Source organism: Pseudomonas sp. NPDC089758 (genome assembly GCF_044748705.1).
Classification (GTDB): Bacteria; Pseudomonadota; Gammaproteobacteria; order Pseudomonadales; family Pseudomonadaceae; genus Aquipseudomonas; species Aquipseudomonas putida_X.
Map to the genome: position 1 here is coordinate 57,672 of NZ_JBIVGN010000002.1, position 57,671 is coordinate 115,342.

The window sequence follows — 57,671 nt, forward strand, 5'->3', positions numbered from 1 at the left end:
CTGGTAAAACTCAGCACCTGCTGCTCACCCACACCCCGCACATCCAGCGTCACGGCAACGAACGGCGCATCGTCGACCCGAATACCCACTTTCTCCACCGGGGTAACCAGGAAGTAGTCGTCGCCATCGCGACGGATGATGGTGGAGAACAAGCGCACCATGGGCTTGCGCCCGATAGGCGTACCCAGGTAGTACCAGGTACCGTCACGCGCGATACGCATATCGATGTCGCCACAGAAGTCCGGATTCCACAGATGCACCGGCGGCAGCCCCTTGTGTTTGGGTAACTGCGCCAGAAGATCGTTGGCCTTGCCGGAATCTGTCATCACCCTGCCCTCACTCACTCATACCCAGAAGGCTACGAGCGTACTCGCGCATCGGCGCTGCGAGCAAATCCTGCGGCGTATTGTCGTGGAACGTCAACAAACCGCCACGGCTTTTGATACGCGCAGTGTCTATGAGGTAGCGGGTATTGGTTTCGATCAGCATCATCTGTACCACACCGGTGTCCCAGCCCAAGCGGTCGACAGCCTGCTCGTCGTACCACTCATCACCGTTGCCGATACGGTCGTCGGTGCGGGCAAAACGGGTGTACAGCACATAGTCGGCGCCGACCGAGCGGGCCTCAGCGATGGCCTCTTCGAGCCCCAGCGGGCCCTGGGCGCGCCGCACCAGCGGGAAATACTCGACGAAGCTCTTGAAGGCCTCCTCGGCGACCACGTTCTGCTGCGGTACTGGCCCCTTGCTTGGCGGCACGAAGGCGCCCTGGCCGATGAAGATGAACGAATCGGGCTGCAGGCGAATCGACAGCGTGCGGCGTGTATCGCTGTGATCCAGCAGGCCGGCATCGCTCATGTGGTAACGGACGCCCTCGCCCATATCGCTGACATTCATGCAGCCGCCCAGCGCCATAAGCGCCAGCAGCAAGACCAGGCTACGCATCTTTCCTCCAGTGACCGGCGACGAAAAACCGGCGAATAGCCGGCGGATGCAGCTTTTGCGCCAGATCAGCCGCCGATCACCTTCATCACCATCACGTCCCCCGAAAACGCCAGCGCCTGTTTGTCAGCCAACGCTTTGACCAGTAACCGCTGCAGGGCTGGCAGCGCCAGATGACGAGGCTGCTCCAGCAGATCGCCGACAAAGTGACGGTTGCTCGACGAAAGGCACCCATGCAGCCAGCCGGTCGATGACAGGCGCAGGCGCGAACAGCTTCGGCAAAACGGTACGCTCTCGTTGGCAATCACGCCGAAATGGCCTTTGCCCGGTATCTGGTAACGCAGCGCAGTGGCATCCAGCGGCGCATCGGCCCTCTCGAAAGCATGTGCGTGGCCAATCAGGTCCAGCAACTGGTCGAGGCCGACGAACTGCTGCAGGAATGCGTTGTGATCACGGGCCAGATGGCCCATGCGCATCAGTTCGATGAAACGCAGCTCGAAGCCTCGGGCCAGGCAGTAGTCGAGCATGGGCACCACCTGGTCCAGGTTCTGCCCACGCATGGGCACCATGTTCACCTTGATCTGCATGCCCCTGGCGCTGGCCTGCTGCATGCCTGCAAGCACGCTGGGCAGGTCGCCACCGCGGGCAATGCGTCGAAATGCCTGGGGGTCCAGCGTGTCGAGGGACACATTCAGGCGACGGATGCCGGCCGCCTGCAACTGCGGCAATTTACGCCCGAGCAACTGACCATTGGTCGTCAGGGTGATGTCCTGGAGTTCGAGCTTGGCCACTGCCGCCAAAAAAGCATCCAGCCTGGGGCTGACCAGTGGCTCACCCCCGGTGATACGCAGGCGCTCGATACCGGCGGCTTCGATCAGATAGGCCACCCCGCGGGCCAGCGCTTCGGCGGACAGCTCATCCTGCGCCGCAACCAGGCGTTTGCCGTTGGGCACGCAGTAGCTGCAGGCATAGTTGCAGGCAGCCGTCAGGCTGACGCGCAGGTTGCGAAAACGCCTGCCTTGACGATCGACAATCATGAATGACTCCGGCATGGATGAAACGGGGCCGGCAAAACCTGACTCAAAATTCAGGTTTTTGCAAGCCCCCGTTCCACTCCGGGGTCAGTCGAGCGGGATGCAGCTCTTCAGCTCGCCGGTTCCGGATCACGTTTGCGCTTGTTGCCCATGCGCACGCCGATATCCATGAGGAACTGGAAGAAACCTTCCTGATCCTCGAGCACGTTGCTCCAGAATGGCGAGTGGTACAGCGCCACGGCACCGTGCACCAAGGCCCAGGCGGCGCAGTAATGGAAGTATGGCGGCACGTCTTCGAGCTTGCCTTCGCTGATGCGGCCCTTGATCAGCTGGGTCAGCCGATCGAAGTTGGAGGCACGTATGCTGTGCAGCTCCTCGACCATCTCCGGCACCTGGTTGCCCTTGACCACCTTTTCTTCCAGGCGATCGAACAACCGGTAACGCTGCGGGTCGCGCATGCGGAACTCGAAATAGGCGCGCGACAGCGCCTCCTTGTCGCGGTCGACATCGGCCGAATGCAACAGCGCATTCAGGTCGCGCTCGTAGTCGAGCATCAGGCGCAGGTAGATCTCCGCCTTGGACTTGAAGTGCTTGTAGATCGTACCTTTGCCGATACCGACGGCGTCAGCGATCATCTCGACGGTGACACTGTCTTCACCCTGTTCGAGAAACAGCTTGAGCGCAGTATCGAGGATTTCCTGTTCGCGACGGCGAAACTCACGGACCTTACGAGGTTCTTTCTGCATGGGAAGGACTGGATGACATTGAAGCGGTTTATTATGCCTAACTTGCAGCAAATTGCACGGATCATCCAACCATGTCTATGTTTCACGATGAGTTCGACCAGGCGCCGGGGCTGCGCTACCTGAACCACGCGGCCATCGCCCCCTGGCCACGCAGGGCCAGCGAGGCCGTGGCGCGCTTTGCGCAGGAAAACGTGAAACGGGGCGCCAGTGACTACCCGGCATGGCTGGCCACCGAGCGCCGCCTGCGTGAACGGCTGGCGCGCCTGCTCAACGCGCCCTCACGCGGCGATATCGCGTTGGTCAAGAACACATCCGAAGCGCTGTCGCTGGTGGCGTTCGGCCTGGACTGGCAGCCTGGCGACCAAGTGGTGATCAGCGACGAGGAGTTCCCTTCCAACCGGGTGGTCTGGGAAGCGCTGACGGATCGCGGCGTCGAGGTGGTGCAGGCGAGCCTTGCCGGAGCCGATCCAGAGGCCTCGCTCCTCGCCGCCTGCACCAGGCGCACACGCCTGCTGGCGGTCAGCGCCGTGCAGTTCGGCAGCGGCCTGCGCCTGGACCTGGCGCGCCTGGGCCAGGGGTGCCGGGCACGCAATGTGCTGTTCTGCGTCGATGCCATTCAGCAGATTGGCGCCGTGCCTTTCGACGTGCAGCGCTATGACTGTGATTTCGCCATGGCTGACGGCCACAAGTGGATGCTGGGCCCTGAAGGCCTGGGGGTATTTTACTGCAGGGCCGCGCTGCGCCCGCAGCTAAGGCTCAACGCCTATGGCTGGCACATGCTGGATAACCTGGGGGACTTCGAACGCCGTCAATGGCAGCCGGCCCGCAGCGCCCGACGGTTCGAATGCGGTAGCCCGAACATGCTGGGCGCTTGCGCGCTGGAGGCCAGCCTGTCGCTGCTCGAGGACGTCGGCATGGACGAAGTTGCCCGGCAATTGCAGCGCCGCGTCGAGCAGCTGCACCAAGGGCTGGCGGGTATCGACGGGGTCCAACTGCACAGCCCGGACACCCCGCAGCGCCGGGGTGGGATTGTCACATTCAGTATTTGCGGCCAGAGCAACGCGGACATTCATCGCAGCCTGATGGCAGAGCGGACGATCTGTGCCCTGCGCGGCCCAGGTGTGCGCTTTTCCCCGCACTTCTATACCAGTGAGCAGCTTATCGACGAAGCTGTGCAGCAAGTTCGGCGCCTGGCCATGCGCTGAGGAAGGAAGCGAGCTCTGGCGTATTCCAAATCTGTTTAAAAAACGAACAATTGCCACTGGCACTGCGCCAAACCTGACCAATACTAGAAGTGTTGGCGCGGCGCATCCCCCCCAGTGGCGCGCCGATAAAGGTACTCACGGACCGCGTACCTTTGTTCTACTCCTAATGGTCTTAACCCGGATTCCTCCCCCAGAACCCGGGTTTTTTTTGCCTGGATGGCAACGGTGAGCCCGCTGCGCCGCTCATCGTGAGCGCCCTGTTCAGGCCACCCGGGCCAAGGGGAACAGGCGCTTGAAGTTGTCGGTGGTCTGCCCGGCCAACTGCTCGTAGCTGACGCCACGCAAGGACGCCACGTACTCGGCCACCTCTCGCACGTACTGCGGCAGGTTCGGCTTGCCACGGTAAGGAATCGGAGCCAGGTACGGCGAATCGGTCTCCACCAGCAATCGATCGACCGGCACCTGTCGCGCCACCTCGCGCAAGGCATCGGCATTGCGGAAGGTGACAATGCCCGACAGCGAAATGTAGTAACCCAGGTCCAGGGCCGCCCTGGCCATCTCCCAGTCCTCGGTGAAGCAATGCAACACGCCGGCTTGTGGCAGGCTGGCCTCACGCAGCAGCGCCAAGGTGTCGGCCTTGGCTGCTCGCGTGTGCACGATCACCGGCTTGCCGGTCTGGCGCGATGCCGCCAGGTGCAAGCGGAACGACGCCTGTTGCAGTTCGGCCGCCTCCGGCTCGTAGTGGTAGTCCAGCCCGGTTTCGCCAATCGCGACGACATGCGGGTGCGCCAGTTCGCGCAAGAGCCATTCCAGCGCCGGGGTCTCGCCGGGGGCCAGGTCAAGCGGGTGCACGCCCACCGAGCAGTCGACATCGGCGTACTGCTCGGCCAGCGCCTTCACTGCACCGGCATTTTCGGCACTGACACCGATACACAGAAAATGCCCGACCCCGCGCTCGCGGGCCGCCTGCAGGGCGGCATCGAGAGAGCCCTGATGGGCACTGAGGTCAAGACGGTCGAGGTGACAATGAGAATCTACGAGCATGGGAGACGTCACACATGAAAAATTGAAGAATCAGCGGGAACCAGGCAACTGCACCCAGTGGGCCAGCAAGGCTTCCAGCAGCAGCACGCGGTTGAGGTTGGCCTTGCCCAGCACCTTCTGGCGCTGTTCGAGGATCCACGCCTGCACCTCGAGCACCTTGGCCTGCCGGCTCTTCTGCGCAAGGTATTGCACAACCTTGCGCATATCGGCCAAGCCTAGCCCCTCCTCGTCCTGGGTCAATTGATAACGCAAGACCAGGTGCGACCAGTCAAAGAACCAGTCGAACAGCAACAGCAGGGGCACACCACTCCAGGCTTCGGCCAGCTGAGTGGGTGATTGTTGCTGCTTGAGCAGCTTTTTCACGCCATCGGTCACCAGCGCACGCTGCTCGCGCACCCCTTGGGCCTGCAGGTTCACCGCCATCAACGGCGAGCCGGCAGCGAGGGTCAGCAGCTCGTCACGCTCGGCCTCGTCACTGTCGGCCAGCGCGGTGGCCAGCCAGGCCTGGCTCTGGGCAAGGCTCGGCTGTGGGCAGCTGACTTGCTGGCAGCGGCTCTTGATGGTCGGCAACAGGCGGCTGGGCTGGTGGCTGACCAGTAGCAGCACGGTGTCGCCGGAGGGCTCTTCCAGGCTTTTGAGCAAGGCGTTGGAAGCATTGACGTTCATCGCCTCGACCGGCTCGATCAGGATGACCTTGCGCCCACCCAGCTGCGCGGTCTGCACCACGAAGGACACCAGCTCGCGCACCTGATCGACCTTGATCGGCTTGTCAGCCTCTTCCGGCTCCAGCACAAAGTTGTCCGGATGGCTGCCCGCCTTGAGCAGCAAGCAGGACTTGCACTGCCCACAGGCATCGAGCCCCTGTGGCTGCTGGCACAACAAGCGGACCATCAGGCGCTCGGCCAAGGCGCGCTTGCCGATACCCTGCGGCCCGTGCAGCAGGTAGGCGTGGGCGTGCAGCGCACGCCCGGCCAACTGCTGCCACAGCGCCTGCTGCCAAGGGTAGGCTTCAGCCACGGCAACGCTCCAGGATGCCCGGCAACAGCGCGTCTATGGCGCGCTGCACGGCTTCCAGCGGCTGCGCCGCGTCCAGCAGATCGTAGCGCTGCGGCTCGCGTTGCGCGCGCTGCAGGTAAGCCTGGCGCACGGCCTCGAAGAAGGCCTGCCCCTCCTGCTCGAAACGATCCAGCCGCCCACGGGCGGCGGCACGGGCCAACCCGACTTCCACCGGCAGGTCGAAAACCAGCGTCAGGTCGGGGCGCAACTGGCCTTGGACAAACTGCTCCAGCACGGCGATCCGCTCCACCGAAAGGCCGCGGCCACCGCCTTGGTAGGCGTAGGTAGCGTCGGTGAAACGATCACACAGCACCACGGCGCCACGATCCAGCGCCGGGCGGATCACCTGCGCCAGGTGCTGGGCGCGCGCGGCGAACACCAACAGCAGCTCGGTATCGGCAGCCATCACCTCGTCACTGGGTGCCAACAGCAGTTCGCGCACCTTTTCAGCCAGCGGCGTACCGCCAGGCTCGCGGGTAAGCACCACATCCAGCCCCTGCTCTCGCAGGCGTGCCGCCAGGTAGTCTCGGTTGGTACTTTTGCCCGCGCCTTCGGGGCCTTCCAGGGTAATAAACAAGCCGCTCACAGGCAGTCCTTAATGTTGTTCGTCAGCTGCAGGGGCGTCGGCCGGAGCGGGGTCGCTGGCCGGTGCCGGGTCCTGTGCAGAGGGCTCGTCCGACTCTGGCGATGCTTGCGCAGGTACACCCTGCGCCTCCGGCTGAGCCTGGGGAGCAGGGCTTGACCGGTAATCCGCGCGCCGCTTGAGCTGATACTCGCGCACTGCCGAGTTGTGATCGTTCAGATCGTCGGAGAACACATGGCTGCCGTCACCCCGGGCGACGAAGTACAGGCTGGTGCCATCGGCTGGATGCAGCGCCGCGTGAATCGCCTCCCGCCCGACCATGGCGATCGGCGTGGGCGGCAGCCCAGCGATGGTGTAGGTGTTGTAAGGCGTTGGCTCACGCAAGTCGGCGCGGGTAATTCTGCCGTTGTAGCGTTCGCCCATACCGTAAATGACAGTAGGGTCTGTCTGCAGCATCATGCCCAGCCGCAGGCGACGAACGAACACCCCGGCAATCTGCCCGCGCTCCTGGGGGATGCCGGTTTCCTTCTCCACCAGCGAAGCCATGATCAACGCCTGGTACGGGTCACGATAAGGCAGGTCGGTGGCGCGTTCGGCCCACTCCTGGGCCAGCACTTCATCCAGCCGCATATAGGCCTGCTGCAATAGCTCGACGTCACTCATGCCCCGCACGAAACGGTAGGTATCTGGGAAGAACCGGCCCTCCGGGAACACGCCGGTATGGCCAAGCTTATCCATGACCTCGGCGTCGGAAAGCCCTTCCAGGGTGTGCTTGATCTTCTCATGCCTGGCGATCGCCGAGCGCACCTGGCGGAACGTCCAACCCTCCACCAGCGTCAGGTTGTACTGCACCACATCGGCGCGGCGCCAGGCGTCGAACAAGTCTTCGACGGTCATGCCCGGCGTGATGCGGTACTCACCCGTTTTCAGTGGGGTACCGGCCATGTTGAAGCGCCAGTACAGGCGCAACCAGAAGGCGTCATCGAGTAACCCCTCGCCCTCCATGCGGTAGAACATGCGATTGGGGTTGGTGCCACTGGGCACGTCGAGCAGTTGCTCCTGCGTCACGCGCAGGGGCTGCTCCAGCACCGAGTTGACCTTCCAGGCAGCCCAGCCCAATGCCAGGCCGGCCAGGATCAAGCCCATTTCCAGCAGCAGCAGGATTTTGCGTCTCACGAATTCAGGTATCCAGTAACGTACGGGCAAAGGCCTGCAGTTTACGGGTGAGTGGGCCCGGCGACCAGTTCAGTGCAGCAAAAGCCCGCACAGGCCAGACCCCATAAACGCTGTTGCAGATAAATACTTCATCGGCCAGCGCAAGCTCATCGAACGCCAGGTCCCGCACTTGCAGCGGGATGGCCTGTGCCTGCGCGTGCTCCAGCAATGCACCGCGCATCACGCCGGCCACGCCGCAACGGCTGAGTTCAGCGGTTAGCAACACGCCGCCGCGCACCAGGAAAAGATTGCTGTAAACACCTTCGACCAGCCTGCCTTGCCCATCACACATCAAGCCTTCGGCATGCTCGCTGTCCTGCCACTCGGCACGGGCCAGCACCTGCTCCAGACGGTTGAGATGTTTGAGGCCCGCCAGTAACGGTTGTTCCCCAAGCCGGGTCTGGCAAGGAAAAAGACGCACACCGTGCTCGGCATGTTCGCCAGGGTAGCTGGGCAAGGGGCCGCCCAGCAGGATGCGCCGCGGCGCAACACCTGCCATTGGCGCATAGCCACGCTGGCTATCGCCCCGGGTAAGGATCAGCTTGGCGACACCGTCGCCCAGTTGGGTGGCATAACGCAGGATTTCATCGCGCACCAGCGCCAGGTCGGCATCGATTGCCAAACGCTGGCAGCCCAGGGCCAGGCGTGCCAGGTGGCCGTCCAGCATGCTGGGACGGCCACTGCGTACGGCGATGGTCTCGAACAGGCCATCGCCGTAGGCCAGGCCACGGTTCTGCAGGTTGACCGCAGTCGCAGGCTGGCCGTCGATCCAGCTGTGCATCAGCCGGCGAACCGGCGGAACACCAGCGAGCCGTTGGTGCCACCAAAGCCGAACGAGTTGGACAGCACTACGTCGATCGGCATGCTGCGCGCCTGATGAGGCACGAAGTCGAGGTCGCAACCTTCGTCCGGCTCATCGAGGTTGATGGTCGGCGGTGCCATCTGGCTGTTGATTGCCAGCACGCTGAAGATCGCCTCTACAGCACCCGCAGCCCCCAGCAGGTGGCCGGTCATCGACTTGGTCGAGCTCACAGCCAGCTTGTAGGCATGCTCGCCGAACACACGCTTGATGGCCGCGACCTCAGCGACGTCGCCAGCCGGAGTCGAAGTGCCATGGGCGTTGATGTAGCTGACCTCAGACGGCTGGATGCCAGCATCGCGCAATGCGTTGGCCATGCAGCGCGCCGCGCCTTCGCCACTGTCGGGCGGCGACGTCATGTGGTAAGCGTCGCCGCTCATGCCGAAACCGACCAGCTCGGCATAAATGGTCGCACCACGGGCCTGGGCGTGCTCGAGCTCTTCGAGTACCAGTGCACCGGCGCCGTCGGAGAGCACGAAGCCGTCCCGCCCCTTGTCCCACGGACGGCTGGCACGGGCCGGCTCATCGTTGCGGGTCGACAGCGCGCGCGAGGCACCAAAGCCGCCCATGCCCAAGCCGCAAGCGGCCATTTCGGCGCCACCGGCGATCATCACGTCGGCTTCACCGTAGGCGATGTTGCGGGCAGCCATGCCGATACAGTGGGTGCCAGTGGTACAGGCCGTGGCAATAGCATAATTCGGGCCCTGCAACCCCAGGTGGATCGACAGGAAGCCGGAGATCATGTTGATGATCGAGCCTGGCACGAAGAACGGCGAGATACGGCGCGGGCCTTGATCGTGCAAGGTCCGGCTGGTTTCTTCGATGTTGGTCAGGCCGCCGATCCCGGAGCCCATGGCCACGCCAATGCGCTCGCGGTTGGCGTCGGTGACTTCCAGGCCGGCATTGCGTACCGCCTGGAAACCGGCCGCCAGGCCGTACTGGATGAACAAGTCAAGCTTGCGAGCTTCCTTGGCCGACAGGTACTGCTCGACCTCGAAGCCCTTCACCGAGCCGCCAAAACGGGTGGAGTAGGCAGAAAGGTCCGTATGCTCGATCGGACCGATGCCACTGCGGCCAGCCAGAATGCCCTGCCAGGTGCTCGGTACATCCGTACCCAGTGGCGACAGCATACCCATACCAGTGACCACGACGCGTCTACGCGACACAGTACTCTCCTTTTCTAATAACAGAGTCTCTTGCCATTGCAATCAAGGCAATGGAATGAAATGGCAACAGGCTCTCGAAGCCCGCGGATCATTGCAGGGCCTTCGCAAAGAAAAAACCGCACGCCGGCAAAGGCAGTGCGGTTCTTCTCGACAAGAAGCGTCGACTACAGCGTCTTAACCCTGGTGGGCGTTGACGTAGTCGATGGCAGCTTGAACGGTAGTGATCTTCTCGGCTTCTTCGTCAGGGATTTCGGTCTCGAATTCCTCTTCCAGAGCCATCACCAGCTCAACGGTGTCAAGCGAATCGGCACCCAGGTCATCGACGAAGGACTTCTCGTTGGTCACTTCCTCTTCCTTGACGCCCAGTTGCTCGGCGACGATTTTCTTGACGCGTTCTTCGATGGTGCTCATACCTAGTTTTCACTCCTAATGGATATATGTCAGGCAGCTGGCCGGTGACCAATTTTATAGAAAGACGTTCGCTTTTCAAGCGCAACGCACTGTCGCTTCAGTCACCGTACCCACTGCCTGGAATCTGGTTGCAGCTTTATAACGGATTTTAGGCTGGGAGTATGACTCTTTTTTTTAGCAATCCGTCACATTGAGTTGCAGTGTTACATGTACATCCCGCCATTCACCGGCACGGTAGCGCCGGTGACATAGGCTGCGCCGTCGGATGCCAGGAAGGAAACCACCTTGGCGATTTCCTCGGCCTGGCCCAGGCGGCCCAGCGGAATCTGGGTCTGCAGGGCTTCGCGCTGCGCTTCTGGCAGTTCGCGGGTCATGTCGGTATCGATGAAGCCTGGGGTCACCGAGTTGACGGTGATACCACGCGAGCCGACTTCACGCGCCAGGGCGCGGCTGAAGCCTTCGAGGCCGGCCTTGGCGGCCGCATAGTTGGCCTGGCCAGCGTTACCCATGGCACCGACGACCGAGCCGATGCTGATGATACGACCCCAACGCGCCTTGGTCATGCCACGCAGCACGCCCTTGGACAAACGGTAGAGGCTGTTGAGGTTGGTGTCGATCACGTCGAACCACTCGTCGTCCTTCATGCGCAGCATGAGGTTGTCGCGGGTGATGCCCGCGTTGTTGACAAGAATGGCCGGGGCACCGAACTGCTCGCCGATGGCACCTAGCACCGCGTCCACGGACTCGGCGCTGGTGACGTTCAGCTCCATGCCGGTACCGGTGATACCGTGCTCTTTGAGGGTGGCAGCGATGCGCTCGGCACCGGAAGCCGAAGTGGCGGTACCGATCACGGTCGCGCCCTGGCGGCCCAGTTCGAGGGCGATGGCCTGGCCGATACCCCGGCTGGCGCCGGTAACCAGTGCAACTTTACCTTGCAGGCTCATGCAAGCTTCTCCAAATTCAGGCCAATGCCGCACGGGTGGCGGCGACGGCGTCGGGGGTATTGAGGTTGTAGGTGGTCACACCATCGGCGCAACGCTTGTTCAGGCCAGCCAGCACCTTGCCAGGACCACACTCGACCAGGTTGACCGCACCGTTGGCGGCGAGGGTCTGCACGCATTCAACCCAGCGAACCGGCTGATACAGCTGCGCCAACAGGTCCTGCTTGAGGGTATCGAGGTTGGCGGCGACGGCGGCAGTCACGTTCTGCACTACCGGAATCTGCGGCGCCTTCCATTCGACGGCATTGACGTGCTCGGCGAAACGCTCGGCAGCCGGCTTCATCAGGGCGCAGTGCGATGGCACGCTCACCGGCAGCGGCAAGGCACGCTTGGCGCCCTTGGCTTTGCACAGCTCGATGGCACGATTGACCGCGGCGACGTTACCGGCGATGACGACCTGGCCCGGCGAGTTGAAGTTGACTGCGCTGACCACTTCATCTTCGGCGGCTTCGGCGCAAATGGCCTTCACATCATCGTCGCCCAGGCCAAGGATCGCGGCCATGGCGCCATGACCGGCCGGCACGGCTTCTTGCATCAGTTCGCCGCGGCGCTTGACCAGCCTGACGGCATCTTTGAGCGACAGGCTTCCAGCAGCGACCAAAGCGCTGTATTCGCCCAGGCTGTGGCCCGACACGAAGGCCGGCTGCGCGCCACCCTCCTCCAGCCACAGGCGCCACAGGGCGATGGAGGCCGTGAGGATGGCCGGCTGGGTCTTGTCGGTTTGGTTGAGTTGCTCTTCCGGGCCTTCCTGGACCAGTTCCCACAGGTCGTAACCCAGGGCCTCGGAGGCTTCCTTGAAGGTCTCAACGATCACCGGCTTTTCGGCGCCCAGTTCTTTGAGCATGCCCAGCGACTGGGAACCTTGACCGGGGAAGACGAATGCGAGGGATGCAGACATTGAACAAGCCCTTATGATCTTGTCGTCGGATAGGGTGCGCCGAGCCAAAGGCTAGACGCGGAAACTGAAAACTTGGATGGAAACGCGGACCAAGCGGTCACATTTAAGCACTTCATCGGCGAAATGCCTAAGGCAAGAGGTCTTCGAGGCGCCCGTGCAGGCGCTGCGGCAGGTTTTCCTGAATCTCGATCAAGGCACGCTGGATGGCGCTTTGAAAGCCCTGCACGCCAGCCGAGCCATGGCTCTTGATGACGATACCCTGCAGCCCCAGAAAACTTGCCCCATTGTGCCGCGCCGGCGCCAGGTCGGCCTGCAGACGCTTGAGCAGCGGCATCGCGACGGCCCCGGCAACACGCGACAACGGCCCACCCTTGAACAGCTTTTCGATGCGCGCAGCGATCATCGTCGCCAGGCCCTCGCTGGATTTGAGCAGGATATTGCCGACAAAGCCGTCGCATACCACCACGTCCGCCTCCCCACGATACAGGCCATCCCCCTCGACGAAGCCGACATAATTCAGGCCGCGGGCGTTCTGCAACAGCGTGGCAGCCAGCTTGACCTGCTGATTGCCCTTGATGTCCTCGGTGCCGATGTTCAACAGTGCCACGCGCGGGCGCTGCACACCCAAGGCCTGCGCGGCCACCGAGCCCATTACGGCGAACTGGTAGAGGTTCTCGGCACTGCAGTCGACGTTGGCACCCAGATCGAGCAGCTGACAGTAGCCGGCCTGGGTCGGGATAGCCGCAACCATGGCCGGCCGGTCGATACCCGGCAGCGTCTTGAGCACCATGCGCGACAGCGCCATCAGCGCGCCAGTATTGCCGGCACTGACGCAGGCCTGGGCCTTGCCATCACGCACCAGTTCGAGGGCGATGCGCATCGACGAATCCGGCTTGCCGCGCAACGCCTGGGATGGCCGCTCGTCCATACCGATCACCTCACTGGCAGCGACAATCTGCAGGCGCGCGCGATCCGCAGCCGCAAGGCCAGTGACAAGATCTTCTAGGAGGGAGGGTTGACCGACGAGGGTCAAGTGCAGCGAGGGGGTAGCCGAAAGGCAGGCAATGCTAGCCTGGACAATGCTGCGGGGACCGAAGTCCCCGCCCATTGCGTCGATCGCGATGACCTGAGCAGACAAGGATTACTCGTCAGCGCCCTTGTCGATCACTTTACGACCACGGTATACGCCTTCTGGCGATACGTGGTGACGCAGGTGTACTTCACCGGTGGTTTTCTCTACCGACAGCGCGTTTTCCGACAGAGCGTCGTGCGAACGGCGCATGTCACGGGCAGAGCGGGATTTTTTGTTCTGCTGAACAGCCATAATTGATTAACTCCTAAACGTTTGGGTCACGCTTTAACTGCGCCAAAACACTGAACGGGTTGGACCGCGATACCTCGTCCTTGCTCGATTCGGGCTCGTCTGCGCCCGCCGGCTGCTGGCATTCTTCCGGATGATGAGCAGGCACGATGGGCAAGGCGAGCAGAAGCTCCTCCTCGATCAAGGCCTGCAGATCCAAAGGATCTTCGCCCAGTTCCAGCACGTCATAGCCTTTCGGCAACGACTGGGTATTCGCACCCTCCTTCACCACAGCGTAAGTACATTCGCTGTGAATCGGCAGGGTGACCAGCTCAAGACAACGCTGGCAAACCATTTTGACTTCGACATCCAGCTCGCTGTGGATAACCACTACGTGCTGTTCATCTCGTTCAAAATCGAACTTCGCCTGCACCGTACCGACATTGTCGGAAAGCGGGTCGCAGAGTCTTTCCAAATCAGCGAGTTGCAGCGAACCGTTAAGGGTTACGCCACGATCGGCTAATTTGCGCGGGTCAACGTGAGGTGGAATCGGGTCATTCAACATAGGCGCAGCATTCTAGGGATGCCCCCTGCACCTGTCAAAGGAAATTCGGCGGCATGTTGCATGTTAGAATCGGGATCAACTGATCAGGAGTCTACCATGCTGCCTTTATTGCTGGCTTCCAGCTCCCCTTACCGGCGCGAACTGCTCGCGCGCCTGGGCCTGCCCTTCACGTGGGCCAGCCCCGACCTGGACGAGCGACCGCTCGCTGACGAACCTGCCACGGACCTGGTGCGACGCCTGGCCAGGCAGAAGGCCGAGGCACTCGCCGGCAGCCACCAGCAACACCTGATCATCGGCTCTGACCAGGTTGCGGTACTCGGCGAGCAGATCCTGGGCAAGCCGCACAGTTTCGAGCGGGCCTGCGAACAGCTGCTTGCGGCCAGCGGGCAGCACGTTACCTTCCTGACCGGGGTGGCGCTGCTGAACACCGCCACAGGGCAATGCCAGGTCGATTGTGTACCGTTTACCGTGACCCTGCGGGAACTGGATCGGGCGCGCGTGGAGCGCTACGTGACGGCCGAGCAGCCCTTGGATTGCGCGGGCAGCTTCAAGGCAGAAGGGCTGGGCGTGAGCCTGTTCCAAAGCACCCACGGGAGCGACGCCACCAGCCTGATCGGCCTACCGTTGATTCGGCTGGTGGACATGCTGAGCAAAGAAGGCGTGGCAGTACCATGAGACCGCCAGGGGCCGGCCTGCCCTCAGCGCAGAGCAGGCCCCTGGAAGCCCATGTACAGGGCTAACTTCTCGGCCACGCTGGCACCGAGGCGCTTGGAGAAGCGATCGAACGGCGACTCCTCGACGGTGAAATCGACCAACTCTTTCTCACCCACGATCTCACGGGCCACATAGCTCGCACTGCCCAGACCGTCGACGAGCCCCAGCGCCTTGGCCTGCTCACCCGACCACACCAGGCCACTGAACAGCTCTGGATGCTCCTTGTCTTTCAAGCGATCGCCGCGCCCCTGCTTGACCATGGCGATGAACTGCTGGTGAGTAGTGTTCAGCACACCCTGCCAGAACGCCCGCTCTTCAGGCTTTTCCGGCGAAAATGGGTCCAGGAACGCCTTGTGCTCACCGGCCGTGTAGGTACGCCGCTCGATGCCCAGTTTCTCCATCGAACCTACAAACCCGTAACCGGCCGCCGTCACACCGATGGAACCCACCAGGCTGGCCTTGTCGGCATAGATCTCATCCGCCGCACTGGCGATGTAGTAGGCACCGGACGCACCCAGGTCGGTGATCACAGCGTACAACTTGATATCCGGATACTCACCGCGCAGGCGACGGATCTCGTCATAGACATAACCTGCCTGCACCGGACTACCGCCCGGGCTGTTGATCCGCATGATCACGGCTTTGGTCTTTGGATCCTTGAAGGCTTCGCGCAGGCTCTTGACGAGGTTGTCGGCACTGGCCGCCTCTTGATCCGCGATCACGCCGCGCACCTCCACCAACGCGGTATGGTTGGTGCCGCGCGAGGCAGCCTTGTCCATATCCGTCCAAGGCAGGAACAGGGCCAATACACCGAAGAGGTACACGAACGTCAGCAGCTTGAAGAAGATACCCCAGCGACGCGCCCTGCGCTGCTCCTGGACACTGGCCAGCACGGTCTTTTCCAGCAGCTTCCAGCTCTTGCGCTCTACGCGCTCATCCTCTTCACGGTCTTCGCGCGCAAGGCGCTCTTCTTCCGTCTCGGAACCCGGTGCTTTCCACTCGTCAACCATGCTCACCTACCTTGGAATTGGATTTGCGCAGAACCTGCCAGCCACTCGCGCAACTGGGAAAAATGATCGATGCACACCTGCGGACCGAACTCGGCCAAAGCCTGCAGCGACATGGCACCATAGCCCACGGCCGCCGAATGCATACCCGCGTTTTTCGCCATCAGCAGATCGAATGCCGAATCTCCGACCATCAGCGCCTGCCCAGGTTGGACACCGCAATGGCCCAGAATTTCCTCGAGCATCAGCGGATGGGGCTTGCCGCGGGTTTCATCAGCAGCACGCGTGATGTCGAAAAACCGCTCCCAACCATTGGCCCTGAGCACCCGATCCAGACCACGGCGCGCCTTGCCAGTGGCAACCGCCAGGCGATAACCCTCGGCCCGGAAGGCCTCCAGCGACTCGATCACCCCCTCGAACAACGGCGAAGGCTGCTGATCAAGCGCCGTATAAATGTCGGCATAGTGCTGACGGAAGGTTTCGACCTGCACAGGATCGAGGTGCGGGTAGAGGGTGGAAATGGCCTCACCAAGCGCCAGGCCGATGATGCCCTTGATAGCTTCCTCCGGGCTTGGCGCCTCACCGGCACGTTCGGCAGCGGCATTCATCGACTCAACGATCCGCCCGATCGAGTCGGCCAAGGTGCCGTCCCAGTCGAAGATCAGCAACTCGTAAGACTTCTTCATGAATCAGGACGCCCCCAGTCGCTCCACGGTTTTCGCCCAGACTTCGTCCACCGGCGCCTCGAGCTTGAGCTCGCCACCATCAGGCAGCGGCACGGTGAGAGCATAGGCATGCAGGAACAGGCGCTTGCCGCCCAGGTCACGAATCTCGCGGCTGAAGTCCTCGTCGCCATACTTGCTGTCACCGGCGATCATGTGGCCGGCGTGCAGCGTATGCACGCGAATCTGATGGGTACGCCCGGTGATAGGGCGAGCCTCGACAATGGTGGCGAACTCGCCGAAACGGCGAAGCACACGGAACAGGGTGAGCGCCTCTTTGCCCTCGTCGTTCACCTCGACCATACGCTCGCCCGAACGCAGGTTGCTCTTGAGCAACGGAGCATTGACCTGCTTCTTCGAGGTAGGCCAGTGGCCACGCACCAGCGCCATGTAGCGCTTGTCGACCCCATCACCGCGCAATGCGGCATGCAGGTGGCGCAGCATGCTGCGCTTCTTGGCGATCATCAGCAGGCCAGAGGTGTCGCGGTCCAGGCGGTGCACAAGCTCCAGCTCCTTGGCATCCGGACGCAGCTGGCGCAGCGCCTCGATCACCCCAAAGCTCAGGCCACTGCCACCATGCACGGCGATACCGGCCGGCTTGTTCATCACGATCAGCGCCTTGTCTTCGTAGACGATGGCGGCTTCCAGGCGCTGCAGCAGGCCCTGGGCAACCGGGGCCGGCTCGTCACGCTCAGGCAGGCGCACGGGCGGTACACGGACGATGTCACCGGCCTGGATCTTGTACTCAGGCTTGACACGGCCCTTGTTGACCCGAACCTCGCCTTTGCGCAGGATGCGGTAGACCAGCGTCCTGGGCACGCCCTTGAGCGCGGTGATGAGGAAATTGTCGATACGTTGGCCGGCAAGCTCCGGCGCGACTTCGATCAGCTGAACGCCGGAAGTCGGAGGGGTATTGGTCGTCATCGAGGGATCATAACAATTTTTTATGGAATTGAAGCACTTAATCATTACTGCTATAGTCGCGAACGCCGCCAAAAGCGGTAGGCCAGCGGCACCAGGCCCTTAGCCGGTCCCTGACCAACGCAATTCTGCAGGACGCGAGGCCGTCCTACGGGGTTTTCGCCAGTTTACCGAATTGCCTGGAATCGCCACCAGCGCTGTGTAGAGAAGACCGAAAAAAAACGACAAGTGCGGTGTTTCACCTGCTTACCCGCTTCTTTTCGCTGCACCTCTGCCCGCCCCGACGCTTGCACGCAACGCACGGCGAATGCTTCGGAAATACCTGCCTTGGACATGAATGGCGTCAGCGCGGAAATTGCGCTGGCGAAAAATGCAACCCGTTGCGGATTCAGCGCGCGGCAGCACCCGAATTATCAGGGATACGTGCAGGGTGGAGATGCACAGCCCTCGGACCGTGTAGCACCGCGTCCGGCCACCGGCCCAATGCATGGCCGGCGAGCGGATAAGGTCCTGAACAGATGCCCCATGGGCGTACACGGCTGACGGTTGATTCCTCCTCCTGACTGAGTGCACGAGGCCTGCTGGGTTGATTCGGATATCGATTCGGATATCTCTGCAGATACCGCAGGGGCCTCTTGGCACCGCAGCAAACAGGACGCGTCGTCGCGACAACGGCAGGCTGGGAAACCGGCTGGTGCCGAACGTTGCTCGACACGGGGGTGGCCCGGCCACCCTTTGCGCACCTTGGCACCGACCATGAGAAGTCGTGTGTGCCGAACGCCGTTTCCGGCAGCCCGGAAACCGACGGTACAACATGAAAAGAATGCTGATTAACGCAACTCAACCCGAAGAGTTGCGTGTAGCCCTGGTGGACGGCCAACGTCTCTACGACCTGGACATCGAGTCCGGTGCGCGTGAGCAGAAAAAGGCCAACATCTACAAAGGCAAGATCACCCGGATCGAGCCCAGCCTCGAAGCCGCCTTCGTCGACTTCGGCTCTGAACGTCACGGCTTCCTGCCGCTGAAGGAAATCTCCCGCGAGTACTTCAAGAAAGCCCCTGAAGGCCGCGTCAACATCAAGGACGTCCTGAGCGAAGGCCAGGAAGTCATCGTCCAGGTCGAGAAGGAAGAGCGCGGCAACAAAGGCGCCGCCCTGACCACCTTCATCAGCCTGGCAGGCCGCTACCTGGTCCTGATGCCAAACAACCCCCGTGCCGGCGGCATCTCCCGCCGCATCGAAGGCGAAGAGCGCAACGAACTGCGTGAAGCCCTCAACGGCCTGACCGTGCCAGGCGACATGGGCCTGATCGTGCGCACCGCGGGCCTTGGCCGCAGCAGCGAAGAAATGCAGTGGGACCTCGACTACCTGCTGCAGCTGTGGACCGCCATCAAGGAAGCCTCCCTGGACCGCGCTGCACCGTTCCTGATCTACCAGGAAAGCAACGTCATCATCCGCGCCATCCGCGACTACCTGCGCCAGGACATCGGCGAAGTGCTGATCGACAGCATCGATGCCCAGGAAGAAGCCCTGACCTTCATCCGCCAGGTGATGCCGCAATACGCCAGCAAGGTCAAGCTGTACGAAGACAGCGTGCCGCTGTTCAACCGCTTCCAGATCGAAAGCCAGATCGAGACCGCCTTCCAGCGCGTCGTCGACCTGCCCTCTGGCGGTTCGATCGTGATCGACCCGACCGAGGCCCTGGTTTCCATCGACATCAACTCGGCGCGCGCCACCAAGGGCAGCGACATCGAGGAAACCGCGCTGCAGACCAACCTGGAAGCGGCCGAAGAAATCGCCCGCCAGCTGCGCCTGCGCGACATCGGCGGCCTGATCGTGATCGACTTTATCGACATGACACCGGCAAAAAACCAGCGCGCCGTCGAAGAACGTGTACGCGAAGCCCTCGAGGCTGACCGCGCGCGCGTGCAGGTCGGCCGCATCTCGCGCTTCGGCCTGCTGGAAATGTCCCGTCAGCGCCTGCGCCCGTCGCTGGGCGAAAGCAGCGGCATCGTCTGCCCGCGCTGCTCCGGCACCGGCATCATCCGCGATGTCGAATCGCTGTCCCTGGCCATCCTGCGCCTGATCGAGGAAGAAGCCCTGAAGGACCGTACTGCCGAAGTACGCGCTCAGGTACCGATCCCGGTCGCCGCATTCCTGCTCAACGAGAAGCGCAACTCGATCACCAAGATCGAACTGCGCACCCGTGCCCGCATCATCATTCTGCCGAACGACCACCTGGAAACCCCGCACTTCGAAGTCCAGCGCCTGCGCGACGACAACCCGGAAGTGCTGAACAACCAGTCCAGCTACGAAATCGCGGCCTCCGAAACCGAAGAAGCACCGCAGCCGACCGCCACGCGCACCCTGGTGCGTCAGGAAGCAGCGGTCAAGACCGCACCGGCCCGCGCCAACGCGCCGGTACCGAGCACTGTCGAAGAGCAGCAGCCTGCCGCACCGGCCGCCGCGGCAGCCAGCGTACCGGAGCCAAGCCTGTTCAAAGGCCTGGTGAAGTCGCTGGTCAGCCTGTTCGCCGGCAAGGAAGAGCCTGCCGCCGCCCCGGTGGTCACCACCGAGAAGCCTGCCCCCGAGCGCACTCAGCGTAACGAGGAGCGTCGCAACGGCCGCCAGCAGAGCCGCAACCGCAACGGCCGCCGTGACGAAGAGCGCAAACCACGTGAAGAGCGCGCCGAGCGTGCCCCGCGTGAAGAGCGCCAACCACGTGAGGAGCGCGCACCGCGGGAAGAACGTGCACCGCGTGAAGAGCGTGCACCGCGCGAAGAACGCGCCCCTCGTCAGCCACGCGAAGACCGCCGCGGCAACCGCGAAGAGCGCGTACGCGAACTGCGTGAGCCGCTGGATGCAACACCGGCCGCTCGTGAAGAACGCCAGCCACGTGAAGAGCGTGCACCGCGCGAAGAACGCGCTCCACGTGAAGAGCGCGCGCCTCGCGAAGAACGTGCACCGCGTGAAGAGCGCGCTCCACGTGAAGAACGTGCCCCTCGTGAAGAGCGCGCTCCACGTGAAGAACGTGCCCCTCGTGAAGAACGTGCCCCTCGTGAAGAGCGTGCACCACGTGAAGAACGTGCACCGCGTGAAGAACGTCAGCCACGCCCTCCACGCGAAGAGCGCCAGCCCCGTGAAGCCGAGCAGGCTGCCGAGAAGGCTGCAGAACTCGCCGATGAGCAACTGCCGAACGAAGAGCTGCAACAGGACGAGCAGGAAGGCTCCGATGACGAGCGTCCGCGCCGCCGCTCCCGCGGCCAGCGTCGCCGCAGCAACCGTCGTGAACGTCAGCGCAACGCCAATGGCGAGCTGATCGAAGGCAGCGATGAAGAAGGCAGCGACGAGCAACCACAACAGCACCAGGCCACCGAGCTGGGTGCCGAACTGGCTGCCGGCCTGGCCGTCACCGCCGCTGTCGCCAGCAGCAACATCAGTGCTGGCGCCGAAGCGCAAGCCAACCAGCAGGCTGAACGCGCCAGCGCCGAAACTGCGGCCACCGACAACAGCGAAGCGGCTCAGCCGGCCGAGCAGGTCGAAGCCGTCGCCAAGGCCGAGGAAATCGCCATTGCACCGGTGGTCGAGCAGCCGCTCAGCGAGCCGGTCGTTGCAGTCGAAGCCAACGCCGCGCCTGTGGTTGAAGTTGCCCCTGAGCCGGTAGTCGAACAAGCGCCTGCGGCCGAACCGGTAGTGGTTGCCGAGGCGCCTGTAGTGGCACCTGTAGAGGCACCTGTCGAAGCTCCGGTGATCGAAGCGGGTGAAGCCGAGAAGGCCCAAGTCGCCGTTGAACAAGCGCCGGCTGCCGAGCTGCCTGCCGTTGTCGCCCAAACCCAGCCAGAAGTGGCTGTCGAGCCGGCAGCAACCGTAGTCGAAGCAGCGCCTGTGGTCGCCGAGCCTGCCCCGGTGGAAACCCCGGCAGTGCCCGAAGCGGCGACCGTGATGCTGCCTAACGGCCGCGCCCCTAACGACCCACGTGAAGTGCGTCGTCGCAAGCGCGAGGCCGAAGCGGCTGCCAAGGCTGCGCAGGAAGCGGCCACTGCAGGTACGCCAGCGCTGGAAACCGCCGATGAGCACAAACCTCATCACGGTTGATAGCCACGGCTGAATGAAAAAGCCCCGCCAGTGTGAACTGGCGGGGCTTTTTCTTGGCCGCTTGGGGTGCCTGCACCGGGCTCAGTACAGGTTGGGCTCCATCTCCAGCGCAACCCCGAACCGCGCCAGGATATCCGCCTGAATGCGTTGCGCCAGGCCATGCAACTGCGCTCCGCTTGCCTGGCCATAATTGACCAGCACCAGCGACTGCAAACGGTGCACACCGGCATCGCCATCTCGATACCCCTTCCAGCCGGCCTGCTCGATCAACCAGCCTGCCGCCAGCTTGACCTGCCCGTCAGCCTGGGGATAAGCCACCACACCTGGAAACTCAGCGCGGATCCGCGCCAGCTGTTCGACGGCAACCACCGGGTTCTTGAAAAAGCTGCCGGCATTGCCCAGCTCAGCCGGATCGGGCAGTTTCTCGCGGCGAATGCTGCAAATAGCGTCGCTGATGGCCTGCGCCGTCGGCGCCTGCACGCCCTGCTCGGCCAGGCGCTGACGTACCGGGCCGTAATCCAGATGGGCCTGCAGCCGATGGCTCAAGGCAAAGCGCACCCGCAGGATCAACCACCGCCCAGGGTTACGCTTGAACAGGCTGTCGCGGTAACCAAAAGCACATTCCTCAAGCCCGAAGTCACGCAGCTCGCCTGTGTGCCGGTCCAGCGCCGTCAACCCGGCGAACACATCCTTGATTTCCACGCCGTAGGCGCCCACATTCTGCATCGGCGCAGCCCCTACCGTGCCCGGGATAAGGCTGAGGTTTTCAAGGCCACAAAAGCCTTGCTGCAACGACCATTGCACGAACGGGTGCCAAGGCTCGCCCGCCTCGGCCTCGACCAGCACACGCCCTGCGTCATCACCGAGGACGTGGCGGCCACGGCTGGCCATGTGCAGTACCAGCGCGTCGACATCACGGGTCAGCAGCAGGTTGCTGCCGCCGCCGATGACCATCACCGCAAGCCCTCGCTGGCGCGCTTGCGCCAGGGCCTCGCGCACCTCGTCGTCGCTCTGTACCTGGGCGAAGTACCGGGCTTTCACATCGATGCCAAAGGTGTTGTAAGGCTTAAGCGAAACCTGCTGCTGCCAGTGCGCCGTCATAACCGCCCCTTGATTTCGACAACCAGCTCACGGCAGGCCGCCTCGATCAGGTCCAGCACCTGCTCGAACCCCTCTGCGCCGCCGTAGTAAGGGTCCGGCACTTCATCCACAGCCGCCCCATAGCGGCGCAGGAACAGGTCAAGCTCGCCAATCGCATTGGGGGCACGCATGGCGCGCAGGTGGCGCAGGTTGCTTTCGTCCATGGCCAGAATCAGGTCGTACTCGGCAAAGTGCTCAGCCTTGACCTGCTGGGCACGCTGTTGCGACAGGTCATAGCCCCGCGCCAGTGCGGCCTTGCAGGTGCGGCGGTCAGGCCCCTTGCCCACGTGCCAGTCACCGGTCCCGGCGGACGCCACCTGCACCTGCCCAGCCAGGCCAGCGGCCTGCAACTGATGGCGCAGCACACCCTCGGCGGTGGGCGACCGGCAGATATTGCCCAGGCAAACGAACAGGACGCGCATCAGGCCTCCAGCAAGCGCCGTACGCGCTCGAGGTCGTGTGCAGTATCGACACCCACTGCTGGCGCCTCGATGGCATCGGCCACGTGGATACGCACGCCATGCCAGAGGGCACGCAGTTGCTCAAGCGCCTCGGTCTGCTCGAGCCAGCACGGCCCCCAGCTGACGAAGTCCTGAAGGAAACCGACGCGGTAGGCGTACATGCCGATATGGCGGCGGTAAGGCACACCTTGCGGCAGTTGGTTGCGGTCATTGGCGAAAACGTCACGTGCCCACGGCAGCGGCGCACGGCTGAAGCTCAAGGCCAGGCCGTTCTTGTCGCTGACCACCTTGACCGCATTGGGGTTGAACACGGTTTCGGGGTCATGGATCGGCTCGGCCAGGGTGGCAATACCTGCCTCCGGATGCGCCGCCAGGTTGGCTGCGACCTGGTCGATGATCACCGGCGGAATGAGCGGCTCATCCCCCTGGACGTTGACCACGATGGCGTCGGCCGGCAGGCCAAGCTGCGCAGCCACTTCAGCCAGGCGGTCGGTACCCGACTCATGGTCGGCGCGGGTCATCAGTACTTCAGCGCCAAAGGCCTGGCAGGCCTCGACGATACTGGCGTCGTCGGTGGCGATGACCACACGGCCGGCACCGCTCTTGCGCGCCTGCTCCCAGACGTGCTGAACCATCGGCTTGCCGGCGATCAGCAACAACGGCTTGCCCGGCAGGCGCGTCGAGCGCAGCCGGGCGGGAATGACCACGGTGAAGTTCAGGCTCATTTGTCCAGACGCTCGTCGTCGGTCAGGGTGCGCGCCTCGCTTTCCAGCATCACCGGGATGCCATCGCGGATCGGGTAGGCCAGGCCAGCGCCCTTGCTGATCAGCTCGGTCTTGTCAGCGCTGAGCTTGAGCGGCCCCTTGGTGATCGGGCAGGCCAGGATGTCGAGCAATTTGGTGTCCATGGAAGCTTCCTTGAGGCCAGATGGCCGGAAATTGAAAAGGGGCTCAGGGCGTTCGCGGCCCTGGCAGCAAGCGTTGCAGCTGGCTGTCGAACCAGTCGCAGAAGGCCGGCGTCGGCAGCGCCTCCACGGCCAGGTACCACCAGTCGTCGGCAGCGAAGGCCCGGCACTTCACCGCGTCCTTCTCGGTCATCACCAATGGCAGCGACGGGCTGAAAGCCAGGTTTTGCGCGCTGAACTGGGCGTGGTCGGCGAACGGATGCGGCACCGGCTGCCAGTTTAGCCCCAGCAGGGTGTTGAAGAAACGTTGCGGGTTGCCGATACCGGCCACCGCATGCAGGCGCTGGCCAGGAGCAAAGAAGTCGAGCGCGCGGCGCTCTCCACTGCGCAGGTTGACCAGCGCACTGGGTTGCAGACGAAAAGCGAAGCCCTCCGGGCGGTCGGCAGTGGCGCCATTGAACAGCACCGCATCGGCCTCTTGCAGGCGCGCGGCAGGCTCGCGCAGGGGGCCGGCCGGCAGGCAGCGACCATTGCCCAGGCCACGGGCAGCATCGATCAGCACCAGCTCCAGGTCGCGCGCCAGGCGATAGTGCTGCATACCGTCGTCACACAGGATCAGGTCCAACGGCTCGCTGGCCAGCAATGCCTGCACGGCGCGGGAGCGGTCGGGGTCGATCATCAGCGGCACACCCGTGCGCTGAACGATCAGCAAAGGCTCATCGCCGGCCTGCTCGGCACGCTGCGAGGCTTCGACACGCCAGGGCAACCGAGGCGGTGTTGCACCGTAGCCGCGGCTGACCACCCCCACCCTCAGCCCCTGGCGCCGGCAATGCTCGATCAACCAGAGGATCATCGGCGTCTTGCCGGTGCCGCCAACGGTGATGTTGCCCACTACGATGACCGGCACCGGGGCGCGGTAGCTGGCGCTTTCGCCACTGAGAAACCGCGCGCGCTTGCGCGTCACCACCCGCCGGTAAAGCGCCTCGAGCGGGCGCAGCAGGGCAAGGGCCGGATGCCCGGCGTACCAGGCGGCTAGCAGACGGTCGGCGAGCGCCATCAAGGTGTCCCCTGGGCAGCCTCGACGGTGGTCATGCGCAGGTGGCTGAAACCGAGCTTGCCGGCGGCATCCATCGCAGTGATCACGGCCTGGTGCGGGGTCTTGCCGTCGGCGCTGATGGCCAGCGGCAGCGTGTTGTCACCGCCCGACTCGCGCTGGATCGCCTCGGTCAGGGTGGCCAGGTCGCTCTTGGGCAACAGGTGGTTGTTCACCGAATACACGCCATCGGCACTGATGGTGACCTCCACCAGCTTTTCCTGGTCTGCGCCTGGCTGTTCGGCGCTGACGGCCTCAGGCAGCTCCACACGCAGCTGGGTCTCACGGGTGAAGGTGGTGGTGACCACGAAGAACAGCAGCAGGACGAACACCACGTCGATCAACGACGCCAGGTTGATGTCGACGTTCTCCCGCTGGCGATTGCGCCGGAACTTCACGCCTTGCCTCCGGCCACTTCGACTTCACGGTCGCCCTGGATGACCTCCACCAGCTTGATTGCCTCCTGCTCCATGCCCACCACCAGTTCGTCGATGCGGCGCAGCAGGAAACGGTGGAAGAACACGGCCGGGATGCCGACCATCAGGCCAGCCGCCGTAGTGACCAGCGCTTTGGAAATACCACTGGCCAGCACGGCCGCATTGGCGGTCATCTGCGTCCCCATGAAGGCGCTGAAGATATCGATCATGCCCAGTACGGTACCGAGCAGGCCAAGCAGCGGGGCCATCGCGGCGATGGTACCGAGCGTGCTGATGTAGCGCTCCAGTTCGTGGATGACCCGCGAGGCCGACTCCTCGATGCACTCTTTCATGATTTCACGGCCATGGCGCGAGTTGGCCAGGCCCGCAGCGAGGATCTCACCCAGCGGCGAATCGGCGCGCAGGGCCTTGAGCTTGTCACTGGTGAGTTGCTTGTCCTTGATCCACATCCATACCTGGCCCAGCAGGTGTGGCGGGGTAACGCGGCTGGCGCGCAGGGTCCACAGGCGCTCGACGACGATAGCCATGGCAGCGATGGAGCTCAGAATGATCGGCAGCATCATCCAACCACCGGACTTGACCAATTCCCACACAGTAAACGCCCCCTCGGAAAAAGGCCGCCACTCTAACATAGGCGCGCGGGGGGCTCATCTGCCGAAGGTCAGGGAATTGCGTGGGGGGATGCACCCCTACTGCGCCAAAAGCGTCGTTGCCCCCGTACGCCCTCCACTTCGCCACGGCTGCCCAACACCAAGCGCAACGCCCCCTCCACCGCCGTATCGTGAATGGCCAGCCCATGCCGCCGATACCGCTCGAGCACCTGCACATGCGGATGCCCGAAACCGTTGTTACGCCCGCGCGAAATCAGCACCCCGCGCGGCGCCGTGGCGCGGATGAATGCCTCGGTCGAGGAACTGCGGCTGCCATGGTGCGGCGACTGCAGCCAATCGATACGTGGCGCGGCGTGGTCCGCCAACCATGCGCGCTCGGCCCCCGCCTCCATATCGCCGGCCAATAGCAGCCGCTCTCCCTGCGCCTCGACCAGCAGCACGCACGAGCGGTCGTTGCTGCTCTGCCCTTGGGCCCAATGCCACAGCGAAAAGCGCACCCCATCCCATTCCCACTGCTCACCACGGGTACAAGGCTGCAGGGCAAGGCTCTCCAGCGCTTCGCCGCCCAGCGCACGCACCACCGGCAACCCTCGGTAGACGGCCGGTGCGCCACCGGCATGGTCGGCATGGGCATGGCTGACGAGCATGATGTCCAGGCGCTTGACGCCCAGCTTGTGCAAAGTCGGCAACACCACCCGCTCACCCAGATCACTATCGCCCCGCGCAGGCCCGGCGTCATAGAGCAGGCTGTGATGTTGCGTGCGCAGCAATACCGCCAAGCCCTGCCCGACATCCAGCTGCCAGACTTCCACCTGCCCTGGGGGCACAGCTTCCCTGGGCACCCACAACGCCAGCAGCAGGGTCCCGCCCAGGCTGCGCAGGGGCACGCCGGACGGCAGCAGCACCAGCAACGCCCCCAGGCAGACCATCAGCCAGGCCCAGGTCGGCAACCCAGGCGGTAGCCATGCCGGGCGCCAGTCCGCTACCCACGCCAGCAGCCGGAACAACACGTCCAAGAGCCCACCTGCCAGCCACAACAGGCCTTCACCTACCCCTGCCAACGGCAGCAGCAAGGTCCCAAGCAGCGCCAAAGGCAATACCGCCAGGCTGATCCAGGGTACTGCCAGCAAGTTGGCCAATGGCGCACTCAGGCTGACCGGCAAACCGGTGGCGATCAATACCGGCAGCAGCCCGATGGCGATCACCCACTGGGCGCGGGTCCACCCTTGCCAGGGCCGCCACCTGCCAAGACGCGAACTGAAGCAATAGACCAGGGTCGCCACTGCCGCGAACGACAGCCAGAACCCAGGCAACAGCGGGGCCAGGGGCTCGGCCAGCAGCACCCCGGTGAGCGCCAGCAGCAAAGGGAACAGCGCCCCAAGATGGCGAAAGCGCAGGCGCCAGAGCAAAACCACGGCCAGCATCAGGCAGGCGCGCTGCACCGGCCCCCCCGCACCGGCCAGCCAGCCATAGGCCAGCGCCGCGCCCAGGGCCAGGCCACATGCACACGGCAACCAAGGTAGAGCCGCAGGCCACAGGCCTCGGCGCGCCAGGCCGGCGACTATGGCGTAAAGCAAGCCGGCGACCAGGCCGATGTGCTGCCCCGAAATCACCAACAGGTGGACCGTGCCCGTGGCCTGCAGCGCTTGCCAGTCCTCACGGGCCAAGCCGGCGCCATCACCGAGCACCAGCGCGACGAGGGCAGCTTCCCGGCCATGGGCGGCGACACTCAACAAGCGCTGGCGCAGAGCGTCACGCCAGCCCGGCTGCGCGGCATCCAGCACATGGCCGGCCTTGACCGTGCCAGTGGCGCCGATGCGCCTGGCCAACAACTGTGCCTCCCGGTCCGGACCATGCGGGTTGAGCAGCCCGGCCGGGCGCTGCAGGGTAGCGGCCAGGCGCCAGCGCTCGCCAGCACGCAGCGGTGGGCCATCGAACCACTGCAATTGCAGGCGCTGGGGCAACGCAGCGCGGCGCGAGCGCGGTTGCTCCAGCTCAAAGCGCACCCCACGCGCCGTGTGCGTCGGCAAGCCGACCACCCGGCCCTCCAGCCACAGCGTACGGCCATCCAGGCCAGGGGCCAGGCGATCATCCAGCGCCTGCTGCGCCGACCAGCAAGCCCAGCACAGCCCCAGCGCAAAGCAACCCAGCGGCCAAAGGCGTGTGCACAGGCAAAGCAGGCCGCCACCGAGCAGCAGCCACAGCCACCCGACCGATGGCAATTGGGGAACAATACCCAGGCACAACAGCCCGAGCGCCAGCGCAAACATCCCTGTGCGCATGAGTTAGAGCTCCGGAAACCGAATGACCCACTCAGGCATAGACGAAAAGACGCCGAGGCTCGCTCAACAATTGTCACAAACTCTGAACGAGGCTGAGATGGAATCAAGGCATACTTGCGTGATGACCGCTCGGGGAGCCTACATGCCGCGCCGCCTTTTCAAACGCTACATGCCGGATCCGACCAGCATTCGGGAACACAAGTCCTTACGCTTTTTCGGCAAGTTGCTGCATGATCCGAATCTTTGGCACCTAAACCGCCATTCGGTGGCCAGGGCCATGGGCGTGGGCCTGTTCGCGGCGTTGATTCCCGTCCCCATGCAGATGCTGCTGGCCGCAGCGCTGGCGATCCCGGTGCGTGGCAACCTGCCGATCGCCGTCAGCCTGGTATGGCTGACCAACCCGCTGACCATGCCACCGGTATTTTTCGTCACCTACATGACCGGCGCCTGGTTGCTGGGCACGCCGCCGCGCAGCCTGCCCGACGACCTCACCTTCGAATGGATCACCGACCAGCTGGCAACGCTATGGCAGCCGTTCCTGCTGGGCTCGGTGTTGTGCGGTGTGGTGCTGGGCATCGTCGCCTGGTTCACCACCCTGCTGTACTGGCGCTGGTGGATTGGCCGGCAATGGCGCCGGCGCAAGCACAGGGCCTCAGGCGCGCATGCCGCGGCCGCTGACCAGCAGGCGAACGCACAGTGCATACAGCACCGCGGTGGCGACCAGCATGAAGGTGATCGCCGTACCAATGCTGATATCCGACACCCCTAGGATGCCGTAGCGGAACGAGTTGACCATGTGCAGCACCGGGTTGGCCAGCGACACGGTCTGCCAGAACGGCGGCAGCAGGTTGATCGAATAGAACACCCCGCCCAGGTAGGTCAGCGGCGTCAGCACGAAGGTCGGGATGATCGAGATGTCGTCGAAGTTACGTGCGAACACGGCGTTGACGAAGCCCAGCAGCGAGAAAATGGTGGCCGTCAGCAACACCACGACCACGGTCACACCCAAGTGGTGCACCTGCAGGTCGGTAAAGAACATCGACAGGAGGGTCACGATCACCCCGACCGCCAGCCCGCGCAGCACGCCACCCAGCACATAGCCGACGAGAATCGTGTGCGGCGACACCGGCGACACCATCAGCTCTTCGATCGAGCGCTGGAACTTGCTGCCGAAGAAGCTCGACACCACGTTGCCGTAAGAGTTGGTGATCACCGACATCATGATCAGCCCCGGCACGATGTACTGCATGTAGGTGAATCCACCCATGTCGCCGATCTGCCGGCCAATCAGGTTACCGAAGATGACGAAGTACAGCACCATGGTAATGGCCGGGGGCAGCAAGGTTTGCGGCCAGATACGCAGGAAGCGCCGCACTTCGCGGTAGACGATGGTGTTCAGGGCGACCCAGTTGGTGCGCAGTTCCACACTCATACGGCCACCTTCGACAGGTTCTTTTCCACCAGTGACACAAACAGCTCCTCGAGTCGGTTGGTCTTGTTGCGCAGGCTCTGCACCTCGATGTTCTGCAGCGCCAGCTGGGCGAACAGCGCGGTGATGCCAAGGTCCTTTTCCACTTGCACCTCAAGGCTGTGCGGGGTCAGCAGCCGGCACGGGTAGCCTTGCAGCACTGGCGCGCTGGCAAGGTCCTGCTTGATGTCGAGCACGAAGGTCTCCACATGCAGCTTGCCCAGCAACTGGCGCATGCTGGTGTTCTCGACGATGGTGCCGTGGTCGATGATGCCGATGTTACGGCACAGCTGTTCGGCTTCTTCCAGGTAGTGGGTGGTCAGGATGATGGTGATGCCCTTCTGGTTGAGCTCGGTGAGGAAGCTCCACATCGACCGGCGCAGCTCGATGTCCACCCCTGCGGTCGGTTCATCGAGGATCAGCAGGCGTGGCTCGTGGATCAACGCCCGGGCGATCATCAGCCGGCGCTTCATGCCGCCGGACAACGAGCGCGACTGGACATCGCGCTTGTCCCACAACCCCAACTGGGTCAGGTACTGTTCAGCGCGCTCTTTGGCCAGTTTTGGCGGGATACCATAATAGCCGGCCTGGGTGACCACGATATCGAAGGTCTTCTCGAACTGGTTGAAGTTGAACTCCTGCGGCACCACCCCCAGGCAGCGCTTGAGCGCAGCAGGCTCACGATCCAGGTCGTGGCCGAACACGTTCACCGTGCCAGTGGTCTTGTTGACCAGCGTCGAGAGGATGCCGATGGTGGTGGATTTACCGGCGCCGTTGGGGCCGAGCAAGGCGAAGAAGTCACCTTCGGCGACGTCCAGGTCGATCCCTTTGAGGGCCTGGAAGCCGTTACCGTAGGTTTTGGTCAACTGTCGGATGGACAGGGCAGAACTCATAGCGGGTCACGTACCGAGTGAAAAGGTCAGGACACGCCAGGGCAATTCACTGGCGCAGTGAGTGCGGCCATGGTGCAAGGCCAGGCCGCACAAGTACAGTTACATGTATTGATAGTGACTATCGAAGCAGGTTCAGGTCAGTGCCGTCATTACCGCTGCCTGATAAGCCGGGCGCTGCTTGAGGCGCTCATACCAGGCTTGCAGATGGTGCATGGCCGGGCGCTCGATGGGCATTTCGAACCAGGCATAGACGAAACAACCCAGTGGGATGTCGCCCATGCCGATCTGGTCACCTGAGAGGTACGGCTGGTGCGCCAGGGTTTGATCGGCGATCGACAACAATTGCGCGCACTGTTTTTGCGCGGCATTGATCGCCACCCAGTCGCGCTGGTCTTCGGGCGTGCGCAGCAGGCCCCAGAACAGCGGACGGAACGGGGTGGCCAACGACGACGTGGTCCAGTCCATCCATTTGTCGGCCAGGGCGCGCTGGCGCGGGTCGTTCAGGTACCAGCCTTGTTCGGTTCCATATTCGGCACACAGGTAACGGACGATGGTGTTGGATTCCCACAGCACCAGGTCGCCATCCTCGAGCATGGGCACCAGGCCATTGGGGTTGAGGGCGCGGTAGTGCGGCTCGTCGACCACACCGAAGGCGCCGCCGGCGTCGATGGACTGGAAATCCAGGCCCAGCTCGTGGGCGATCCACAGCGCCTTGCGCACATTGCTCGAATTCTTGCGGCCCCAGATCTTCAGCATGGCAACGTCCTTATGAGATGCAAAGGGGCACAGTCTACTCCAGACCTTCGTTACCTGTACCGGCGCAGGCACGCAATGAACTGAAACTCCCACCGCCACACCCTGTCACTGTTCTGACCCTGCCGTTCACAGCATTGCGTCTAAGCTGTCTGGGACGGCTCAAGCCCCTGGTTCCAAGGAGGACCGATTATGTTGCTGTTGTGGTTGGTAGTGCTGGTGATCGGCGCGGCATACCTCACGCACCGGCGCCTGGCGCCTTTGCAGATTCTTGGCATCATGGCGGCCTATGTGCTGCTGATGGGCATTTTCAGCAGTGCGCCCGGCTGGCTGCTGGCGCTGATCTGGGTGGTGCTCGCCCTCAAGGTCGCGCTGGTGGTGTTGCCCGAATGGCGGCGCAAGGTGTTCAGCGGCCCGGTGTTCCGCTGGTTCCAGCGCACCTTGCCGCCCATGTCGCAAACCGAGCGCGAAGCCATCGATGCCGGCACGGTCTGGTGGGACGGCGAACTGTTCAGCGGCCGCCCAGACTGGCGCACCCTGCTGGCCTACCCTGCGCCGAAGCTGACCGACGAAGAGCAGGCATTCATCGATGGTCCCACGGAAGAGCTGTGCGCCATGGTCAGCGACTGGCAGATCGGCCAGGACCTGGACCTGCCGCCGGAGGCCTGGCAGCACATCAAGCAGAACGGCTTCTTCGCCTTGATCATCCCCAAGGAGTACGGCGGCAAGGGCTTCTCCGCCTACGCCCACTCCCAGGTGGCGATGAAACTGGCCACCCGCAGCGGCGACCTGGCCTCCACGGTAATGGTACCCAACTCGCTGGGCCCGGCCGAACTGCTGCTGCACTACGGCACCGATGAACAGCGCAACCACTACCTGCCACGGCTTGCTCGCGGCGACGAGATTCCCTGCTTCGCCCTGACCGGCCCGCTAGCCGGCTCCGACGCTGGCGCCATGCCTGACACCGGCATCATCTGCAAGGGCCAGTGGAACGGTGAAGAGGTGCTGGGCCTGCGCCTGAACTGGGAAAAGCGCTACATCACCCTGGGCCCTGTGGCGACCTTGCTGGGCCTGGCCTTCAAGGCCTACGACCCCGACCACCTGCTGGGCGACGAGGAAGAGCTGGGCATCAGCCTGGCCCTGATCCCCACCGACACACCCGGGGTGGAGATCGGCAAACGTCACCTGCCGCTAGGTGCAGCCTTCATGAATGGTCCCAACAGCGGCAAGGACGTGTTCGTGCCGCTGGACATGCTGATCGGCGGCCAGGCCATGCTCGGCAAGGGCTGGATGATGTTGATGAACTGCCTGTCGGTGGGGCGCTCCATTTCCCTGCCGGCAGTCGGTACGGGCGCCGCCAAGTACACCAGCCTGGTCACCGGCCAGTACGCGAACATTCGCGAGCAATTCAACGTACCGCTGGCAGCGTTCGAGGGTATTCAGGAGTCGCTGGCACGCATCGGCGGCAACGCCTGGCTGATGGACAGCGCGCGTCTGTTGACGGCCAAGGCCGTGGACCTGGGCGAGAAGCCTTCGGTGCTGTCGGCGATCCTCAAGTACCACCTGACTGAGCGCGGCCGCGAATGCATCCAGCACGCCATGGACGTGCACGGCGGCAAGGGCATCATCATGGGCCCGAACAATTACCTGGGCCGTAACTGGCAAGGCGCGCCGATCTTCATCACGGTCGAAGGCGCCAACATCCTTTCGCGCAACCTGATGATCTTCGGCCAGGGCGCGATCCGCTGCCACCCCTTCGTGCTCAAGGAAATGGCCCTGGCCGGCCGCCAGGACCATGATCAGGCGCTGCGCGAGTTCGACGACTTGCTGATGAAGCACATCATGTTCGCCGCCGGCAACGCCGCCAGTACCCTGGTATACAACCTCGGGCTGGGGCGCCTGGAAAGCGTGCCGGGCGATGCCCTGAGCCAGGGTTGCTTCCGCGCCCTCAACCGCCAGGCGGCAGCGTTCGCTTTGCTGGCAGACCTTTCAATGATGTTGCTCGGTGGTGCACTCAAACGCCGCGAGCGCCTGAGCGCAAGACTGGGTGATGTGCTCAGCTACCTGTACCTTTCCAGCGCAGCGCTCAAGCGCTACCACGATCTGGGCTCGCCCGAGCATATGCAGCCCTTGTTGCGCTGGGCCATGGAAGAAAGCCTGGGCCAGGCAGAGAAGGCACTGGACCGGCTGCTCGACAACTTCCCCAACCGCTTTGTCGGTTGCGCGTTGCGCGTGCTGGTGTTCCCGTTTGGCCGCCGCCATACCGGGCCGAGCGATGAACTGGATGCCGAGGTGGCGGCATTGATAGGCCGTAGCAAGGGTGACCCAGCCCTGGAAGAGCTGCTCGCCGGCTGCTTCCGGCCACAAGCTGACGGTGATCCGGTAGCAGCGCTGCAACGGGCTTGCGAACTGCTGGATGAAGCAGCGCCGCTGCACAAGGCCCTGCACCAGGCAATCAAGGAGGGCAAGCTACAACCGGCACCTGGGGAGTCAGTGATCGATGCCGCCGTCCAGAGGGGGATATTGCAGCCTGGTGAAGGGCAACGGCTGCACGCGGCGGAACAGGCACGCCGGGACGTGATCGATGTGGATGCGTTCAGCAAGGAGCAGTTGCTACCGGAACACGGCAAGGTACGCTGACCTTAGATCGCGTGGTGGCTGGCTGGCTGGCGATAAGGCCAGCACAGCCACCACCATCCCCACCTCACCCCCAACCGGCGTATACTCCGCCCCCGTTTTTCACCACCCCGAGGACCGCCCCCATGGCCAACCCCCATCTGGAATATCACCTGCAACTGCTGAACCACCTGCGCACGATACTGGTAGCCCTGGGTGAGGCCGACCAGGTACCGGAGGAAAGCCACGTCCTGTTCCTTGAACGTTTCGACGAATTGCTGGCCCTGCTGCCGCAAGACCCGCTGGAGAGCCAGTACCTGGGCCAGGACCTGATCTGCCAGGTGATCCAGCGCTACCCGCAAATTGCCCACCTGGTTCCGCGTGACCTGCTCTGGTTCTTCGCTGGCGATTGCCTGCACTTCATGCCGGACGAAGAATTGGCCCTGTACCAGCAGCTGGAAGAGCAGCGCTACGAAGCAGAGCGCGACGGCAGGCCGTTCGACTGGCACGCGCAAAAACAGGCACTGGCGCAGGCCGCCGCTGCGCAGTGAGCGGTGACGGCAGCGGTAACAAACAAGCTGTTCGCTTAGCCATTGCACCCCGGCATTGCGACTAAATCCTACAGATCCAGCTCGAGATCCCGCATAGCTTTAGCCTGTCGTGTTCATCTCCGCTCGCCGGGCGTTGTGCACGACTTACTAAAGCATATCCTAGGGAATACCAGATGAAACGTATCTATGCCGCACTGGCACTGGGTCTGATCGGCAACACAGCATTCGCCAGTAACATCATCAACTTCGAAGGCACGGTCTCGGCGGGCGGCACGTGCCCTATCGACGTGGTCACTCCTGGCGGCCCGTCTTTGCCACAAATCTACTTGGGCGATTTCAAAGCCGACGACTTCACAACCATCGGCTACCAGACAGGGCAGGTGAAGTTCGCGCTCCGGGTCGATCCAGGGACCTGTTCGATCGGCGCCGGCGAACAAGGTTACGTGACCTTCAAACCCAACTATGGGGTCGATCCATCGGGACAGATGTACGGTTTGCAAAGCGGCGTTGGCTACAGCAGTGGCCTGACTCTCGTGATTTATGACGAAGACGGCGCTGCGATAAAGCCGCACACAGAATCGAAGGGCTACCTGCTCAGCGATAAAGTATCCACCGATATGAACTTTATCACCCGCCTGCAAGCAACCGACTTCTCCGTGACCGAAGGCCACATCCGGACCAGTGTCAACTATCTGGTCGACATTCGCTGATCACACTCTACTTCGCAGGTGCGTGTTCGCGCGCCTGCCCCCCCGGAATCGCTCACAGTACCGCCATGCCCACACTCAAGCCCTGCCTCGCCGCTATCATCACACTCGCGCTGTACCTGTCGCCCGCTGCCGCGCAGGCAGCACTTACCATCAGTACCACTCGCATCGTTCTGCCCAGTAACAAACAGAGCAGCACGGTGGTGGTCGCCAACCCCAGCAAGTCCACCTACGCCGTTCAGGCGTGGGTCAACACCGAGCAGGACGACACCACCACCGCAGTACCCTTGGTCGCGTCGCCCGCCCTTTTCCGGCTCGACCCAGGCAGCCAGCAGACGGTTCAGATCAACAACCTCCCCAATCAGCTACCGGCGGATCGCGAGTCGCTGTTTTTCTTCAATGCCCAGGAAATCCCTCAACAAAGCGATGAGGATGCGGCTCAAAACAGCCTGACCATTGCCCTGCGCACCCGCATCAAGCTGTTCTATCGACCTGCAGCGCTCTCAGGCAAGCCCGAGCAGCAGCTGGCCGACCTCAAGTGGAGCCTGCAGACCGACCAGGGCACTACCTATGTTGTGGTCGACAACCCGACTGCGTTTCACTACACCTTTGGCCGCTTGGAACTGACGGTCGCAGGCCAGACCGAGCGCCTGGAAGCGCGTGAAATGGTGGCCCCCATGTCGCGCCAGCGTTACGCGGTAGCCTCTCACAAGGTCAACAGCCCGGCGAGCCTGCTTTTTACCACCATCAATGACTTCGGTGGCGCTACCCCTGAAATAACGCAGGCGTTAACGCCTGTCGACGCGCTGGAACGTTAAGCTCACTTGCGTGAAGGTGGGTGTTTGAGGCCAGCTTTGCCCTTGATCAAAACTGAGCCAAACCATCAGAATTATCGTAACACCCGATACCAGCTGGTCAAAAAACGCGCGCGGTACCTTGTATTCCCCGGCCATGCCAAGGCCCAGTTGCACCTCTTGCGACGTGATGGCATGGGCACTGAGAACCGCGCAGCGTTTATCCCCACCGTGCACCTCGATGGTGACCCTTTGGTCGGTATGCATCTTGGGCCAACTCACGATCCGGATGTCAGGTTCCGGCGTGTCTTCGCCGAACTTGAATATGCCGCCTGTCAAGTCAGCAAACGTGGGGGTGGGCAGATACGATGGCGGGAACGGGATGACATTCAGGTTGCGCGGGCTGGACTGCAGAAGCACATCCTCGCCGACCTCGACCTCGTAATACACCGGTATGACCTTACCGCTCATGTTGACGACCCGCCGTGCTGGAACCGTGAATGAGCGGATGCCCCGCTGGCCGGGAATACAGAGGCTGCCATTGAGGTCTGGCTCCCCCCACTGCAATGCGAATGGCTCATCTGGGCCAATCTGCGCCGATTCAGGCAACTGGACAGCGATAGAGGGACCAAGGTCGGCAAGCTTGAGCTCGACACGTTGCCCTGTACCTAGCGCATCCGGGATCTCCGGCCATTCATACTCGCGCGGCAAAGGCTGAGCTTTGACCGTCAAGGTGGCCCGGTGGGCCTCGCTGCTGGGGTTGCCTGCACGATCCAGCACCTGATACCAGGCATAACGCGCCCCGTCGCCTCTTTCGCGAATGAGCGCCCCGGAGAACTCGATGAGCAATGGCCCGCCGAGCTCATCGGCACGGACCTCGCGGCGATCCACCTCATCCGGCTCAAATGCCAGGGTGTCCCAGTACCAGATCAATGTATCGCCAGCGTATGGCTGATCGTACAAAGGAACATGGGCCACCAGTCGGTCATCATGGGCTTTCAGGTAGGCCTCTGTCACCTCAGAGCCGGCCAGGTCGGGAAACACCAGGGCATCCTGAGGTGCCAGCGCTGGCGGGGTTTTGTCGATGGTCAAGGCCAGGGGGGCAGAACTGTCTTCGTTCTGGTTGTAGAACACTACACGGTAGGTCACCGCCACATCACCTTCATGAAGATGCGCCACGGGCACCTCGAGAAACAGATCCTCCCCGTCCTCGAACGGTTTCACGATGATTTTCTGATTCACTTCGACACCGTTCCACAGCAACGTCAGGATCTCGGGGTTTTCCGGCGACGGCACTGACCCTGGCCACTTGGGCACATCGATGCGCAACGGAGTGCGCAATGAGTCAACGCTCAGGAGGTTGGGCTGCCCCCCTGGCAGGTTCGGCAGCATGTCAGGCGCGCTGGGCATCGGCAGGTTGCCTGACAGCTGATCGGAGTGCTTGGCTGGCATGTTTCGCCTCTCTGTTGTTCGCGGGTCAATCCTTGAAACGCAAAGGGGAGGGCTTTCGCCCTCCCCTTTGCACCTACCATGTGTAACGCACCCCGACATTCGCGCCCCATGGCTGCTCGATACGGTCGCCGTTGGCGTAGTCGAAATCGGCATGCAACTGCAATCGATCGTTCAGCGATACCGCCAAACCGGCCCCCAACTCACCCCGTGAGCCGGAGAGGTCGTTGTCGAAGCGATGATCGTTGACCTTCACATCGTTGTTACTGATGAACTCATGGGCATAGGCCAGACGCAGATAGGGTTGGATGAAGCGCCCATCGTTCAGGTCGATGGTCTTGCCCAAGGTGGCACCGGCTTTGCCCACCAATGACCGAGTATCGTCGCCACGCGCCTGCAGGCCATTGTCCAGGTGGTAGTCCTTGCCCTCGATCGAGGCCAGCGACCACTGGGTGTAGGGCTCGATGAAGTACCCGTCGGCAAATTCGAAGTGGCGGCCAAACTCCGCCGAAGCCCCCACGCCAAAGTTGTCGTAGTCACCCTTGGTGCGCTGGCCGTCACTGAGCGTGACTTCGGAACTGTTGTCGAAACGGTTGGCCTTGAGTACGCCATCGAAGTAATAGCCAGTTTGCGCATCGAGCCAGGTGGTGTACAGGCCCAGGTAGTAACTCTTGACCTGCGCCGAGGCACCACGGGTCAGGTTCAGGTCGGAGTTGCTGTGGCCAGCGAGCACACCCACCTTCCACTGCCCATCGCCCCACGGCAACGGCGCATCGGCACCGACCGAGAAGCCCTGCTGCACCTGTTGGTAGGCACTGCCGGCGCTTGCCGAGACGTTGAACTTGTTACCGTAGGCGCGCACCCAGGCACCGGTGTTGCCCTCATCGCGGCGCAATTCGCCCATGCGACCGCGCAACGTGGTCAGCTCGCCATACCAAACGGTGGGCGCGGTATTGAACAGCGCCAGCACCGATGCGGTACCGGGGCTGATGATCTGCCGCGAGCCATCGAGGTACCAATCGTTGCCACGCTGCACCAGCTCATAGGAAAACGCACCGACATCGACCGACCCATTGAGCAGGGAAAACGTCGCATCGCCAGCGCCAGCGTGCACCAGGTGCAGTTGGTTTTCCGCTGCAGGTTCTGCCCCGCTGCTGCCCACCAGCAAGGTGTGGCTGCCGGTGGCCGTTCCGGTTACATCGAGAAAGTCGGTTTGGCCGGTGCTGAAGTCGGCATCCATGACGAAGGTGCCCTGGCCACTCAGGGTGCCAAGGGTCAAACGCTGGTAATCGTTCGCCTGGCCGAAGTGGACCGCACCGCCATTCATCGCCATGGCGCCTACGCTGCTGTCCTCGACCATGGTCCAACTGGCCTGGTTGCTCAAGGTCAGGCCATCGACGTTTTCCAGGCGCCCCGTCAGGCTGGCCTGATTGTCCAGGCGCAGGTTGGCGCTGGAGCCCTCCTCCACCCGCACATCACCCTGCAAGGCGCTGCCGTCGACTTGCATGTCCACATGCGAGCCGCCTTGCACCTCGAGAATGGCACCGTTGCTGCCCTGCAGCGAAGAACCAGGGCCAACCACGATGTCGGCATCAACTGCCTCGTAGCCATCTCCACCGACCACGATCGCCGAGCCATCCAGCCCTTGCACCCGAGTGCCGGCGAGGGTGATCTGGGTAGCACCGGGGAAGGCCGAATCACCGTTCACCTGCAAGCCTGCGCGCGCGCCGATCAAGGTGCTCTGCTCGGCCACCAAGGTCGAGTTGCCGAACATCCTGACGGCGCTGGAAGCGCCAGTACCGACCACGGTACTGCGCTCCAGCCGCAAAGCCGAGCCAGCGCTAACGCTGGCCCCCCCACGGGCACCTTCGATGTGACTGTCGCTGACCACAGCACTGGAACCACCGCTGGCTGTGCGCAACAGGCGCAAGCCGATACGCTCACTCATCACCTTGGAGTTGTCGCTGATGATGGCGTGCCCGCCTCGCTCCACACCGATGCCATCGCTGGTCGCGGTCACGCTGCTGCGCTGCAGGTTCAACCGGCCGTTCTCACCTATCGAGATATCTTGGGTACTAGCACCGTTGGCGTCGAGTTGGGCATCAGGCGCGACGAAATAACTGTCAGGCGCAGTGTCGCCATCGATGCTCAGTTGATCGTCGACGATGGTAGCCGCGCCGGCCGGCGCCGACAGTAAGAGCAAGGCTGAAGCCTTGAGCAAGGCGCTCGTCAGCGGCGACAGCGCGTGAGTGCGGACAATGGTCATTAGAAACACCTTTGAATGCCGAAGGGAAAAGTTGACCCGAAGGCCCAAGGCGCACAAAGCTATACCCGCACTTCAGATTTGGTTGTAGGAAAAGTCCTAAAAATCAGCGGGGATTTCTTAATAACGATCTACGGAGCACTGCCAATGGCAGCGCTCCGCTCCAACTCAAGGGCCTGAGATATCGCACGTTAGGCCTGCCGAGTGGATCGAGACCCGAGCATGGTCCTCTGCCGACTCGATCGGCGTTTGAGTCCCTACCGATTTGTAGCTGACATACCCATTGGCATCGGTATGGGTGCCGTCCCATTGGTAAATCGGCAATACATATTCCTCGTAGGGGATACGCCAGACAAAACCATTGATATTATTTATATCGAGCTCGATCTCACGCGCAAAACCGACCGGAATGTCTTGGTCGGTGCCATAAACCGTGGCTCGCCAAATCATCTCGACCTTATTGCCAATTTCGAAGCCGACCTCAGCAAGGTCCGGCACAGTAACGCGCAAAGCGGGGTCGTCCGCGTGAGGAGGTTCGCTCCAGATTGATTGGCAGTTAAGGTAGCCAGTATCAGTCACGCCCTGGAAAGCAGGTGCATCAGTTCGGATCACCACGCCGGAAACATCCACGCTAGTCGGCTTGGGCTGCGTGCCATTAGGGTTGCCCGGGCGGTGAATGGCGTAATGCATCGAGATAGTGCCGTTGCCCCCTGCCGCGACGACATCCCATTGGATGTCCATCTCTAGCTCTTCACCCAGATCATCGCTGGTGATCTCATGCTCAACGCCAAGTACTTTCTCACCCCTCCAGAACAGCGTGACGACATCCCCCTCTTTGAACTCTGGGTCCACCGGCACAACCACCTTCACAGGCTTATCGGCGTCGCTTGCATCCAAGCTGTTCTTGGTCTCGGAGACCGCGCCATAGACCTCGGCAGGGTCCAGCTTGCCATTGATCGGCCCAGGCCAATCGGGATCAAGGATCGGATCGACAGGGTCGATACGCTCGAGATTGACGTTGAACGTGAAGTCCTTTTCACCTTTGTTCAGCAGCGCGACCGAACCTCGCTTGACCTCGTAGGTTACAGTTACGGGGACGTCACCTACTCCTGTATCGCCGCCGTATTCCTCCCAAATCAAACTCTTGTCGATCCCGAACGGCATTGGGAAGATACCCTCGCCCACGGTACGCCAGGCGGTAGACTTGGATCCCCAATGAACCCTGACTTCATCGGTTTCTTTGGCATTGTCGAATACAGGAACATGCACCTGAACATCCAATGCAACGTCTGCCTGGTCGATCAGGCCATCTACGGCCAACTCCACCTCCGGCGCTTGAAAGGTGGTAGGCCACGGGCCAAGTGCAACGCCGACCTCGAGGGGCTGGGAGGCCGAACTGTAGTTCCTGGCTTTGTCAGCCAAGGCATAGACCACTTTGACACCACCGTCCTTCACCCTCTCGATAACCTCCAGCGGAACCGTCAGATCCTGGGGTAAAGCGCCTACAGGCACTGACAAGTCTGGTGACGGTAACGGATCGGGCAGTTCCTTGAGCCACCATACATGGACGGTATCGCCAGGTTTAAAGTCGGAGTACTCAGCCAGCTTGAGTTTCACCTGCCCTTTGTTCGCATCAATGACATTGGGGATATCCGCAAACTTCGGCGGTAATAGATTTTGGTAGGGCGCCACTCTATCGAAAATCAGCGTCTGGTCCTCGGAGTAGGCAACGTTACCAGCCTCAGCAGTTACCGTATAATGGAAGGTTTTAACGCCGTCCCCCCACCCGTCCAGGAGGCCTTGTGGAATGTGGATTTGCAGCGGAAACGTAGGTTGATCCTGAGGATCATAGCTCTCAAGAAAAAAGGGCGCCGGACTATGATCGAGATATACCTTAAGCGTGTCATCCGTGTCCGGAGCGGAAAACGGCCACGCTGGAATTTTGAAATGAAACGCAGCAGGCAAATCGTCCTTCGCCCGAAGAGCGTCACCTACTACCGTCATGTCGTTGGTATCTGCAATAAACTCGGGATCCACAGCGGGTGCCGGTAACTTACCCGGCGCCTGCGATCGAAGCAAACGCTTTCTACGTACTTCCTGGCGCACCTGTTCGGCAGCAGGCACTTCGCAATTTGAACGTTCCATATCGATTCTTCCCCTTCGTTATTCGGAGACTGTTTGGTACAACGCACCTGCAGTAACTATCTGCACACCCGCGAGTTGGCGCAACTGGCAGTTTTATCAGGTTGCGAAACACCACGGGCGTGCTACGGGGTTTCGACTGAACATCAAGAAGACTGGCTGACCAGCCTGTCCAGCGGATCATAGCCATACGCCGCTTCAATGCCGGCGGAGGGCATCACCACGCTTACCAGACGCCCCAATGGGTCGTAGGTCAGGTTGCGTCCCTCCTCGTCGCGCGTCATGTTGCCGTCGGCGTCGTACAGCAGTTCCACTGCTTCGGGATAATCGCCATGGTCATTACGCACCCAGTGCAATTGCACCGGATCAGGCAGGTCGAATTCATAAGTTGCCATATTCTGGCCTTCGGGGAATATCGTGCGTACACGGGTGATATTGTCCAAGTTGTCAAAGCCGAATACCTGCTCCCGTATGACTTTGCCGTAGGGGTCTACCGGGGCATAGCCGTCCGCTGCCGTGCACGTGTACTTGGTCAACCGGCCACGGGCATCGTATTCGTAATGTTCATGGCGCAGTTCAGTCTCCCCCGCCAGCAGGTATTTGTCGCGCAACTGGTCAGTGGGGTAGTACTCCTGGCTCAGCGTCTGCTCGTGCTCGCCCATGTCGAACGTGCGGTGTATTTCACGGCCGAACTCATCGTATTCGAGGGTCGTCTTCAAATACTGTTCGCCGTCACGGGTTTCATACACTTCAAGGCGCCCCAATGGGTCATATTCGAACGTTGAACTGAGTGTTCCCAAGGTGGTGGAAGCAAGGCGGCCTTGCTGATCGTAGTGGTACGTCTGCACCTGCCCAAGCACATCCGTGTACTCAAGTTCCCGCCCCTGCAGGCTGGCGCGATAGTGCATCTCGAAGGGCGGCTGGTCGCCAACCTGGCGTTTTTCGTACTTCAACTGGCCGGTACTGAAATAATCGCGCTCGAGCCCCTCGCCCTGTTCGTTGCACTTGGTCAGCCTGGCATTTTGTCCATCGTAGTCATACTGGGCCCGCACCTCAGTGGTTTCCACATACCGCTCCAACGGCTCCTCGCCCAATTGCGGCGCATAGCGGTACTTGATCTGGGCGCCCGCTGCGGTCACTACCGCTTCGGGCTGGCGCTGGCCTGGGGCAAAGTGCTGGACACGGCGGCGTCCGCCGGTGGTGGACTCGATCATGCGGTCCAGCCCGTCGAAACGTTGCGTCCCCAACACCACCCCACCGACGTCGATCGCTACCGGCAGGTCCTCGCCGCTGTGTGGCGCATAGTCGCGGTGTACCACGGCACCATTGGCGAGGGTTTCGTCGCGCAGGCGGTCGAACTCGTCGTAGGTGAAGCGTTTGCTGGCCTGCGCGGCATCGATCTCGCGGCACTTGCGCCTCAGCCCATCGTAGAAGTGCTGTTCGACACTGTATGAATTGCCGCCGGCATCGAAGCGCTCGATCCGGGTCGGCTGCTGCGCCAGGTCGAGCCAGGTACGCGTCACGCCAGTCTTGAGCGTGCCATCGGCCGACTCGCTCCAGGCATCGCGCAGGGGGCCGTCGGCGCCAGCATCACCGATCGGGTCGAGTTGATCATAGTGTTTCGCGCCATCGGCGCCGATTTCGCAATACCGCTCACCCCATGCGTCATACAGGTAGTGCGAGGGTAACCGCAGTTCGGTTTTGCGGTCGCTGTAGTCCAGCCAGTCATATTCGACTTCCTCTACCAAGTCGCCCAGGGCGTCGTACCTGGCCTGGTACTTGATGCGGTAGTCCTGAGCCTTCGCCGGGGTATCGGCATCGGCATCCTGGCGTTCTTCTTCGACCACACGGTTCAGGCCGTCCACCCAGCTGCGGGTGATAACGTGCTTCACATCGGCCATGGTCTGGCTGGCACGCCCACCCGTGGCGCCCACCAGGGTGTAGGTATAGGTGCGTGAAGCCGTGTACTGGGGGTCATTGGGCGACACGGTTTCCTGGGTCACCCGCCTCAACGGGTCGTATTGGTAGGCAATCTCGACCTGGTTGTCGTCGAGGTTGAGCAGCGGCTCGTTGATCAGCACACAGTGCTGCAGGGTGACAGTCTTGCGGGCGTCGCGCCGGCTACCATCCTCCAACTCCTCATCGTGATCGAACCCGGTATGGGTCTGCACAGTCTGCAACACGTTGCCAGCGTCCCCTGTGAGCTTTTCATAGGTGTAGGCAACCTGGGTGATGTAGCTGACCTCGCTAGGCAAGCCACTCTCGGCTCGGGTAGTCGTCTCGCACTCGAGACGGCCATGACGCAGGGCATCTGCGGCGTCATCGAAATACAGGCTCTCCTTGGCCTGAATCGTCAGCGTGGCGTTGCCTTCATGCACTTGCAATTGCGCCTGGCGCTCCAGCAGGTAGTGGTCGGCGCCCTGGCTGCCGCCAAGGGTGTCGAACGTCCTGTAGTAGTAGCGGTTAGACAAGGTTTGCGCCTGGCCCTCGGCGTCGGTGGCCGGGTACCGGGTCTCTTCCTTGGTCGTGCGCACGAAACCGTACGGGTCGGGCGGGCAATCGTCACCATCGCCTTGGGCCGGGTAGTAACTGTGGCGGGTGTATATCGTTCCGGCCAGGGTTGGCGCCTCCAGCAATTTGCCCTGGGCATCGTAACGGGGCACGGCCACTTCGGACTTGAGGGTCAGGTTGCCATGCTCGTCGTAGCGGGTGATCAGCACTTCTTCGCGCAGCTGGTTGCCGCGTTTCCAGCGTTGGGTGGTGCTGTAAGGGAGCTGGAAGTTGTTCGGTTGCCGGGCGAAGTTCAGCCCCGGGAGCTCGTGGTAGGCGGTCTCGGCTTCCTGGATGTGTTCATCCTGGTTGGTGACCTGCTTGCTCAGCAGGTGGAAGCGGTTGAATGTACGGGTGATGGTGCGCAGCGGCTGCTCGACGCCCTCAGCGTCGAGCACCCACTGTGTGGCGGTGGAGCCGTAGGTAAAATACTGGTCAGTGGAGTCGTAGAGATGATCCTCGCCATCGTCCTTCCACTGGATCCCGCTGCCATAGCCCAGGAAGTTGTTGCTGGTGTAGTCGTAGGTGGTGATCATCGGTGGCTGGTCGGCCCCGGGGTCGATCTGGTGGCGGGTCACCCGAGGCAGGGGGTCGGGCAGCTGGCCACCGCCGGGGAAGGTATGGCCGTCGTCATCGTAGGCGATGGTCTCCACGGCGCCGCTGGGGGTGGCTACCTCGCTCAGGAGGAACAGGCCACGCTGTTCACGGTAGTCGAAGCGCCAGCTGGCCTTGTCGTCGGTGGGCAGCACCACGGCGTCGATACGGCGCCTGGCCGGCGAGCCCTGGCTGCTGAGCTTGAGTTCGTAGCGCGCCAGGGGCGAGCCCCCCGGGCCGGACCCCGGATGCAGGTCGATCAGTACCCTGGCGCTCTCGTAGGTCAGCTTGAGCAGAGGCGGCCCGGCCTGCGTGATTTGGTTGAGGCAGGGGGCATTTTCGGCGTAGGGGTTTTGCGTGTGCTCAAGGGTGATGGCATGGCCGGAGGCGGCTTCGACCCGCACCGGCAGGGCCACGCGGTTGCTTTGCGGGCCGTGGAGCTCGAGGAATTCGACCAGGCCGGTCTTGTGCACAACGCGAAAGTGCTCGGCATCATCGACATGGAAGTGGAAGCTTTCCAGCTTGCGCTCGGGAATGGCGTAGTCGTCGCTGTCGCCGACAACCTTGTAGCGCTCGCCGGTGTGCAAGGTGAGCATGTTGCTCGCCGGCACGTATTCGGTAAGGTTCAACGTCCAGCCGACGCCGAAGCCCGAATCCTGGTTGTTGAGTGGGTTGTAGGCCAGGCGCAGCGGCAATGACGGGCCGCTGAGGTCGTTACCGACCAGTTCGGGCAGTTCGATGGCCAGGGTGTACTGGCCGGTGCGCGGGTCCACGCTGTTTTGCACGAAGCTCAAGAAATTGAAGGCGTTGGAATGCACCAGAGTCTTGGTAGTCATGACCTGTTCCTAAATAGCGGTTGGTTTTTTCGCAAGCGCCCTGCGCAGTCGCAGGGCGCTTGCCGGTTCACCAGAGGCGCAACTCAACGGTGTTACGGTGGCCCGTCACCGTCGGGCCAGGGTAATCGATCACGATCGGATGCAGGTTGCCGTACAGGTCCCGAAGCCTGAACTTCAAGCCCCCCTCCAGGTGCTCGCGGTAATTGCGGTATGCCTCGCCGTTACCCATCTTGTCATGCCAATAGACGAGGTCATCCATGCGGTGGAGGCTGACCATCAAGTCACCCGGCGCAGGCCCCTTGCCTGGCACCAAATCTTCCTCCAGGTCCTCGAAGCCGATTTTTTCTTCGGCAAACAAGGCGCGCAGCCAGGGGTCGATGATGAGCCCCGGAGGCGAGGATGGGTCTTCGCCCTCATAGGGGTTGAAAGCGTAGGCCAGGTAGCTGGCAAAGCTTTCATCCAACTGCTCGCTTTCCCAGCGCACTGCCGAAAGCGCAGCAACAGGCTCACAGAGCAGGAACTTCACGTCAGGCCCAGAGCCATGAAGCCTGTACGTGAGCCTCCAGTAGTCGAGCGATGCCGTCCAGTAGCTGAATGGGTCGTCCAGTCCCCCCACATTACTGCCACGGATCTCCTTGATCCGATCGCGTTTCAGGTTGTAATGGCTGGCGTCGAGCGTTGGCGGGGCTACGCTCTGAATGTCGGTCTTGCCGTTCTTATCACGAGAGTCATATTCGCCACCCCCATCTTTGGTGAACTTGGCATAGATCGTCCGGGTGTTGGTCGCCTGGCCACTCTGCAGATACAGATACCGTCGGCGGGTCGCCTCAGGGTCGCCAGTAATCGCCGGTGACGTAGTGGCGGTTTGAGGGTGGAAGCGGTTCGGCAGCACAGCCACTGCCCAGTCGATACCGCTGCCAGGTGGCAAACCTTCCTGCTCCGGCGCCAGGAACTCCAGTTGGGTACTGCCAGCGTCATAATACAGTTTGAGCGTGGAGAGCTCAGTGGGTGACAGCGGTTGCTTCGGTTGCCCGTTAGGCGTCGAGGTTTCGATCGTCACCAGGATTTCGACCTGTTGCATACCGTTGGCGTAGCACGTGTTCGAACCCGTGATCGCCAGGCTGAACTCGGTGAGGGTGGTCCAGGTAGGCGGTTCCACCGCTTCGGCGGCCAGTTCGACGACCGCATAGCCAATTTGGCGTGTGGAGAACTTCGCCAGCACCACCGTGACCTTGCTGTCTGGCTTCGGTGGGGGGGTGAACTCCCCCGTGTCACTTTCGATAAAGCCCTCTCCGATAAGCGACCACTCAATACCTTCGTTCCCGCCTTCCACCTGGAATGTGATCGGCTGCGTGGCATCCACTGCCGGCACATGCGCCGGAGTGACGGTCAATGTGGCGCTAAAGGCAATGATGACCACAGTGGCCTCAGCGGAATGGCCACTACTGGTATCGGTTGCGCGAATGCGCTGCAGCAGAATCTGCGGCACGTTGTGTTCCGGCGTATCGGGTAGGAATGTAGCAATACTCCCGCTTGGACTCAGCTCGCCATAGATCTCCCCCTCCAGGCTCCAGGACCAGGATGCGCCTCCCCCCGTCGTACTGGCTATCAAGCTGATAGGACCTTCCCCCTTGCGCCAGGTGACTGCGCTGGGTGAGATGGACACCCGCTCGGCGTGCTCGACGGCGATCGAGGTGCGCACCTGGTTCTGTCCGCCGTCTTGGAAGGCGTTGGATACCACGACCACTTGCTGATTCTGCCTGAAGGCAGGGCGCGCTGACGCCTCGTAGGTGCCGTCTGGCCGCATCGTCCCCGTGCTTTGGCGTTGGAGGTTGGCGGCGGTCCACTGGGACGCCGTTGCGTTGGCCTGGGTGCCGCGGCCATTGACCAGTTTGAACGCCCTGACGCCGCCGGCCTCGATCTGCGCCTGCAAAGGCTCGACGAACCACGAGCGCTCTGTGGCGCTTACCCGCGTGAAAGTGACGCGGTCCAGCGGATCATGTGTCTCACCCTCGCCCAGCACATGCGCGTTAGGTAGCGCCAGGTGCCCTGCAACACCCGGGACCTGGAGCGGGAAGAACTTGTGTAACCGCTGATGCATCAACACCGTGGCGTTGAATGCTGCCCCACCTTGGATATCGACATCGTCGGGGATCAGATAGGGGAAACGCCCATCATTGGTCGGTAACCCGCCAGGCTCGTCATCCGCACGCAACTGGCAGAACAGCACAACGGCCCCTGCTCCCTCTTGCGCGGCCTTGGCAGCATCAGGATGCGGCTGGGTCAACACCTCGAAGCGCTGCACGCTCAACGGCCCTTTGTTCTGGAAGTCGAGCGTGGCCACCGTGAACATCTGCCGATAGGCGGGCAACGACTGGATGCGCGCACCCATGGCCTGGGCGATCTCCAGTTCCACCTCCCTGGCCAGGCCCAACTGGCAGTCGAAACCCTGTGCCTGGGTCATGTCGATCGCCAGCTTGCCGCTGCCATCGATAAGCCCCGTGACAACGGTCAGGCTCACTGTCATCTGCACGCGATGCCCCGACCCGGCGCCGAGGTTGGTGCTCTGCAGCATGACTGGCGGCTGCGCGGGGGTGTCGAACATCTGCGTCATGGTGCCCGCGAGAATATCCAAGGTAAGCGTGGCCTTGTTGTCGGCCAGTTGGGCTGCTTCGAACGACAGCCGCGGCACGCCGAACACCAGGTTGTTCAACACGATTTGTTCATCCGGCCTTTCGCCCGGTGACAGCTCCAGGGTGAATGGCAGCAGAAAGCTCAGGTCTCTGAAGGCCTCGAGATAGCGCTGTTCGAGCATCTTGTTGAGTTGCTCCCCCTCGAGCGCGATGATCGCGCCCCAGCCGTTCATGACTTGGCCTTGTTCCAGGCGTTGGAGAATCTGACCTTTGCTGTTTGAGATCATGAGCTTGCTCCGTTTTCAATAATGTGAGCCACGTCCAGATAGGGCATGGGCAGGATGGCGTAGGTCCACCAATAGCCACGACGATTGCCAGGCTCGAAGGCCACCACTACGGCATAGCTGTCGCTACCATCGGCAGCGGGCGTGTACAGGCCTAGGTCTAACGTTCCGTTGCCCTTCACCAGAAACCAATCGGCATCTTCGGGTTCTATCCGCAGAGCGCCATCCATGCCATCGGTCCAGAGCTCCAGCTGCACGCTGCCGTCAGCCATTGGCTGGTACTGGAACCAGTGCGTTTCGGTCTGTAGCGGCAACAGCACGTCGATGGTTTGGCTGTCGTTTCCCCCTTCGACGATGATCTGCTCGACGGCCATGAGATCGGAAAGGTCGACTGCGGAAAACTTGCAGCCTGCCGCCCGCCGGGCCTGCCACTGTTCGGAGGCCACCGGCATGAGTTTGCCGTAACGCTCGTCGAACGCCATGGTCGCGGCGCTGCTTTTCTTGGGCACGACATACAGGCGACCATCCTGCACGTCCGGAAGAGGGCTCGGGTCGGTCTGGATCGAGCCGATCGCACCCTCCGACATACGCCATTGGAGGGTACTGCCTTGCAGCGAAGCGCCCGAAACCTTGTAGACGTTATCCTTGGTGGCGAGTTGCTGGGCGGTCATGATGACCGGGTCAAGGGCAATGCTGCGCTTGATGACGGTGACCAGGGCCCGGCTGATATGCTCGCCGCTGGTGGCCGTGACGATGACCACCTTCTGCGCATGGGGGATTGTCGAGGCGACCATGGGCGTGTACTTGCCGTTGGCGTCGATGCTGCCGCAATCACCCTCTTCCGCCGGTAAGTTGCTCACTGCCCAGGTGACCCCGCTGGACGGCTCGGCGGTGAATTGATAGAACGAGCCGGCGCCGAGGGTCACTTCAGTGGCATTGAGTTTGAGGGTGGTTTGAGAGGGGGCCAAGTAACCTGGGAGTACGAAATCACCGGGGTTGGAGCCTTTATCAGGCTGAATTGTGTTCGCGCCACCTTTGAAAATAAACCCATGAAGCAGCAACAGATTCATGAATCGGGTAGACATGCTGAAACTTTCGAAGGCCAGTTGTATCCGCTGGTCAATGAGCCGGGGTGCTAGCGTATTCGCTTCGGACATAATCTTATACACATCGGGATCGACCTCGGCCCACTCACGCCAGTAGGGCCCAAATTCCAGCCCACCCTGCATGTCCCAGCGTTCTACTTTCAAGTAGGTTTTTTTATCACCATCAATTTCAATCACAAAATCAGCAGATAAGCTCCACCAATGATCAACAGGTGAGGCGTACTCCTTTGAATTTCTATTCGCCTTAGCCACCAGAGTAGTGGTATGGCCTCCAGTCCAAGTGATCGTAAACCACCCATCTTCAGACTGATGAGGCGTCACAGTAAATGCACCTTCCCCCCACTCCCAATCATCAGCGAATGCAAGTGCAAATCCTTGGGAAAAACTCAAATAAGGCTCACTCTCCGGGTCGGTACTATAACCCGGCACCTTCAACGCCCCCTGGGTCACCTGAACCCCTTGAATGAACCCTCCATCACTGCCACCCAATACTTCAAATTCGTAAGGTTTACCCACGTTGTCAAACTGAAGGTCGAAAAACCATTGTTCCAACACCCGCGGCAAGAAAAAATTATGCGAAAAAACCACATTGGTGCTATAGGGCATCGCAGCATTGGATGCTTCGGGTAGCAGGTAATGGAAGTCTTTATCAGCCACCGGCATGCTGCCGTTTTCACTGCCCTTCATTGTCACGAAAAGCAGTACAGCACCTTCGCCATCCGTTGCATTGGGCTCGGCGTGGGTCCTGATCAAAAAACTCTCTGGCTGCACAAAGTCGACCAAGAAGATCCTGAGTTCACACAGGGTTAACGCTTTCTTTTCGTCAGGCCAATTGGCGAATATCTCTTTATAGCGCGCACCGCCCAAATGGTTCTCTTCCGGGTAGTCTGAAAAGGTCAGATAAAAATCCCAACTCGGATTGCTTAAATCGATGATGACACTCGCCTGCCCACCCACTAGCCGCTCCACATGGCCCGGCGTTTTTCCCAATTCCAAACGCACGTGCAAAACAGGCCCATTCAAGGCATCTGCCCATTTGAGCGAGTTGATACGATAACCACCGTTCAGGTCGAGGCCCACCTGAAACTGGCGGCCACCCACGATGCGCATCGACAAGTCTGCGCTGCTGTTCGGCAGGTCGGTGGCCTCGAACTTCAGGCGCGGCTTGTCAAGGCGTTGCCCTTCGGAAACTTGCCAACCCTGGGTGAGGGGTACAGCGAAGGTCAGGGTTTCAAAGAATGTTCCGTTGTCAAAACGATCTATGTATTCCTGCATCAGCAAATCATTGGTTGTCTCACGGTCATAAGCGACAATCGCGTCCCAACCCCAAGTCCGGGGTTTTTCGCGCATGAAACTCAGAAAATCTTCAAACGACTCTCTAGCCATTTTTCTGTCCTCGATTGAATGGTCAACGGTTATCGACGTATTCGACATTCACCGTTACCTGGCTTTCAAACAGTTCACCGAGCTTCTGCGCCCTCACTACGTCTTCCGGAATTGTGAGTTCGATTACGCCTGCGTCGGCTTCGTCTGGATGCCTGGCCATTCCATCGAACAGCCAGATCATCATCGCCCAAGGTCTCAAAATCGATTTCATCGTCGGTAGTGAGTATTTCGATGATCGGAGCGGGTGGCGGCGTTAGCGGCTCGACCGCCTGTTCAAGTCGGCGTGACATTGGCATATTCCTCGTGGGCTCAGGGCTCATTTATAAGCGCGTTCGAGCCACCCGCCTACTAGCAAAATTAACAGGTCAACCGGATTAAATGCCGCAACAAACATCGGCCTTCAACCGATCTCAGGCACGGTAGGCACCCGCCTGAACAGCCCCTAGCGTGCTGATTATTGACGTTGTTGCTCTTATTGTTAATTACGCTGCAAGCGCAAAAAACATGCAGCACCCAACGGCCGGCACATAACCTGGCTTAACAAGTAATGTGCCGACATAGTTGATGAAGATCGCAGTAACTTCAGCGTGTTGGCCAGTTAGGCCAAGCGCTGAAGCGTTTGGCTGTAGCGACTGGAGATCATGAGCTTTATCCGTTCTCTATAATGCGCGCCACGTCCAGATAGGGCATGGGCAGGATGGCGTAGGTCCACCAATAGCCACGAGGATTGCCAGGCTCGAAGGCCACCACTACGGCATAGCTGTCGCTACCATCGGCAGCGGGGGTGTACAGGCCCAGGTCTAACGTTCCGTTGCCCTTCACCAGAAACCAATCGGCATCTTCGGGTTCTATCCGCAGAGCGCCATCCATGGTATCGGTCCAGAGCTCCAGCTGCACGCTGCCGTCAGCCATTGGCTGGTACTGGAACCAGTGCGTTTCGTTCTGTAGCGGCAACAGCACGTCGATGGTTTGGCTGTCGTTTTCGCCTTCGACGATGATCTGCTCGACGGCCATGAGATCGGAAAGGTCGACTGCGGAAAACTTGCAGCCTGCCGCCCGCCGGGCCTGCCACTGCTCGGAGGCCACCGGCATGAGTTTGCCGTAACGCTCGTCGAACGCCAGGGTCGCGGCGCTGCTTTTCTTGGGCACGACATACAGGCGACCATCCTGCACGTCCGGAAGAGGGCTCGGGTCGGTCTGGATCGAGCCGATCGCACCCTCCGACATACGCCATTGGAGGGTACTGCCTTGTAGCGAAGCGCCCGAAACCTTGTAGACGTTATCCTTGGTGGCGATTTGCTCGGCGGTCATGATGACCGGGTCCAGGGCGATGCTGCGCTTGATGACGGTGACCAGGGCCCGGCTGATATGCTCGCCGCTGGTGGCCGTGATGATGACCACCTTCTGCGCATGGGGGATTGTCGAAGCGGCCATGGGCGTGTACTTGCCGTTGGCATCGATGCTGCCGCAATCACCCTCTTCATCCGGCAAGTTGCTCACTGCCCAGGTGACCCCGCTGGATGGCTCGGCGGTGAATTGATAGAACGAGCCGGCGCCGAGGGTCACTTCGGTGGCATTGAGTTTGAGGGTGGTTTGGGAGGGTGCCAAGTAACCAGGGAGTACGACATCACCGGGGAGGAAGGCCTTATCAAGCTGTATTACCTCTGCTCCACCCCTGAACAACAAGCCATGAAGCAGGAACAAATTGATGTCGTTGGTAGCTTCTGCGAATTCTTCGAAGCTTTTCACTAATCGTTGTTTGACCTGCTCGGAACCTACTGGCCCGCTGCGGCTATGATTGCCGCCACACTGGGGTCCTTCTCGAGCGCCTCCTCCCATGACGGCCTAAGGTCCAGCACACTCATAGCGGTCATCTGCTCTAATTTCAGAGAGCATTTTTTCGTGCCATCAATTTCAAGGCAATAGATTCCACTTCCCTCCCAAATAAAATCACTTTCGCCAGTGTGAACTCCTGACGTATCATTCGCCCTAGCGACCAAATAACTGTTATTTTTTCCTGTCCATAGAAATAGAAGTCTTCCTTCATCATGCTTATACCGTGTCAGAGTGAACTCACCTTCTCCCCACACCTCATCAGGGGCAAATGCAAGTTTGAATCCATTTTGAAAATCTAAGTAGGGTTCAGCGCCCGGAGCGGTCTTATAAGGCGGCATATACAACACCCCCTGAGTTGCTTTGATTCCTTCTATGAACCCCCCTTCCCTGTCACCCAAAGCTTCAAACTCGAAAGGCCTCTCTTCGTTGGCGCTATTGAGTCCGGCAAACCATTTCGCCATCAAGCGCTGCAAGAAAAATCTTTGTGAAAAGATTAAATTGGTGGTATAGGGTATCGGAGCATCAGGGAGTAGGTAGTGAAAGTCTTTATCGTTCGCCGGTAACTTTCCGTTTTCCCCTCCCTGCATTGTCACGAACAGCAGCACAGCACCTTCGCCATCCGCTGCATTGGGCTCGGCATGGGTTCTGATCAAAAAACTGGCGGGCTGCACAAAGTCGTCCGGGGCGACCTTGAGCGTATTCAGGGTTAACTTTTTCTTTTCGTCATGCCAATTGGAAAATATCTCTTTGTAGCGTGCACCGCCCACCCGGTTCTCTTCCGGGTAGTCTGAAAAGGTCAGGTAAAAATCCCAAGTCGGATTGCTCAAGTCGATGACGACTTTCGCCTCCCCTTTGTATACCGGTTCTATATGGCCCGGCGTATTCCCCAAGCGCAGACGCACATGCAGTACAGGCCCATTCAGTGCATCGGCCAGTTTAATGGAGTTGAACCGATAACCACGGTTCAGGTCGAGACCCACGTGAAACTGGCGGCCGCCCACGATGCGCATGGACAAGTCTGCTGTGCTGTCACCCAGCTCAGCAGCCTCGAACTTCAGACGGGGCTTGTCCAGACGTTGCCCTTCGGAAATTTGCCAACCCTGGGTGATGGGTACCGCGAAGGTCAGGGTTTCAAAGTACGCATCACTTTTAAAACGCTCTATATATTCCTGCATCAGCAAGTCATTAGTCGTATTACGGTCATAAGCGACAATCGCGTCCCAGTCCCAAGTGCGGGGCTTTTCGCTCATGAAGCTCAGAAAATCCTCAAGCGATTCTCTAGCCATTTTTCTGTCCTCGATTGAATGATCAACCGTTACTGAGCCATTGTTAAATAAAGTGTGGAGAACGTCGTAGTCACATCCTCTTGATCGACGTTCTCGAAATTCACCGTTACGTGGATTTCAAACACTTCACCGAGCTGCTGCGCCATCACTACGTCTTCCGGGATTGGGAGCTCGATCACGCCTGCCGCCACTTCGTCTGGCGTGGTCGGCTCATTACGTAGAACTCTTGCGAACGGCCCCGTGTTCCCCTGACCGATAAACGCGATGTTCACATGCTGCTCCGCAGCCATGAACACCCACTGCGTGAGAGCAAGGTGTGCCCCCTCCGCCAAGGCTTTTTCACGCGACAACAACTGGCCTCGAGCCTGGGCACAGGTGATTTGTGGATAACGGCTGGTGACCAACGGCAATATCCGTAAATGGACCGGCGGCGAGACCTGGAGCGTTTTCCCGTCCTTGACAATGTGCCAGAGCACCTCGAAGCGCTTATTGGCGGATTGGGCATTGGCCTCCATGTTGGCCGCCACGGCGCTGGCAGGCACCCTGAAACGCCAGGGCCAAGCGGGGCTTACCGGATCGGTGGCGACATGGGTACCGGCGTCGGGGCGCCCAAGCCAATGCACCTGCACCGTTTCGCCCTCGCGCAGGTCGACGGGCGGCACATTGATATAGGCCCCGCCTATAGCGCTATTGGCATCGAGCCACAAATGGCTGGGGTTTTCGCCGCCTTCACCCTGGGCTTGCTCGACCTCGACGACTGCCAAGTCTCGTGTGTCGACCAGCTCCACATCCAGGGGTTCCGAAGCCAGGCCCAGGCCCTCGCGAGCGCTTTGGTACGAGAGTTTCAGACGCTCACTGGTTTTGAGCACCTGCGCGCCTAGCTGGAAGGTAATCTCCCCACCATGCAGGGTACTCAGGTCGGCCCGTTCGAAGCCGACCGGCTGCCCGTTGACCTGCAACAAGATCCAGTCCGAGACATTGAGCTGAGGGTAGGCGTTGACCCGCAGCGTCAGCCCCTCGGGAAATTCGATGGGGTCCAGTTCGCCGCCCTCGTAGTCGTCGATGGTCAGCTGCGGCAGGCGGTCCTCGGGAAGCGGGCCAATGTTCAGCCTCTGCACCGGCCCCACCAGGGCCTCGCCGCCAGATGCAAGCTTGACCTGATAGCAGACATCCGCGTAATCGCCGTGTTGTAGGAAATTGAACTGGTCCCTGGGAACTTGCCTAATCACCGGCAGGCCGACATCGGCCTCGGTCAGCACTGGCTCAAGGTCGGTCCAGGGGACCTCAGGGGAATCGTAGCTGTACCCCTGGAAGGTCAACTTGACGTCGTCGCCTTTTTGCATGGCTTGGTAGGGAGGGATGATGAACGTCGCCCCGGCGCTGCCAAGGTCATCGGGGTCGATGTACAACCCATGGGACTCCAATGCCTGCGCGACCGGCAGATGTTCCATGCGATGTGCACGGACACCCACAAAAGCGAAGCGACGCAGCGAATGCCCCAGTGCTGGGTTGGTTACTTCGCAGGAGACGAATGCGTAGCCTTGGTCTGCGGCAACGATGAATCCGTTTAAAATGTTGATCGTGACGCGGTTTGTCTGGGCGTTGAAATTGCTCTCATCGACCTCATGATCGCTGTAGATATCAAAAGCTTGGCCTGCGGCATCCGCCCCTCGCCAGTGAACATAAAATGTATTGCCCAGTGCGATGCCTGGCCATTCCATCGAAACAGCCAGATCATCCTCGCCCAAGATTTCAAAATCGATTTCATCGTAGGTATTGAGTATTTCGATGATCGGGGCGGGTGGCGGCGTTAGCGGCTCGACCGCCTGTTCAAGTCGGCGTGACATTGGCATATTCCTCATGGGCTCAGAGCTCCTTTATAAGTGCGCTTGAGCCACTCGCCTACTAGCAAAATTAACAGGTCAACCGGATTAACCACCGCAACAAACATCGGCCTTCAACCGATCTCAGGCATGGTAGGCACCCCGCCTGAACAGCGCCTAGCGTGCTGATTATTGAGGTTGCTGCTCTTATTGTTAATTACGCTGCAAGCGCAAAAAACGTGCAGCACTCAACGGCCGGCACATACCCTGGCTTAACAAGTAATGTGCCGACATAGCTGATGAAGATCACAGTAAACTTCAGCGTGCTGGCCAGTTAGGCCAAGCGCTGAAGCGGTTGGCTGTAGCGACTGGAGATCATGAGCTTTCTCCATTTTCAATAATGCGCGCCACGTCCAGATAGGGCATGGGCAGGATGGCGTAGGTCCACCAATAGCCACGAGGATTGCCAGGCTCGAATGCCACCACTACGGCATAGCTGTCGCTACCATCGGCAGCGGGCGTGTACAGGCCCAGGTCTAATGTTCCGTTGCCCTTCACCAGAAACCAATCGGCATCTTCGGGTTCTATCCGCAGAGCGCCATCCATGGTATCGGTCCAGAGCTCCAGCTGCACGCTGCCGTCAGCCATTGGCTGGTACTGGAACCAGTGCGTTTCGTTCTGTAGCGGCAACAGCACGTCGATGGTTTGGCTGTCGTTTTCGCCTTCGACGATGATCTGCTCGACGGCCATGAGATCGGAAAGGTCGACTGCGGAAAACTTGCAGCCTGCCGCCCGCCGGGCCTGCCACTGCTCGGAGGCCACCGGCATGAGTTTGCCGTAACGCTCGTCGAACGCCAGGGTCGCGGCGCTGCTTTTCTTGGGCACGACATACAGGCGACCATCCTGCACGTCCGGAAGAGGGTTCGGGTCGGTCTCGATCGACCCGATCGCACCCTCCGACATACGCCATTGGAGGGTACTGCCTTGTAGCGAAGCGCCCGAAACCTTGTAGACGTTATCCTTGGTGGCGAGTTGCTCGGCGGTCATGATGACCGGGTCCAGGGCGATGCTGCGCTTGATGACGGTGACCAGGGCCCGGCTGATATGCTCGCCGCTGGTGGCCGTGACGATGACCACCTTCTGCGCATGGGGGATTGTCGAGGCGGCCATGGGCGTGTACTTGCCGTTGGCATCGATGCTGCCGCAATCACCCTCTTCATCCGGCAAGTTGCTCACTGCCCAGGTGACCCCGCTGGACGGCTCGGCGGTGAATTGATAGAACGAGCCAGCGCCG

Annotated in this window: 49 protein-coding genes (2 of these 49 cut by a window edge); 8 read left to right on the forward strand and 41 right to left on the reverse strand. The window is 61.5% G+C overall.

All coding sequences use genetic code 11. The features are described 5' to 3' along the window. The 4 genes from ACIPZH_RS03000 to ACIPZH_RS03015 all read right to left on the reverse strand — a co-directional run. Positions 1-326, reverse strand: partial view of a DUF1285 domain-containing protein gene (locus ACIPZH_RS03000; RefSeq protein ID WP_267822096.1) — the 5' portion only. It extends 235 nt beyond the left edge of the window; only the first 326 of its 561 coding nucleotides appear in the window; its start codon is at positions 324-326; its stop codon lies off the left edge, out of view. Positions 327-336: 10 nt separating this feature from the next. Then, entirely contained in the window at positions 337-942 is a 606-nt protein-coding gene (locus ACIPZH_RS03005) for a DUF4823 domain-containing protein (protein ID WP_400626950.1), read from the reverse strand. 65 nt (positions 943-1,007) lie between these two features. Next, positions 1,008-1,976, reverse strand: coding sequence for a GTP 3',8-cyclase MoaA (locus tag ACIPZH_RS03010; RefSeq protein WP_400635050.1), 969 nt, complete (start codon positions 1,974-1,976; stop codon positions 1,008-1,010). A gap of 107 nt (positions 1,977-2,083) precedes the next feature. Continuing rightward, a complete protein-coding gene (locus ACIPZH_RS03015) occupies positions 2,084-2,719 on the reverse strand; it encodes a TetR/AcrR family transcriptional regulator (RefSeq protein WP_012313442.1) in 636 nt (211 codons plus the stop codon). A gap of 71 nt (positions 2,720-2,790) precedes the next feature. Between ACIPZH_RS03015 and ACIPZH_RS03020 the strand changes: the two genes are divergently transcribed. Next, the gene (locus ACIPZH_RS03020) at positions 2,791-3,924 is read left to right on the forward strand and encodes an aminotransferase class V-fold PLP-dependent enzyme (RefSeq protein WP_400635052.1); all 1,134 of its coding nucleotides are present in this window, start codon (positions 2,791-2,793) and stop codon (positions 3,922-3,924) included. Positions 3,925-4,185: 261 nt separating this feature from the next. On the opposite strand, the gene ACIPZH_RS03025 is transcribed toward ACIPZH_RS03020, so the two are convergent. The 12 genes from ACIPZH_RS03025 to ACIPZH_RS03080 form a co-directional block, all read right to left on the reverse strand. After that, positions 4,186-4,968, reverse strand: a complete 783-nt coding sequence (locus tag ACIPZH_RS03025; RefSeq protein ID WP_400635054.1) for a TatD family hydrolase — start codon at positions 4,966-4,968, stop codon at positions 4,186-4,188. A 30-nt stretch (positions 4,969-4,998) separates the two neighbouring features. Beyond that, positions 4,999-5,985 (reverse strand): DNA polymerase III subunit delta', encoded by a 987-nt coding sequence (locus ACIPZH_RS03030; protein ID WP_400635056.1) that lies wholly within the window; start codon positions 5,983-5,985, stop codon positions 4,999-5,001. After that, on the reverse strand, positions 5,978-6,610 hold the full coding sequence (gene tmk / locus ACIPZH_RS03035; protein WP_241803037.1) for a dTMP kinase: 633 nt from the start codon (positions 6,608-6,610) through the stop codon (positions 5,978-5,980). The genes ACIPZH_RS03030 and tmk overlap by 8 nt, the downstream gene beginning before the upstream one ends. Positions 6,611-6,619: 9 nt before the next feature. Continuing rightward, entirely contained in the window at positions 6,620-7,783 is a 1,164-nt protein-coding gene (gene mltG / locus ACIPZH_RS03040; protein ID WP_400626941.1) for an endolytic transglycosylase MltG, read from the reverse strand. A gap of 4 nt (positions 7,784-7,787) precedes the next feature. Continuing rightward, a complete protein-coding gene (gene pabC / locus ACIPZH_RS03045; RefSeq protein WP_267822083.1) occupies positions 7,788-8,603 on the reverse strand; it encodes an aminodeoxychorismate lyase in 816 nt (271 codons plus the stop codon). Then, positions 8,603-9,847: a beta-ketoacyl-ACP synthase II gene (gene fabF, locus ACIPZH_RS03050; protein WP_349976536.1), complete on the reverse strand. Its 1,245-nt coding sequence runs from the start codon at positions 9,845-9,847 to the stop codon at positions 8,603-8,605. Before fabF ends, pabC begins: the two co-directional genes overlap by 1 nt. A 174-nt stretch (positions 9,848-10,021) precedes the next feature. Then, the gene (acpP, locus tag ACIPZH_RS03055; RefSeq protein WP_241803033.1) at positions 10,022-10,258 is read right to left on the reverse strand and encodes an acyl carrier protein; all 237 of its coding nucleotides are present in this window, start codon (positions 10,256-10,258) and stop codon (positions 10,022-10,024) included. A gap of 203 nt (positions 10,259-10,461) precedes the next feature. Then, a complete protein-coding gene (gene fabG, locus ACIPZH_RS03060; RefSeq protein ID WP_241803032.1) occupies positions 10,462-11,202 on the reverse strand; it encodes a 3-oxoacyl-ACP reductase FabG in 741 nt (246 codons plus the stop codon). Positions 11,203-11,218: 16 nt separating this feature from the next. Further along, positions 11,219-12,157 carry an ACP S-malonyltransferase gene (gene fabD / locus ACIPZH_RS03065; protein WP_349976535.1) on the reverse strand — a complete coding sequence of 313 codons (939 nt, stop codon included), beginning with the start codon at positions 12,155-12,157 and terminating at the stop codon, positions 11,219-11,221. Between the two features lie 127 nt (positions 12,158-12,284). Beyond that, complete coding sequence (plsX, locus tag ACIPZH_RS03070) at positions 12,285-13,295, reverse strand: phosphate acyltransferase PlsX (protein WP_400635058.1); 1,011 nt, start codon at positions 13,293-13,295, stop codon at positions 12,285-12,287. Positions 13,296-13,298: 3 nt separating this feature from the next. Continuing rightward, positions 13,299-13,481: a 50S ribosomal protein L32 gene (rpmF, locus tag ACIPZH_RS03075; protein WP_010223221.1), complete on the reverse strand. Its 183-nt coding sequence runs from the start codon at positions 13,479-13,481 to the stop codon at positions 13,299-13,301. Between the two features lie 13 nt (positions 13,482-13,494). Then, a complete protein-coding gene (locus ACIPZH_RS03080; protein ID WP_012313431.1) occupies positions 13,495-14,022 on the reverse strand; it encodes a YceD family protein in 528 nt (175 codons plus the stop codon). A gap of 96 nt (positions 14,023-14,118) precedes the next feature. On the opposite strand from ACIPZH_RS03080, the gene ACIPZH_RS03085 reads away from it, so the two are divergent. Further along, positions 14,119-14,697 carry a nucleoside triphosphate pyrophosphatase gene (locus ACIPZH_RS03085; RefSeq protein WP_267822064.1) on the forward strand — a complete coding sequence of 193 codons (579 nt, stop codon included), beginning with the start codon at positions 14,119-14,121 and terminating at the stop codon, positions 14,695-14,697. Positions 14,698-14,720: 23 nt separating this feature from the next. Here the strand turns inward: ACIPZH_RS03085 and ACIPZH_RS03090 are convergent, their stop codons facing one another. Genes ACIPZH_RS03090 through rluC form a run of 3 tightly spaced genes read right to left on the reverse strand, consistent with a single transcriptional unit; the run spans position 14,721 to position 17,389 of the window. Next, positions 14,721-15,746 carry a S49 family peptidase gene (locus tag ACIPZH_RS03090; protein ID WP_400635060.1) on the reverse strand — a complete coding sequence of 342 codons (1,026 nt, stop codon included), beginning with the start codon at positions 15,744-15,746 and terminating at the stop codon, positions 14,721-14,723. 2 nt (positions 15,747-15,748) lie between these two features. Then, positions 15,749-16,429, reverse strand: a complete 681-nt coding sequence (locus tag ACIPZH_RS03095; RefSeq protein WP_400635062.1) for an HAD family hydrolase — start codon at positions 16,427-16,429, stop codon at positions 15,749-15,751. 3 nt (positions 16,430-16,432) lie between these two features. Continuing rightward, on the reverse strand, positions 16,433-17,389 hold the full coding sequence (rluC, locus tag ACIPZH_RS03100) for a 23S rRNA pseudouridine(955/2504/2580) synthase RluC (protein ID WP_042111265.1): 957 nt from the start codon (positions 17,387-17,389) through the stop codon (positions 16,433-16,435). Positions 17,390-18,200: 811 nt separating this feature from the next. Between rluC and rne the strand changes: the two genes are divergently transcribed. Continuing rightward, the gene (gene rne, locus ACIPZH_RS03105) at positions 18,201-21,479 is read left to right on the forward strand and encodes a ribonuclease E (RefSeq protein ID WP_400635064.1); all 3,279 of its coding nucleotides are present in this window, start codon (positions 18,201-18,203) and stop codon (positions 21,477-21,479) included. Positions 21,480-21,560: 81 nt separating this feature from the next. On the opposite strand, the gene murB is transcribed toward rne, so the two are convergent. The 8 genes from murB to ACIPZH_RS03145 form a co-directional block, all read right to left on the reverse strand. Beyond that, positions 21,561-22,580: a UDP-N-acetylmuramate dehydrogenase gene (gene murB / locus ACIPZH_RS03110; RefSeq protein WP_400635066.1), complete on the reverse strand. Its 1,020-nt coding sequence runs from the start codon at positions 22,578-22,580 to the stop codon at positions 21,561-21,563. Beyond that, positions 22,577-23,041, reverse strand: a complete 465-nt coding sequence (locus ACIPZH_RS03115; RefSeq protein WP_241803025.1) for a low molecular weight protein-tyrosine-phosphatase — start codon at positions 23,039-23,041, stop codon at positions 22,577-22,579. Before ACIPZH_RS03115 ends, murB begins: the two co-directional genes overlap by 4 nt. Further along, positions 23,041-23,805 (reverse strand): 3-deoxy-manno-octulosonate cytidylyltransferase, encoded by a 765-nt coding sequence (gene kdsB, locus ACIPZH_RS03120; protein ID WP_241803024.1) that lies wholly within the window; start codon positions 23,803-23,805, stop codon positions 23,041-23,043. Before kdsB ends, ACIPZH_RS03115 begins: the two co-directional genes overlap by 1 nt. After that, positions 23,802-23,987: a Trm112 family protein gene (locus ACIPZH_RS03125; RefSeq protein WP_003247142.1), complete on the reverse strand. Its 186-nt coding sequence runs from the start codon at positions 23,985-23,987 to the stop codon at positions 23,802-23,804. Before ACIPZH_RS03125 ends, kdsB begins: the two co-directional genes overlap by 4 nt. Positions 23,988-24,030: 43 nt before the next feature. Continuing rightward, a complete protein-coding gene (lpxK, locus tag ACIPZH_RS03130) occupies positions 24,031-25,041 on the reverse strand; it encodes a tetraacyldisaccharide 4'-kinase (protein ID WP_400635069.1) in 1,011 nt (336 codons plus the stop codon). Then, positions 25,041-25,475: an ExbD/TolR family protein gene (locus ACIPZH_RS03135; protein ID WP_400626926.1), complete on the reverse strand. Its 435-nt coding sequence runs from the start codon at positions 25,473-25,475 to the stop codon at positions 25,041-25,043. The genes lpxK and ACIPZH_RS03135 overlap by 1 nt, the downstream gene beginning before the upstream one ends. Continuing rightward, positions 25,472-26,107, reverse strand: coding sequence for a MotA/TolQ/ExbB proton channel family protein (locus ACIPZH_RS03140; protein WP_241803021.1), 636 nt, complete (start codon positions 26,105-26,107; stop codon positions 25,472-25,474). The genes ACIPZH_RS03135 and ACIPZH_RS03140 overlap by 4 nt, the downstream gene beginning before the upstream one ends. A gap of 68 nt (positions 26,108-26,175) precedes the next feature. Then, complete coding sequence (locus tag ACIPZH_RS03145; RefSeq protein WP_400635071.1) at positions 26,176-28,407, reverse strand: DNA internalization-related competence protein ComEC/Rec2; 2,232 nt, start codon at positions 28,405-28,407, stop codon at positions 26,176-26,178. 142 nt (positions 28,408-28,549) lie between these two features. Here ACIPZH_RS03145 and ACIPZH_RS03150 point away from each other — a divergent pair, with 142 nt between their 5' ends. After that, complete coding sequence (locus tag ACIPZH_RS03150; RefSeq protein ID WP_400635073.1) at positions 28,550-29,176, forward strand: DUF2062 domain-containing protein; 627 nt, start codon at positions 28,550-28,552, stop codon at positions 29,174-29,176. Here ACIPZH_RS03150 and ACIPZH_RS03155 read toward each other — a convergent pair. The 3 genes from ACIPZH_RS03155 to ACIPZH_RS03165 form a co-directional block, all read right to left on the reverse strand. Continuing rightward, the gene (locus ACIPZH_RS03155; RefSeq protein WP_241803018.1) at positions 29,060-29,839 is read right to left on the reverse strand and encodes an ABC transporter permease; all 780 of its coding nucleotides are present in this window, start codon (positions 29,837-29,839) and stop codon (positions 29,060-29,062) included. The two genes, ACIPZH_RS03150 and ACIPZH_RS03155, sit on opposite strands and share 117 nt — an antisense overlap. After that, positions 29,836-30,768, reverse strand: a complete 933-nt coding sequence (locus tag ACIPZH_RS03160; protein ID WP_241803017.1) for an ABC transporter ATP-binding protein — start codon at positions 30,766-30,768, stop codon at positions 29,836-29,838. The genes ACIPZH_RS03155 and ACIPZH_RS03160 overlap by 4 nt, the downstream gene beginning before the upstream one ends. A gap of 132 nt (positions 30,769-30,900) precedes the next feature. Beyond that, on the reverse strand, positions 30,901-31,524 hold the full coding sequence (locus ACIPZH_RS03165) for a glutathione S-transferase (protein WP_400626918.1): 624 nt from the start codon (positions 31,522-31,524) through the stop codon (positions 30,901-30,903). Positions 31,525-31,713: 189 nt separating this feature from the next. Here ACIPZH_RS03165 and ACIPZH_RS03170 point away from each other — a divergent pair, with 189 nt between their 5' ends. From ACIPZH_RS03170 to ACIPZH_RS03185, 4 genes are all read left to right on the forward strand, one after another. Further along, positions 31,714-34,161, forward strand: a complete 2,448-nt coding sequence (locus tag ACIPZH_RS03170) for an acyl-CoA dehydrogenase (RefSeq protein WP_400635075.1) — start codon at positions 31,714-31,716, stop codon at positions 34,159-34,161. Positions 34,162-34,283: 122 nt separating this feature from the next. Beyond that, positions 34,284-34,688, forward strand: coding sequence for a PA2817 family protein (locus tag ACIPZH_RS03175; RefSeq protein WP_400635077.1), 405 nt, complete (start codon positions 34,284-34,286; stop codon positions 34,686-34,688). Between the two features lie 173 nt (positions 34,689-34,861). After that, positions 34,862-35,398: a fimbrial protein gene (locus tag ACIPZH_RS03180; protein ID WP_400635079.1), complete on the forward strand. Its 537-nt coding sequence runs from the start codon at positions 34,862-34,864 to the stop codon at positions 35,396-35,398. Between the two features lie 65 nt (positions 35,399-35,463). Further along, on the forward strand, positions 35,464-36,213 hold the full coding sequence (locus ACIPZH_RS03185; protein ID WP_400635081.1) for a molecular chaperone: 750 nt from the start codon (positions 35,464-35,466) through the stop codon (positions 36,211-36,213). Here the strand turns inward: ACIPZH_RS03185 and ACIPZH_RS03190 are convergent. From ACIPZH_RS03190 to ACIPZH_RS03240, 11 genes are all read right to left on the reverse strand, one after another. Further along, the gene (locus ACIPZH_RS03190; protein ID WP_400635083.1) at positions 36,184-37,641 is read right to left on the reverse strand and encodes a hypothetical protein; all 1,458 of its coding nucleotides are present in this window, start codon (positions 37,639-37,641) and stop codon (positions 36,184-36,186) included. The two genes, ACIPZH_RS03185 and ACIPZH_RS03190, sit on opposite strands and share 30 nt — an antisense overlap. Before the next feature lie 73 nt (positions 37,642-37,714). After that, on the reverse strand, positions 37,715-39,904 hold the full coding sequence (locus ACIPZH_RS03195; RefSeq protein WP_400635085.1) for an autotransporter outer membrane beta-barrel domain-containing protein: 2,190 nt from the start codon (positions 39,902-39,904) through the stop codon (positions 37,715-37,717). A gap of 165 nt (positions 39,905-40,069) precedes the next feature. Then, positions 40,070-42,046, reverse strand: a complete 1,977-nt coding sequence (locus ACIPZH_RS03200) for a hypothetical protein (RefSeq protein WP_400635087.1) — start codon at positions 42,044-42,046, stop codon at positions 40,070-40,072. A 143-nt stretch (positions 42,047-42,189) separates the two neighbouring features. Further along, positions 42,190-46,023, reverse strand: a complete 3,834-nt coding sequence (locus ACIPZH_RS03205) for an RHS repeat domain-containing protein (protein ID WP_400635089.1) — start codon at positions 46,021-46,023, stop codon at positions 42,190-42,192. A 67-nt stretch (positions 46,024-46,090) separates the two neighbouring features. Further along, complete coding sequence (locus ACIPZH_RS03210) at positions 46,091-48,943, reverse strand: hypothetical protein (protein ID WP_400635091.1); 2,853 nt, start codon at positions 48,941-48,943, stop codon at positions 46,091-46,093. After that, a complete protein-coding gene (locus tag ACIPZH_RS03215) occupies positions 48,940-51,480 on the reverse strand; it encodes a hypothetical protein (RefSeq protein ID WP_400635093.1) in 2,541 nt (846 codons plus the stop codon). The genes ACIPZH_RS03210 and ACIPZH_RS03215 overlap by 4 nt, the downstream gene beginning before the upstream one ends. After that, entirely contained in the window at positions 51,455-51,616 is a 162-nt protein-coding gene (locus tag ACIPZH_RS03220; RefSeq protein WP_400635095.1) for a hypothetical protein, read from the reverse strand. Before ACIPZH_RS03220 ends, ACIPZH_RS03215 begins: the two co-directional genes overlap by 26 nt. 464 nt (positions 51,617-52,080) lie before the next feature. Then, on the reverse strand, positions 52,081-53,040 hold the full coding sequence (locus tag ACIPZH_RS03225) for a hypothetical protein (protein ID WP_400635096.1): 960 nt from the start codon (positions 53,038-53,040) through the stop codon (positions 52,081-52,083). Positions 53,041-53,207: 167 nt separating this feature from the next. Then, positions 53,208-54,554: a hypothetical protein gene (locus ACIPZH_RS03230; RefSeq protein ID WP_400635097.1), complete on the reverse strand. Its 1,347-nt coding sequence runs from the start codon at positions 54,552-54,554 to the stop codon at positions 53,208-53,210. A 29-nt stretch (positions 54,555-54,583) separates the two neighbouring features. After that, complete coding sequence (locus ACIPZH_RS03235; RefSeq protein WP_400635099.1) at positions 54,584-56,401, reverse strand: hypothetical protein; 1,818 nt, start codon at positions 56,399-56,401, stop codon at positions 54,584-54,586. Between the two features lie 351 nt (positions 56,402-56,752). After that, positions 56,753-57,671, reverse strand: the end of a protein-coding gene (locus ACIPZH_RS03240) for a hypothetical protein (protein WP_400635101.1). Its footprint extends 1,568 nt past the window's final position; 919 of the gene's 2,487 nt are visible here — the last part of the coding sequence; its start codon lies off the right edge, out of view; it ends in the stop codon at positions 56,753-56,755.

What these genes read in the sequence shown, in the direction of transcription:
- ACIPZH_RS03005 (WP_400626950.1), bottom strand. Translation starts at nt 942, where the DNA reads ATGCGTAGCCTGGTCTTGCTGCTGGCGCTTATGGCGCTGGGCGGCTGC.
- ACIPZH_RS03010 (WP_400635050.1), bottom strand. Translation starts at nt 1,976, where the DNA reads ATGATTGTCGATCGTCAAGGCAGGCGTTTTCGCAACCTGCGCGTCAGC.
- ACIPZH_RS03015 (WP_012313442.1), bottom strand. Translation starts at nt 2,719, where the DNA reads ATGCAGAAAGAACCTCGTAAGGTCCGTGAGTTTCGCCGTCGCGAACAG.
- ACIPZH_RS03020 (WP_400635052.1), top strand. Translation starts at nt 2,791, where the DNA reads ATGTCTATGTTTCACGATGAGTTCGACCAGGCGCCGGGGCTGCGCTAC.
- ACIPZH_RS03025 (WP_400635054.1), bottom strand. Translation starts at nt 4,968, where the DNA reads ATGCTCGTAGATTCTCATTGTCACCTCGACCGTCTTGACCTCAGTGCC.
- pabC (WP_267822083.1), bottom strand. Translation starts at nt 8,603, where the DNA reads ATGCACAGCTGGATCGACGGCCAGCCTGCGACTGCGGTCAACCTGCAG.
- acpP (WP_241803033.1), bottom strand. Translation starts at nt 10,258, where the DNA reads ATGAGCACCATCGAAGAACGCGTCAAGAAAATCGTCGCCGAGCAACTG.
- fabG (WP_241803032.1), bottom strand. Translation starts at nt 11,202, where the DNA reads ATGAGCCTGCAAGGTAAAGTTGCACTGGTTACCGGCGCCAGCCGGGGT.
- fabD (WP_349976535.1), bottom strand. Translation starts at nt 12,157, where the DNA reads ATGTCTGCATCCCTCGCATTCGTCTTCCCCGGTCAAGGTTCCCAGTCG.
- rpmF (WP_010223221.1), bottom strand. Translation starts at nt 13,481, where the DNA reads ATGGCTGTTCAGCAGAACAAAAAATCCCGCTCTGCCCGTGACATGCGC.
- ACIPZH_RS03080 (WP_012313431.1), bottom strand. Translation starts at nt 14,022, where the DNA reads ATGTTGAATGACCCGATTCCACCTCACGTTGACCCGCGCAAATTAGCC.
- ACIPZH_RS03085 (WP_267822064.1), top strand. Translation starts at nt 14,119, where the DNA reads ATGCTGCCTTTATTGCTGGCTTCCAGCTCCCCTTACCGGCGCGAACTG.
- ACIPZH_RS03090 (WP_400635060.1), bottom strand. Translation starts at nt 15,746, where the DNA reads ATGGTTGACGAGTGGAAAGCACCGGGTTCCGAGACGGAAGAAGAGCGC.
- ACIPZH_RS03095 (WP_400635062.1), bottom strand. Translation starts at nt 16,429, where the DNA reads ATGAAGAAGTCTTACGAGTTGCTGATCTTCGACTGGGACGGCACCTTG.
- rluC (WP_042111265.1), bottom strand. Translation starts at nt 17,389, where the DNA reads ATGACGACCAATACCCCTCCGACTTCCGGCGTTCAGCTGATCGAAGTC.
- rne (WP_400635064.1), top strand. Translation starts at nt 18,201, where the DNA reads ATGAAAAGAATGCTGATTAACGCAACTCAACCCGAAGAGTTGCGTGTA.
- murB (WP_400635066.1), bottom strand. Translation starts at nt 22,580, where the DNA reads ATGACGGCGCACTGGCAGCAGCAGGTTTCGCTTAAGCCTTACAACACC.
- ACIPZH_RS03115 (WP_241803025.1), bottom strand. Translation starts at nt 23,041, where the DNA reads ATGCGCGTCCTGTTCGTTTGCCTGGGCAATATCTGCCGGTCGCCCACC.
- kdsB (WP_241803024.1), bottom strand. Translation starts at nt 23,805, where the DNA reads ATGAGCCTGAACTTCACCGTGGTCATTCCCGCCCGGCTGCGCTCGACG.
- ACIPZH_RS03125 (WP_003247142.1), bottom strand. Translation starts at nt 23,987, where the DNA reads ATGGACACCAAATTGCTCGACATCCTGGCCTGCCCGATCACCAAGGGG.
- lpxK (WP_400635069.1), bottom strand. Translation starts at nt 25,041, where the DNA reads ATGGCGCTCGCCGACCGTCTGCTAGCCGCCTGGTACGCCGGGCATCCG.
- ACIPZH_RS03145 (WP_400635071.1), bottom strand. Translation starts at nt 28,407, where the DNA reads ATGCGCACAGGGATGTTTGCGCTGGCGCTCGGGCTGTTGTGCCTGGGT.
- ACIPZH_RS03150 (WP_400635073.1), top strand. Translation starts at nt 28,550, where the DNA reads ATGCCGCGCCGCCTTTTCAAACGCTACATGCCGGATCCGACCAGCATT.
- ACIPZH_RS03155 (WP_241803018.1), bottom strand. Translation starts at nt 29,839, where the DNA reads ATGAGTGTGGAACTGCGCACCAACTGGGTCGCCCTGAACACCATCGTC.
- ACIPZH_RS03160 (WP_241803017.1), bottom strand. Translation starts at nt 30,768, where the DNA reads ATGAGTTCTGCCCTGTCCATCCGACAGTTGACCAAAACCTACGGTAAC.
- ACIPZH_RS03165 (WP_400626918.1), bottom strand. Translation starts at nt 31,524, where the DNA reads ATGCTGAAGATCTGGGGCCGCAAGAATTCGAGCAATGTGCGCAAGGCG.
- ACIPZH_RS03170 (WP_400635075.1), top strand. Translation starts at nt 31,714, where the DNA reads ATGTTGCTGTTGTGGTTGGTAGTGCTGGTGATCGGCGCGGCATACCTC.
- ACIPZH_RS03175 (WP_400635077.1), top strand. Translation starts at nt 34,284, where the DNA reads ATGGCCAACCCCCATCTGGAATATCACCTGCAACTGCTGAACCACCTG.
- ACIPZH_RS03180 (WP_400635079.1), top strand. Translation starts at nt 34,862, where the DNA reads ATGAAACGTATCTATGCCGCACTGGCACTGGGTCTGATCGGCAACACA.
- ACIPZH_RS03185 (WP_400635081.1), top strand. Translation starts at nt 35,464, where the DNA reads ATGCCCACACTCAAGCCCTGCCTCGCCGCTATCATCACACTCGCGCTG.
- ACIPZH_RS03190 (WP_400635083.1), bottom strand. Translation starts at nt 37,641, where the DNA reads ATGCCAGCCAAGCACTCCGATCAGCTGTCAGGCAACCTGCCGATGCCC.
- ACIPZH_RS03195 (WP_400635085.1), bottom strand. Translation starts at nt 39,904, where the DNA reads ATGACCATTGTCCGCACTCACGCGCTGTCGCCGCTGACGAGCGCCTTG.
- ACIPZH_RS03200 (WP_400635087.1), bottom strand. Translation starts at nt 42,046, where the DNA reads ATGGAACGTTCAAATTGCGAAGTGCCTGCTGCCGAACAGGTGCGCCAG.
- ACIPZH_RS03205 (WP_400635089.1), bottom strand. Translation starts at nt 46,023, where the DNA reads ATGACTACCAAGACTCTGGTGCATTCCAACGCCTTCAATTTCTTGAGC.
- ACIPZH_RS03210 (WP_400635091.1), bottom strand. Translation starts at nt 48,943, where the DNA reads ATGATCTCAAACAGCAAAGGTCAGATTCTCCAACGCCTGGAACAAGGC.
- ACIPZH_RS03215 (WP_400635093.1), bottom strand. Translation starts at nt 51,480, where the DNA reads ATGTCGAATACGTCGATAACCGTTGACCATTCAATCGAGGACAGAAAA.
- ACIPZH_RS03220 (WP_400635095.1), bottom strand. Translation starts at nt 51,616, where the DNA reads ATGATGATCTGGCTGTTCGATGGAATGGCCAGGCATCCAGACGAAGCC.
- ACIPZH_RS03230 (WP_400635097.1), bottom strand. Translation starts at nt 54,554, where the DNA reads ATGGCTAGAGAATCGCTTGAGGATTTTCTGAGCTTCATGAGCGAAAAG.
- ACIPZH_RS03235 (WP_400635099.1), bottom strand. Translation starts at nt 56,401, where the DNA reads ATGTCACGCCGACTTGAACAGGCGGTCGAGCCGCTAACGCCGCCACCC.